Annotated in this window: 53 protein-coding genes, 2 tRNA genes and 1 pseudogene (1 of these 56 running past the window's edge); 35 read left to right on the plus strand and 21 right to left on the minus strand. The window is 69.8% G+C overall.

Annotated features, from left to right (window positions below):
* Window positions 1-131: 131 nt before the first annotated feature.
* The 9 genes from FSY98_RS11200 to rhaI all read right to left on the minus strand — a co-directional run bounded on the left by FSY98_RS11200 (window position 132) and on the right by rhaI (window position 11,364).
* Window positions 132-1,532, minus strand: a complete 1,401-nt coding sequence (locus FSY98_RS11200; RefSeq protein ID WP_144876766.1) for a rhamnulokinase family protein — start codon at window positions 1,530-1,532, stop codon at window positions 132-134.
* A complete protein-coding gene (locus FSY98_RS11205) occupies window positions 1,529-3,565 on the minus strand; it encodes a bifunctional aldolase/short-chain dehydrogenase (protein ID WP_144876767.1) in 2,037 nt (678 codons plus the stop codon). Before FSY98_RS11205 ends, FSY98_RS11200 begins: the two co-directional genes overlap by 4 nt.
* Complete coding sequence (locus FSY98_RS11210) at window positions 3,562-3,951, minus strand: L-rhamnose mutarotase (RefSeq protein WP_144876768.1); 390 nt, start codon at window positions 3,949-3,951, stop codon at window positions 3,562-3,564. The genes FSY98_RS11205 and FSY98_RS11210 overlap by 4 nt, the downstream gene beginning before the upstream one ends.
* Window positions 3,951-5,396: an L-fucose/L-arabinose isomerase family protein gene (locus tag FSY98_RS11215; protein ID WP_144876769.1), complete on the minus strand. Its 1,446-nt coding sequence runs from the start codon at window positions 5,394-5,396 to the stop codon at window positions 3,951-3,953. The genes FSY98_RS11210 and FSY98_RS11215 overlap by 1 nt, the downstream gene beginning before the upstream one ends.
* Window positions 5,397-5,487: 91 nt before the next feature.
* Window positions 5,488-6,543 carry a rhamnose ABC transporter substrate-binding protein gene (rhaS, locus tag FSY98_RS11220; protein WP_144876770.1) on the minus strand — a complete coding sequence of 352 codons (1,056 nt, stop codon included), beginning with the start codon at window positions 6,541-6,543 and terminating at the stop codon, window positions 5,488-5,490.
* A gap of 25 nt (window positions 6,544-6,568) precedes the next feature.
* The gene (locus tag FSY98_RS11225) at window positions 6,569-7,654 is read right to left on the minus strand and encodes an ABC transporter permease (RefSeq protein ID WP_144876771.1); all 1,086 of its coding nucleotides are present in this window, start codon (window positions 7,652-7,654) and stop codon (window positions 6,569-6,571) included.
* Window positions 7,647-8,678, minus strand: a complete 1,032-nt coding sequence (locus tag FSY98_RS11230; protein WP_144876772.1) for an ABC transporter permease — start codon at window positions 8,676-8,678, stop codon at window positions 7,647-7,649. Before FSY98_RS11230 ends, FSY98_RS11225 begins: the two co-directional genes overlap by 8 nt.
* Complete coding sequence (locus FSY98_RS11235) at window positions 8,675-10,201, minus strand: sugar ABC transporter ATP-binding protein (protein WP_144876773.1); 1,527 nt, start codon at window positions 10,199-10,201, stop codon at window positions 8,675-8,677. The genes FSY98_RS11230 and FSY98_RS11235 overlap by 4 nt, the downstream gene beginning before the upstream one ends.
* Entirely contained in the window at window positions 10,198-11,364 is a 1,167-nt protein-coding gene (gene rhaI, locus FSY98_RS11240; RefSeq protein ID WP_144876774.1) for an L-rhamnose isomerase, read from the minus strand. The genes FSY98_RS11235 and rhaI overlap by 4 nt, the downstream gene beginning before the upstream one ends.
* 147 nt (window positions 11,365-11,511) lie before the next feature.
* On the opposite strand from rhaI, the gene FSY98_RS11245 reads away from it, so the two are divergent.
* Together FSY98_RS11245 and FSY98_RS11250 are read left to right on the plus strand one after the other, a co-directional pair.
* On the plus strand, window positions 11,512-12,516 hold the full coding sequence (locus tag FSY98_RS11245; protein ID WP_144876775.1) for a LacI family DNA-binding transcriptional regulator: 1,005 nt from the start codon (window positions 11,512-11,514) through the stop codon (window positions 12,514-12,516).
* Window positions 12,517-12,588: 72 nt separating this feature from the next.
* Window positions 12,589-12,677 (plus strand) — tRNA-Ser (locus FSY98_RS11250).
* A gap of 412 nt (window positions 12,678-13,089) precedes the next feature.
* On the opposite strand, the gene FSY98_RS11255 is transcribed toward FSY98_RS11250, so the two are convergent.
* Window positions 13,090-15,921, minus strand: a complete 2,832-nt coding sequence (locus FSY98_RS11255) for an FAD-binding and (Fe-S)-binding domain-containing protein (RefSeq protein WP_144876776.1) — start codon at window positions 15,919-15,921, stop codon at window positions 13,090-13,092.
* Window positions 15,922-15,987: 66 nt separating this feature from the next.
* On the opposite strand from FSY98_RS11255, the gene FSY98_RS11260 reads away from it, so the two are divergent.
* The 3 genes from FSY98_RS11260 (at window position 15,988) to FSY98_RS11270 (ending at window position 18,126) form a co-directional block, all read left to right on the plus strand.
* Window positions 15,988-16,668 carry a GntR family transcriptional regulator gene (locus tag FSY98_RS11260; protein WP_144876777.1) on the plus strand — a complete coding sequence of 227 codons (681 nt, stop codon included), beginning with the start codon at window positions 15,988-15,990 and terminating at the stop codon, window positions 16,666-16,668.
* A gap of 100 nt (window positions 16,669-16,768) precedes the next feature.
* Entirely contained in the window at window positions 16,769-17,119 is a 351-nt protein-coding gene (locus FSY98_RS11265) for a hypothetical protein (protein ID WP_144876778.1), read from the plus strand.
* Between the two features lie 32 nt (window positions 17,120-17,151).
* A complete protein-coding gene (locus FSY98_RS11270) occupies window positions 17,152-18,126 on the plus strand; it encodes an NAD-dependent epimerase/dehydratase family protein (RefSeq protein ID WP_144876779.1) in 975 nt (324 codons plus the stop codon).
* A 91-nt stretch (window positions 18,127-18,217) separates the two neighbouring features.
* Here the strand turns inward: FSY98_RS11270 and FSY98_RS11275 are convergent, their stop codons facing one another.
* Window positions 18,218-19,237: an aldo/keto reductase gene (locus tag FSY98_RS11275; protein WP_260857379.1), complete on the minus strand. Its 1,020-nt coding sequence runs from the start codon at window positions 19,235-19,237 to the stop codon at window positions 18,218-18,220.
* A 116-nt stretch (window positions 19,238-19,353) separates the two neighbouring features.
* Between FSY98_RS11275 and FSY98_RS11280 the strand changes: the two genes are divergently transcribed.
* Entirely contained in the window at window positions 19,354-20,001 is a 648-nt protein-coding gene (locus tag FSY98_RS11280; protein WP_144876780.1) for a TetR/AcrR family transcriptional regulator, read from the plus strand.
* 4 nt (window positions 20,002-20,005) lie between these two features.
* Entirely contained in the window at window positions 20,006-20,389 is a 384-nt protein-coding gene (locus FSY98_RS11285) for a cupin domain-containing protein (RefSeq protein ID WP_144876781.1), read from the plus strand.
* 14 nt (window positions 20,390-20,403) lie between these two features.
* Here the strand turns inward: FSY98_RS11285 and FSY98_RS11290 are convergent, their stop codons facing one another.
* Window positions 20,404-20,799, minus strand: coding sequence for a VOC family protein (locus FSY98_RS11290; RefSeq protein WP_144876782.1), 396 nt, complete (start codon window positions 20,797-20,799; stop codon window positions 20,404-20,406).
* Between the two features lie 162 nt (window positions 20,800-20,961).
* On the opposite strand from FSY98_RS11290, the gene FSY98_RS11295 reads away from it, so the two are divergent.
* Both FSY98_RS11295 and FSY98_RS11300 read left to right on the plus strand, forming a co-directional pair.
* Window positions 20,962-21,786, plus strand: coding sequence for a sugar phosphate isomerase/epimerase (locus tag FSY98_RS11295; RefSeq protein ID WP_144876783.1), 825 nt, complete (start codon window positions 20,962-20,964; stop codon window positions 21,784-21,786).
* Window positions 21,783-22,907: a Gfo/Idh/MocA family protein gene (locus tag FSY98_RS11300; RefSeq protein ID WP_144876784.1), complete on the plus strand. Its 1,125-nt coding sequence runs from the start codon at window positions 21,783-21,785 to the stop codon at window positions 22,905-22,907. The genes FSY98_RS11295 and FSY98_RS11300 overlap by 4 nt, the downstream gene beginning before the upstream one ends.
* A 67-nt stretch (window positions 22,908-22,974) precedes the next feature.
* Here FSY98_RS11300 and FSY98_RS11305 read toward each other — a convergent pair whose 3' ends face one another.
* Both FSY98_RS11305 and FSY98_RS11310 read right to left on the minus strand, forming a co-directional pair.
* Window positions 22,975-23,592, minus strand: a complete 618-nt coding sequence (locus FSY98_RS11305; protein ID WP_144876785.1) for a TetR/AcrR family transcriptional regulator — start codon at window positions 23,590-23,592, stop codon at window positions 22,975-22,977.
* A 56-nt stretch (window positions 23,593-23,648) separates the two neighbouring features.
* Window positions 23,649-24,584 carry an NAD(P)-dependent oxidoreductase gene (locus FSY98_RS11310; protein WP_144876786.1) on the minus strand — a complete coding sequence of 312 codons (936 nt, stop codon included), beginning with the start codon at window positions 24,582-24,584 and terminating at the stop codon, window positions 23,649-23,651.
* A gap of 323 nt (window positions 24,585-24,907) precedes the next feature.
* Here FSY98_RS11310 and FSY98_RS11315 point away from each other — a divergent pair, with 323 nt between their 5' ends.
* The 13 genes and pseudogenes from FSY98_RS11315 to FSY98_RS11375 all read left to right on the plus strand — a co-directional run bounded on the left by FSY98_RS11315 (window position 24,908) and on the right by FSY98_RS11375 (window position 35,566).
* Window positions 24,908-25,792: a hypothetical protein gene (locus FSY98_RS11315; protein ID WP_144876787.1), complete on the plus strand. Its 885-nt coding sequence runs from the start codon at window positions 24,908-24,910 to the stop codon at window positions 25,790-25,792.
* Between the two features lie 13 nt (window positions 25,793-25,805).
* Complete coding sequence (locus FSY98_RS11320) at window positions 25,806-26,456, plus strand: GyrI-like domain-containing protein (protein ID WP_144876788.1); 651 nt, start codon at window positions 25,806-25,808, stop codon at window positions 26,454-26,456.
* 46 nt (window positions 26,457-26,502) lie between these two features.
* Window positions 26,503-27,300 carry a DUF1206 domain-containing protein gene (locus FSY98_RS11325; RefSeq protein ID WP_144876789.1) on the plus strand — a complete coding sequence of 266 codons (798 nt, stop codon included), beginning with the start codon at window positions 26,503-26,505 and terminating at the stop codon, window positions 27,298-27,300.
* A gap of 36 nt (window positions 27,301-27,336) precedes the next feature.
* Entirely contained in the window at window positions 27,337-27,597 is a 261-nt protein-coding gene (locus tag FSY98_RS11330) for a hypothetical protein (protein WP_144876790.1), read from the plus strand.
* 67 nt (window positions 27,598-27,664) lie between these two features.
* Complete coding sequence (locus tag FSY98_RS11335) at window positions 27,665-28,987, plus strand: aminotransferase class V-fold PLP-dependent enzyme (RefSeq protein ID WP_144876791.1); 1,323 nt, start codon at window positions 27,665-27,667, stop codon at window positions 28,985-28,987.
* Window positions 28,984-29,418, plus strand: coding sequence for a Fe-S cluster assembly sulfur transfer protein SufU (sufU, locus tag FSY98_RS11340; RefSeq protein ID WP_144876792.1), 435 nt, complete (start codon window positions 28,984-28,986; stop codon window positions 29,416-29,418). Before FSY98_RS11335 ends, sufU begins: the two co-directional genes overlap by 4 nt.
* Before the next feature lie 46 nt (window positions 29,419-29,464).
* Entirely contained in the window at window positions 29,465-30,403 is a 939-nt protein-coding gene (locus FSY98_RS16955) for an N-acetyltransferase (RefSeq protein ID WP_144876793.1), read from the plus strand.
* 46 nt (window positions 30,404-30,449) lie between these two features.
* Window positions 30,450-31,103: pseudogene (locus FSY98_RS11350) on the plus strand (NADPH-dependent F420 reductase); the annotation flags it as partial.
* Between the two features lie 96 nt (window positions 31,104-31,199).
* On the plus strand, window positions 31,200-31,859 hold the full coding sequence (locus FSY98_RS11355) for a GntR family transcriptional regulator (RefSeq protein WP_144876795.1): 660 nt from the start codon (window positions 31,200-31,202) through the stop codon (window positions 31,857-31,859).
* A 61-nt stretch (window positions 31,860-31,920) separates the two neighbouring features.
* Window positions 31,921-32,130: a heavy-metal-associated domain-containing protein gene (locus FSY98_RS11360; protein ID WP_144876796.1), complete on the plus strand. Its 210-nt coding sequence runs from the start codon at window positions 31,921-31,923 to the stop codon at window positions 32,128-32,130.
* A 7-nt stretch (window positions 32,131-32,137) separates the two neighbouring features.
* Complete coding sequence (locus tag FSY98_RS11365) at window positions 32,138-34,384, plus strand: cation-translocating P-type ATPase (protein ID WP_144876797.1); 2,247 nt, start codon at window positions 32,138-32,140, stop codon at window positions 34,382-34,384.
* 73 nt (window positions 34,385-34,457) lie between these two features.
* The gene (locus FSY98_RS11370) at window positions 34,458-34,703 is read left to right on the plus strand and encodes a hypothetical protein (RefSeq protein ID WP_144876798.1); all 246 of its coding nucleotides are present in this window, start codon (window positions 34,458-34,460) and stop codon (window positions 34,701-34,703) included.
* Window positions 34,703-35,566 (plus strand): hypothetical protein, encoded by an 864-nt coding sequence (locus FSY98_RS11375; protein WP_144876799.1) that lies wholly within the window; start codon window positions 34,703-34,705, stop codon window positions 35,564-35,566. Before FSY98_RS11370 ends, FSY98_RS11375 begins: the two co-directional genes overlap by 1 nt.
* 1 nt (window position 35,567) lies before the next feature.
* Here FSY98_RS11375 and FSY98_RS11380 read toward each other — a convergent pair whose 3' ends face one another.
* Window positions 35,568-36,269, minus strand: coding sequence for a phosphotransferase family protein (locus FSY98_RS11380; protein WP_144876800.1), 702 nt, complete (start codon window positions 36,267-36,269; stop codon window positions 35,568-35,570).
* Window positions 36,270-36,398: 129 nt separating this feature from the next.
* Between FSY98_RS11380 and FSY98_RS11385 the strand changes: the two genes are divergently transcribed.
* Both FSY98_RS11385 and FSY98_RS11390 read left to right on the plus strand, forming a co-directional pair.
* A complete protein-coding gene (locus FSY98_RS11385) occupies window positions 36,399-36,983 on the plus strand; it encodes an asparagine synthase (RefSeq protein WP_144876801.1) in 585 nt (194 codons plus the stop codon).
* 66 nt (window positions 36,984-37,049) lie between these two features.
* A tRNA-Arg gene (locus FSY98_RS11390) sits at window positions 37,050-37,122 on the plus strand.
* A 79-nt stretch (window positions 37,123-37,201) separates the two neighbouring features.
* Here the strand turns inward: FSY98_RS11390 and FSY98_RS11395 are convergent.
* Window positions 37,202-37,942 carry a response regulator gene (locus FSY98_RS11395; RefSeq protein ID WP_144876802.1) on the minus strand — a complete coding sequence of 247 codons (741 nt, stop codon included), beginning with the start codon at window positions 37,940-37,942 and terminating at the stop codon, window positions 37,202-37,204.
* A complete protein-coding gene (locus tag FSY98_RS11400; RefSeq protein ID WP_186307658.1) occupies window positions 37,939-39,207 on the minus strand; it encodes an ATP-binding protein in 1,269 nt (422 codons plus the stop codon). The genes FSY98_RS11395 and FSY98_RS11400 overlap by 4 nt, the downstream gene beginning before the upstream one ends.
* A 159-nt stretch (window positions 39,208-39,366) precedes the next feature.
* Between FSY98_RS11400 and FSY98_RS11405 the strand changes: the two genes are divergently transcribed.
* The 3 genes from FSY98_RS11405 to FSY98_RS11415 are packed head-to-tail and all read left to right on the plus strand — an operon-like array spanning window position 39,367 to window position 42,555.
* The gene (locus FSY98_RS11405) at window positions 39,367-40,362 is read left to right on the plus strand and encodes a tripartite tricarboxylate transporter substrate binding protein (protein ID WP_260857380.1); all 996 of its coding nucleotides are present in this window, start codon (window positions 39,367-39,369) and stop codon (window positions 40,360-40,362) included.
* A complete protein-coding gene (locus FSY98_RS11410; protein WP_144876804.1) occupies window positions 40,362-41,021 on the plus strand; it encodes a tripartite tricarboxylate transporter TctB family protein in 660 nt (219 codons plus the stop codon). Before FSY98_RS11405 ends, FSY98_RS11410 begins: the two co-directional genes overlap by 1 nt.
* A gap of 1 nt (window position 41,022) precedes the next feature.
* A complete protein-coding gene (locus FSY98_RS11415; protein WP_144876805.1) occupies window positions 41,023-42,555 on the plus strand; it encodes a tripartite tricarboxylate transporter permease in 1,533 nt (510 codons plus the stop codon).
* A 97-nt stretch (window positions 42,556-42,652) separates the two neighbouring features.
* Here the strand turns inward: FSY98_RS11415 and FSY98_RS11420 are convergent, their stop codons facing one another.
* Window positions 42,653-43,594, minus strand: coding sequence for a LysR family transcriptional regulator (locus FSY98_RS11420; RefSeq protein WP_144876806.1), 942 nt, complete (start codon window positions 43,592-43,594; stop codon window positions 42,653-42,655).
* Between the two features lie 124 nt (window positions 43,595-43,718).
* Here FSY98_RS11420 and FSY98_RS11425 point away from each other — a divergent pair, with 124 nt between their 5' ends.
* Entirely contained in the window at window positions 43,719-44,714 is a 996-nt protein-coding gene (locus FSY98_RS11425; RefSeq protein ID WP_144876807.1) for a putative oxygenase MesX, read from the plus strand.
* A gap of 15 nt (window positions 44,715-44,729) precedes the next feature.
* The gene (locus FSY98_RS11430) at window positions 44,730-45,758 is read left to right on the plus strand and encodes a methionine synthase (protein WP_144876808.1); all 1,029 of its coding nucleotides are present in this window, start codon (window positions 44,730-44,732) and stop codon (window positions 45,756-45,758) included.
* Window positions 45,759-45,786: 28 nt separating this feature from the next.
* Here the strand turns inward: FSY98_RS11430 and FSY98_RS11435 are convergent, their stop codons facing one another.
* On the minus strand, window positions 45,787-46,719 hold the full coding sequence (locus tag FSY98_RS11435; RefSeq protein WP_144876809.1) for a LysR family transcriptional regulator: 933 nt from the start codon (window positions 46,717-46,719) through the stop codon (window positions 45,787-45,789).
* Between the two features lie 71 nt (window positions 46,720-46,790).
* Between FSY98_RS11435 and FSY98_RS11440 the strand changes: the two genes are divergently transcribed.
* Window positions 46,791-48,521 carry an L-aspartate oxidase gene (locus FSY98_RS11440; protein ID WP_144876810.1) on the plus strand — a complete coding sequence of 577 codons (1,731 nt, stop codon included), beginning with the start codon at window positions 46,791-46,793 and terminating at the stop codon, window positions 48,519-48,521.
* Between the two features lie 102 nt (window positions 48,522-48,623).
* Here the strand turns inward: FSY98_RS11440 and FSY98_RS11445 are convergent, their stop codons facing one another.
* On the minus strand, window positions 48,624-48,977 hold the full coding sequence (locus tag FSY98_RS11445; protein WP_144876811.1) for a hypothetical protein: 354 nt from the start codon (window positions 48,975-48,977) through the stop codon (window positions 48,624-48,626).
* A 103-nt stretch (window positions 48,978-49,080) separates the two neighbouring features.
* Between FSY98_RS11445 and FSY98_RS11450 the strand changes: the two genes are divergently transcribed.
* Window positions 49,081-50,577, plus strand: coding sequence for an L-serine ammonia-lyase, iron-sulfur-dependent, subunit alpha (locus FSY98_RS11450; RefSeq protein WP_144876812.1), 1,497 nt, complete (start codon window positions 49,081-49,083; stop codon window positions 50,575-50,577).
* 96 nt (window positions 50,578-50,673) lie between these two features.
* On the plus strand, window positions 50,674-52,284 hold the full coding sequence (locus tag FSY98_RS11455; protein WP_144876813.1) for an L-lactate permease: 1,611 nt from the start codon (window positions 50,674-50,676) through the stop codon (window positions 52,282-52,284).
* A gap of 194 nt (window positions 52,285-52,478) precedes the next feature.
* Here FSY98_RS11455 and FSY98_RS11465 read toward each other — a convergent pair whose 3' ends face one another.
* Window positions 52,479-53,432 (minus strand): L-lactate dehydrogenase, encoded by a 954-nt coding sequence (locus tag FSY98_RS11465; RefSeq protein WP_144876815.1) that lies wholly within the window; start codon window positions 53,430-53,432, stop codon window positions 52,479-52,481.
* Between the two features lie 141 nt (window positions 53,433-53,573).
* Between FSY98_RS11465 and FSY98_RS11470 the strand changes: the two genes are divergently transcribed.
* The 3 genes from FSY98_RS11470 to FSY98_RS11480 form a co-directional block, all read left to right on the plus strand.
* Window positions 53,574-54,329: an AAA family ATPase gene (locus tag FSY98_RS11470; RefSeq protein ID WP_144876816.1), complete on the plus strand. Its 756-nt coding sequence runs from the start codon at window positions 53,574-53,576 to the stop codon at window positions 54,327-54,329.
* Between the two features lie 64 nt (window positions 54,330-54,393).
* Window positions 54,394-55,167, plus strand: a complete 774-nt coding sequence (locus FSY98_RS11475; RefSeq protein WP_144876817.1) for an ABC transporter ATP-binding protein — start codon at window positions 54,394-54,396, stop codon at window positions 55,165-55,167.
* Window positions 55,164-55,406 carry the start of an ABC transporter permease gene (locus FSY98_RS11480; protein WP_144876818.1) on the plus strand. 492 nt of this gene lie beyond the right edge of the window, so the window shows 243 of its 735 coding nt (coding positions 1-243); its start codon is at window positions 55,164-55,166; the stop codon falls past the right edge of the window. The genes FSY98_RS11475 and FSY98_RS11480 overlap by 4 nt, the downstream gene beginning before the upstream one ends.

The raw sequence follows: 55,406 nt of genomic DNA on the forward strand, positions 1-55,406 counted from the left end.
TCGAGCCCGTCGCGGCGCCCCGGGGCGGGGCGGGGCATCGCTCAGACCCACCCGCCGCGCCGGCACCCACCGCGAGCGACGTCGATGGCGGTGGGTCTGGACGCGCGAGATGGGTCTCGGCGATGAGCGAGTCAGGCCCGAGGAACGAAGCGCGCCGGCGGGTGGGTCGCCGCAACGAGGGCGCGGAGATCCTCGAGCGTCGTCGGCGCGCCACCGAGCGCACGGGCTTGGACGAGCACGTTCCCCAGCGCTGTCGCTTCGACGGGGCCGGCCAGAACGGGCACGCCGGAGCGGTCCGCCGTCGCCTGGCACAGCAGTCCGTTGAGCGAGCCCCCGCCGACGAGGTGGATGCTGTCGGACCCGCGCCCTGCGAGAGTCCCGGCGGTGCGCACGGCGGTGGCGAAGGCCTGGGCGATCGACTCCACGATCGAGCGAACGAGGGCCGGTCGCTCGCGAGGAGCGCGGTCGCCGAGCAGCGCCGTGATCCGTCCGGGCATGTCGCCCGGCGCGCTGAGCGAAGGGTCGTTCGTGTCGAACAGCGGCACCTCGCCCCGCACGGCCGACGCCTCGTCGAGCAGGGTGGGCAGATCGATCGCGCCGCCGTCGGCGGCTTCCCAGGCGCGCACGGTCTCGCTCAGGAGCCACAGGCCGGTGACGTTGTGAAGGAAGCGGAACCGTTCGTCGACGCCCCGTTCATGCGTGAAGTTCGCCGCGCGCGCGGCATCCGTCAGCACCGGCTCCGTCAGCTCGACGCCGACCAGCCCCCAGGTGCCGCAGGAGATGTAGGCCGAATGGGGCGTGGAGAGGGGGACGGCCGCGACGGCGGACGCCGTGTCATGCGACCCGACCGCGATCACCGGCAGGTCGGCGCCGATGCGCTCCGCGATCTCGGGGCGCAGAGCGCCGATCACAGTGCCGGGGTCGACGAGCCGGGGCAGGATGCCGCGCGGAATGCGGAGAAGGTCGGCGAGCTCCACATCCCATTCGCCCGTGTCGACGCCGAGCAGGCCCGTGGTCGAGGCATTCGTGCGCTCCGCGACGGCGACGCCCGTGAGGAGGAAGGCGATCAGATCGGGGATCAGCAGCGCGGCATCCGCCTCCGGCAGGCGCGCATCCGCGCGGTACTGGTACAGCGTGTTGAAGGTGAGGAACTGCAGGCCGTTGCGCCGGTACAGCTCGGCGAACGGGACCTCCGCGTGCGTCTCTGCAACCCCGCGGGCGGTGCGCTCGTCGCGGTAGTGGAACGGTGCTGCGAGCAGTTCTCCTGCGCGGACCAGGCCGTAGTCGACCGCCCATGAATCGATGCCGATGCTCTCGATGGCGGGTTCCCGGCGAATGGCCTCGGCGAGCCCGGCGACGACGTTCTCGTAGAGGGAATCGAAATCCCAGTGCAGACCGTCCTCGCGCTCGACTGGTCCGTTCGGGAATCGCGACACGAGTTCGAGGTCGAGCCGCCCGTCGCCGATGCGCCCGATCATGACCCGTCCGCTCGTGGCGCCCAGGTCGACGGCAGCGACGGCGCGAACGGTCATCGCAGGAACGCCGCCGCGACACCCGAATCCACGGGGATGTGCAGGCCGGTGGTGCGACTGAGCTCGGGGCCGGTGAGCACGAACACGGCGTCCGCGACGTTCTCGGGCACGACCTCGCGCTTGAGGATGGTGCGGTTGGCGTAGAACTGGCCCAGGTCCTCTTCGGCGACGCCGTAGGTAGCCGCACGGTTCGCGCCCCAGCCCGAGGCGAAGATGCCGGAGCCGCGTACGACACCGTCGGGATTGATGCCGTTGACGCGGATGCCGAATTCGCCGAGTTCGACCGCGAGCAGCCGCACCTGGTGCGCCTGGTCGGCCTTGGTCGCGGAGTAGGCGATGTTGTTCGGGCCGGCGAAGACGGAGTTCTTCGAGGAGATGTAGATGATGTCTCCGCCGAGCTTCTGATCGATCAGCACGCGCGCCGCGGCCTTCGACACGAGGAACGACCCCTTCGCCATGACGTCGTGCTGCAGGTCCCAGTCCTTCTCGGTGGTCTCGAGCAGCGGCTTCGACAGCGAAAGACCCGCGTTGTTGACGACGAGGTCGACGCCGCCGAACGCGAGCACCGCTGAGTCAAGGGCAGCCTGCACGGCATCCGCGTCCGCGACATTCGCAGCGATGCCGATCGCGACATCGGTGTTGCCGAGCTCCGCCGCGGCGGCCTGCGCCTTCTCCAGGTCGAGATCGGCGACGACGACGCACGCGCCCTCTGCCGCGAGTCGCGTGGCGATGGCCTTGCCGATGCCGCTGGCAGCGCCGGTCACGAAGGCGATGCGCCCCTGGTGCGGCTTCGGCTTCGGCATCCGCTGCAGCTTCGCCTCTTCCAGCGCCCAGTACTCGATGCGGAACTTCTCGGCGTCGGAGATGGGGGAGTACGTCGACAGCGCCTCGGCTCCCTGCATGACGTTGATGGCGTTGACGTAGAACTCGCCGGCCACGCGGGCGGTCTGCTTGTTCGCGCCGTACGAGAACATGCCCACGCCCGGTACGAGCACGATGAGGGGGTCCGCACCGCGGATCGCGGGGGACTCGGAGGTCGCGTGCGCGTCATAGTACGCCTGGTAGTCGGCGCGATACTCCTCGTGCAGCTCGTGCAGCCGCGCGATCTGCTCGGAGGCGGAGGCCGTGGCTGGCAGATCGAGGATGAGCGGCTTGACCTTGGTGCGGAGGAAGTGATCGGGGCAACTCGTGCCGAGGGCGGCGAGCTCCGGCGCGCGCTCGGAGGCGAGGAAGTCGAGCACCACGGGGGAGTCGGTGAAGTGGCCGACCATGGGCTTGTCGTGCGAGGCGATACCGCGGATCGTCGGGGCGAGCGCCGCCGCGCGCGTGCGCCGCGCGTCGTCGGGGAGCGCCTCGTAGCCGCTGCGAACGCCGCCGAACGGGTCGGCACTGCCGTGCTGTGCGATGTACGACGCGGCGGCGTCGATGATCCAGAGGGAGTTCGCCTCGGCCTGCTCCGACGTGTCGCCCCACGCGGTGATGCCGTGGCCGCCGAGGATGCAGCCGACGGCCCGCGGGTTCGCCGCCTTGATCTCCGCGATGTCGAGTCCGAGCTGGAACCCGGGGCGCCGCCACGGCACCCACACGACTTTCTCGCCGAAGATCGTCGACGTGAGCTCCTCACCGTCGGCGGCCGTCGCGATCGCGATGCCCGAGTCGGGGTGCAGGTGGTCGACGTGGGCGGCGTCGACGAGTCCGTGCATGGCCGTGTCGATCGACGGCGCAGCGCCGCCCTTGCCGTGCAGGCAGTAGTCGAAGGCGGCGACCATCTCGTCTTCCCGGTCGACACCGGGGTAGACGTCGACGAGGGCGCGCATCCGGTCGAGGCGCAGGACCGCGAGCCCCTGCTCGGTGAGGGTGCCGAGGTCGCCCCCCGAGCCCTTGACCCACAGCAGCTCGACCGGCTGACCCGTCACCGGGTCGGTCGCCGTGCCCTTCGCCGAGGTGTTGCCGCCGGCGTAGTTCGTGTTCTTGGGGTCGGCGCCCAGGCGGTTCGACCGCTCGATGAGTGCGGCGGCGGTGGGGTTCGTCATGAGTTCTCCAGGCCGGATGCGGACGGCGTCGGGTGCGACCGCTCGGGGTCGTCGATGGGCAGGGTCTCGAGCTGCTGCTCGAGCTGGAAGACGGAAGGGAGGAATTCAGGGCCGGCACCTGATCCGTCGTCCGCGAAGAAGGGGGCCATGTCGGCCTGCCAGCGGGTGTTGATCTCCGTCTCGCCCATGGCGGCGACGGATGCCTCGACGTCGTCGGACTCGAAGTATCCGATGAGCAGGCCGTCAGGGGCGAGGAAGAGCGAGTAGTTGGTCCAGCCGCTGCGCGCCAGTGCGCGCAGCATGTCCGGCCACACCGCGGCATGCCGCTCGCGGTACTCGGCCATCCGCTCGGGGCGGACCCTCAGACGGAAGCAGGCGCGCTGCATCACACCTCCCGGAAATCGATGCCGAGCAGCGAAGCCGCCGCGCGGTAGTCCTCGACCCGCGCTCCGATGGAGAGCGACCAGTGGTGGCCGATGCCGGTGGCGGACCAGGCATCGACCCACTCGCCCGGGTCCCGTCCGAAGTCCACGCGGCTCGTCGTGTTTCCGATCTCGAGCAGCGGACCGGGAACGACGGTGCCGGTGGAGGCGACGAACGACAGCGATCCGTCGCGGTCCTGCCCGAGGCCGAGCAGCGTCACCGGACCGGGCTGCACGTCGAACTCGACGGACACGCCCCACCCGCGCTTGCCGTGATAGACCCCGAGGCCGCGAAGGAGCGGATCGCGACTCGACACGGCGAGATGAGCGGGGCCGTCGTGACCCATCTCCACCACACCGTCGTCGAAATTCAGGGCCTGGATCTCGCAGAACGATCCTCCGGCACCGATGACCTGGGTGGCGAGCTGAGCGACCGTGGTGCGGAGTTCGTACTCTCCGGTCGCGGGGATGCCGCGTGCGGTGAGGAGGGAGGCTCCGAGGATCATGCCCGCACCGAGCCGCTCGTGCAGCTCGCCGCCCCAGCCGCGGTGGTAGTACGCGAGCGAGTCGAGGTCGAAGTCGTCGACGAGCCGGTCGAGGCCGACCGAGACCCGTGCACCCCAGGCGAAGTCCTCGTCCTTGACCGACTCGTCGAGGGTGAAGATCTCCTGGGCCAGCTGCATCCGCTCCCGCACCTCTGCATCGGTGACGTCGTCGACCCGCACGCGCAGGTCGTCGAACTCGAGTACTTCGACGTGCGAGCCGAACGTCGTCGGCAACAGGGTGAGATCGGTCGAGACGTCGAGCATCCCCGGGTACAGGTGCCCCATCAGCCCGTGCCGGGCGTGCCGCAGCGCTGCACGGATGTGTGCCGCGTTGATCCACCTCTCGATGCGCGCCCAGGCGGAGTCCTGACGCAACCAGCCGGACACGGATCGGAACTCGATGCCCGCTCGACGGAAGACGTTGCCCACCTCCGGTACCGGGCACTGCCCGCAGTAGGCCAGCCACGCGCCCGTGTCGAACGAGGCGTGATCCATCTTCTCGGTCGGCTGCAGATCGATCACGAGAACGGGCGAGCCGGCGCGCTGGGCGATCGGCAGCACCATGGAGGATGTCAGGTACGTCGTGAGGAACAGCACGATGAGGTCGCAGTCGGCGGTCCGCAGCGTCTCGCCCGCCGCCGCGCCCTCCTGGGCGTCGGAGATGAATCCGACGTCGACGACGTCGGCATCCATCGCCTGGAATCTCTCCGAGACGTAGCGGGAGGATTCCTGCAACTGGGGGAGGAGTCCGGGGAACTGCGGCCAATAGGTGCCGAGACCCCCGGCGACCAGGCCGATGCGAGGCCTGCGGCGCTGCTTCGCCGGCAGGAGATCGGCGAGTGCCGACGACGGGGACTGCGACATGGATTCTTCCTTCGGTCGGGCGCGTCGCGCGCCTCAGTGTGCCAGGGCGGGGCCGCTGCGGCTCTCGATGGAGAGCCGCAGCGGCGGACGACTAGAAGTCGTAGTCGTCGATGTTGTCGGTGTTGAAGACCGTCGGCGGGCCGACGATCACCGTGCCGTCGGCGCCGACCTCGCGCTCGCCGAGGTCGCCCGCCTCGAACGTGTCGCCCTCAGCGCCGGTGATGTCGCCATCGGCGAGAGCCTTGCCGGCGAAGGCGGCGACGTAGCCCAGCTGAGCCGGGTCCCACAGCGCGAACTCGGAGACCGTGCCGTCCTTGACGAACGGACGCATCTCGTTCGGCAGACCCAGACCCGTCAGCGCGACCTTGCCCTTGTACTCCGAGGTCGAGAGGTAGCGGGCGGTCGCCGCGATGCCGACCGTGGTCGGCGAGATGATGCCCTTGAGGTTCGGGTGCGCCTGCAGCAGGCCCTGGGCCTCCTGGAACGACTTCGTGTCGTCGTCGTCGCCGTAGACCTTCGCGACCAGCGTGATGTCGGCGTAGTCGGGGTTCGACTCGAGCTCCTCCTCGATGTACTTGATCCACTCGTTCTGGTTCGTGGCGTTGGCCGTGGCGGAGAGGATCGCGATCTCGCCCGAGCCGCCGATCTGCTCGGCGATGAGCTCGACCTGGATCAGCGCGACGTCCTTCGCGACGACCTGGCTGATGAACAGGTCACGGCAGTCGGGGTTCGTGTCGGAGTCGAAGGCGACGATCTTCGCGCCTCCGGAACGCGCCTCCTCGAGGGCGGGGCAGACGGCGTCGGGGTCGTTAGCGGCGATCACGATGACGTTCGTGCCGGCCTGGGTCTCTGCGTTGATGAACGAGACCTGGCTCGAGGCGCTCGCGTCGAGGGGGCCGACCACCTGGCTGTCGGCGAAGCCTGCGGCCGTGGCGCCCTCCTCGCCGCCGCCGAGCACGACGTCGGTGTACGGGTTGTTGAGCTGCTTCGGGATGAAGGTGATGGTCTGTTCGCCGTCGGCACCGGAGCCTCCGTCGCCGCCGCCCGAGGCGCCGGCGGCGCATCCGGTGGCGATGAGGGCGATGCCGGTGAGAGCTGCGATGCCCGAGAGACGACGTCGTCCGGAGCGGGTGCGGATCCACTGCATGTTTCTTCCTTTCCTGGTGCGCCCGCTACGAGGCGCGCACATGCCCCGTGCCGGCGGCGCGGGGAAGCTGTCGGCGCACGCGCCGGTCATGGCGCAAGGTGCTGAGGTACTGGCCGATGCTCGGCGCGATCACCGAGGCGATCAGCAGCGAGCCGGTGACGATGATGAGCACGACCTCCGAGACGCGGCCGAGGCGCAGCGCGTAGTTGACCACGCCGATCAGCAGCACGCCGGCGACGACGCCGGGAATGGTGCCGCGGCCGCCGAAGATCGACACCCCGCCGAGGAGGACAGCCGCGATCACGGCGAGCTCGAGTCCGCTGGCGTTGTCGGAGCGGGCGCTGGAATAGCGCAGCGTCCAGTAGATGCCGGCGAGCGCCGACACGGAGCCGGTCCCGACGAAGAGCCAGAACTTGGCCTGTGCGACCTTGATGCCGACGAAACGGGCGGCCTCCTTGCTGAAGCCGATGGCGGGGAGCGCCCGGCCGAACGGCGTGAGGTGGAGGAGCACCGCGAAGAACGCCACGACGAGGACCACCCCGATCATGACGGTGGGGATGCCGGTGGCGCCGAGCTTGGAGGTGAAGAACGCGGTAAGCTCGGACGGGAAGTCGGCCACGGCGTTGTCGCCGATCACGACCAGCGCGAGGCCGCGGAACAGCGCGAGGGTGCCGATCGTGACGGCGAGGGACGGCAGCCCGGCGAAGGCGACGAGCGCGCCGTTCACAGCACCGGCCACGGTGCCGACGACGAGCCCGATGAGGAGGACGAGCGAGATGTCGAGACCCGCCTGCCACAGCACGCCGATCACGGCGCTGGTGAGACCGGCGGTGCTCGCGACGGAGAGATCGATCTCGCCGGTCAGGATGACGAGCGTCATCGGCATCGCGATCAGGAGGACGGGGATGACGTCGAGGAGGAGGAACCCCGTCGTCACCGGCGACGCGAAACGCGGGATCGACACCATGGCCACGACGACCGTGACGAGCAGGGCGTAGATCATGATGGCGGGGCGCCCCAGCAGCAGGCGGGTCAGCCCCGTGCGGCCGTGCGGCTCGGTCTCGAGCACGCCGGCGGCGATCACGGCGGTGGTGGGTGCGGACTCAGACATCTCGGGCCTCACTCAGTCGGAGCTTGCGTGCGGTGCGGACGGCGGCGATGCGATCGACGAGGATCGCCGCGAGGATCAGGATGCCGACCACGGCCTGCTGCCAGAACTTGTCGACGCGCAGGGCGGTCAGGGCGCTCGTGATCGTCGTGAGGAGCACGGCGCCGATCGCGGCGCCGGCGACCGAGCCGCTGCCGCCGAAGATCGCGACGCCGCCGACCACGGCTGCTGCCACCACGTCGAGCTCCATGCCGGTGCCGGTCGTGGCGCCCACCGAGTTGAAGCGCGCCGCATACAGGACGCCGGCGAGCCCGGCCAGCAGGCCGTTCACGATGAACGCCGTCATCACACGACGCGAGACGGGGATGCCGAACACCCGTGCGGCGTCGGGGTCGGAGCCGATCGCGTAGAGGTCGCGGCCGGAGCGGGTGCCGGACAGGTAGATGCCGACGGCGATCACGACGACGAGTGCGAGGAGCGTGATGAGGGGGAACCCGAGCAGCGTGTCGACGGCCAGGGCACCGAAGGCGTCGGGGCGATCTCCCGCGAAGTACTGCGTTCCGCCGGCCCAGGCGTTGTTGATGCCGCGGTACACGTACAGGGTGCCGAGGGTGATGACCAGGGCGGGCACTCCGGCGACCGTGACCAGGAGGCCGTTGATCGCCCCGAGCAGCGCGCCGAGCGCCAGACCGGCGAGGAACACCACCGGGATCGGGATGCCGTCGACCTGCGCGAACAGGGTCCCGGTGAGGAATGCGACGAGGCCGAGGATCGATCCGACCGAGAGATCGACGTTGCGGGTGAAGATCACCATCGCCTGGCCGACCGCGAGGATGACCATGATCGTGGCGTTGAGCAGCAGGTCTTTGACCCCCTGTGCGCTGAGGAACAGCGGGTTGGCGGCGTATGTGACGAGCACGAGCACCACGAGAGCGGCGGCGACGGGCGTCTCGCGGCGACGCAGGGCGGTGACGATCGGCGAGCGACGGGTGGGTCGTGCGTCGTCGCGAACGGCTACGGCGGTCATTCGGCCATCTCCAGGGTGTCGGCGGTCGCCGCGTGCATGACGCGTTCGGGGGTCGCGTCGGCGCGGGCGATCTGAGCGGTGATGCGGCCTTCGCGCATGACGACGACGCGATCCGCCATGCCGAGCACCTCGGGCAGCTCGGAAGAGATCATCAGGATCCCGATGCCTCGTCCGGCGAGATCGGAGATGAGGCGGTGCACCTCGGCCTTGGTGCCGACGTCGATGCCCCTCGTCGGTTCGTCGACGATGAGCAGGCGGGGGGCCGTCGCCAGCCACTTGGCGAGGACGACCTTCTGCTGATTGCCTCCGGAGAGGGTCGAGACCGCAAACTCCGGTGAGCCGGTCTTCACCTGGAGTCTCGTCGACCATTCCTCGACGGCTCGTCTCTCCGCCCGGCGATCGATCAGACCGCCGCGACTGAGAGCGTGGCGGAGCGTGAGGGTCAGGTTGCGTCCGACCGAGAGGTCCATGACGAGGCCCTGTCTGCGACGGTCTTCCGGGACGAACCCGATGCCGGCGTCGATCGCGGCCTGCGGGTCTCCGCCCCGCAATCGCGCGCCGTTCACGCTGACGGAGCCCGCGTCGTAGGGGTCGATGCCGAACACCGCACGAGCGACCTCGGTGCGCCCGGCTCCGACGAGTCCGGCAAGGCCGACGATCTCTCCGGCCCGCACCTGGAGATCGATGCCGTGGAAGACGCCGGTGCGCGACAGGCCGGACACGTCGAGCACGACCTCGCCGATCTGCGCCTCTTCCTTCGGGTACAGCTGATCGATGTCGCGCCCGACCATCTCGCGGACGATCTGCGGCACCGTGGCGTCGGCCGTGTCGTGGGTGCGGATGTACCGGCCGTCGCGCATGACCGTGATGCGGTCGGTGAGCGCGAAGATCTCGTCGAAGCGGTGGGAGATGAAGAGGATGCCGGCTCCGTTGTCGCGCAGCGCGCGAGCCACGCCGAAGAGACGATCGACCTCGGTGCCCGACAGGGCCGCCGTCGGTTCGTCCATGATGAGCACGCGGGCGTCGATCGAGATGGCCTTCGCGATCTCGATGAGCTGTTGATCCGCGATGGACAGCCCCTCGGCGGGGCGGTCGGGGTCGATCGACACCCCGAGCCGGTCGAAGAGCCGCTCGGCCGCTCGGCGCATGGCCGAGCGGTTGATGAGACCCAGGCGACCGCGGGGCTGGCGGCCGATGAAGATGTTCTCGGCGACGGTGAGGTCGGGGAACAGCGTCGGCTCCTGGTAGATCACCGAGATGCCAGCCGCCTTGCTGTCGGCCACCGTGCGAAACGAGACGGGGGTGCCGTCGACGAGGAACTCGCCCGCGTCGGGGTGGTGGAGGCCGGCGAGGATCTTCACCAGCGTGGACTTGCCGGCGCCGTTCTCGCCGACGAGCGCGTGGATCTCGCCGGGGAGCAGCTCGACGGTGCCGTCCGCCAGGGCGACGACGGGGCCGAAGGTCTTCGCCGCTCCGCGGAGCGAGAGCAGCGGCTGCAGGGTGGGCGCGGATGCCGTGCTCATGCGCCCCACCCCGCCTGGACGCCGCCGACGCGCTCCGCGGCGATCCGCTGCTGATAGCCGGAGGCGGCGTAGGCGGCCATCGGGTCGGCGGGGAGGCCGCGGCTCTCGCGCCACTCGGCGAGGGCTGGGCGCACGTCCGTGTAGAACGCGTCCATGAAGACGGCGTTGGCGGCGAGGACGTCGCCGGACTTCTGCGCGGAGGTGAGGGCGTCGCGATCGACGAGCAGCGCGCGGGCGGTCATCTCCTGCACGTTGAGCACCGAGCGGATCTGGCCGGGGATCTTGTCCTCGACGTTGTGGCACTGGTCGAGCATGAACGCCACGTCCGGGTTGTCGAGACCACCGCCGCGGATGACCTCGAAGAGGATGCGGAACAGCTGGAACGGGTCCGCGGCCCCGACGATGAGGTCGTCGTCGGCGTAGAAGCGCGAGTTGAAGTCGAAGGATCCGAGCTTCCCCAGGCGCAGCAGCTGCATGACGATGAACTCGATGTTGGTCCCCGGGGCATGGTGACCGGTGTCGAGGCAGACCATCGCCTTGTCGCCGAGCGCGCTCACCTGGGCGTACGAGGTGCCCCAGTCGGGAACGTCGGTGTGGTAGAACGCGGGTTCGAAGAACTTGTACTCGAGCACGAGCCGCTGGTCGTCGCCGAGTCGGGCGTAGATCTCCTGCAGCGACTCGTGGAGGCGATCCTGACGTCCGCGCAGATCGGCCTGGCCGGGGTAGTTCGACCCCTCGGCGAGCCAGATCTTGAGGTCGCGGCTGCCCGTCGCGTCCATGACGTCGATGCACGCGAGGTGGTGATCGACGGCCTTGCGGCGGATCCCTGCGTCCTCGTGGGTCAGGGCGCCGAACTTGTAGTCGTCGTCCTGGAAGGTGTTGGAGTTCACGGTTCCGAGCTCGACGCCGAGGTCTTCGGCGTACGTGCGCAGGTCGGAGAAGGAGTCGACGAGATCCCACGGGATGTGGAGGGCGACGGACGGCGCCAGTGCGGTGTGCTTGTGCACCTGCGCCGCATCCGCGATCTTCTCCCAGGGGTCTCGCGGAGTCCCGGGCGTGCCGAACACCTTGAAGCGAGTGCCGGAGTTGCCGAACGCCCAGCTGGGGAGCTCGATGCTCTGCGCCTCCAGGGCGGCCAGGTGCGCGGAGGAGAGGATGCTCATGATGACTGCCTTGTCGTCGTGGTGCTCAATGAATCGATTCAATGCGACTCTGAGACGAAAGTAGGGCATAGCTTGACCGCTGTCAAGCGTTCGTGACACTCTGAGGTCGACGATGATGAGTCGTTTCATTCGGGTTCGGGGGAAGTCATGGCGGTCAGCATCCGCGAGGTCGCCGAACGGGCGGGTGTGTCGGTCGGAACGGTGTCGAACGTCTTGAACCGCCCGGAGAAGGTCTCGGCCGACACCGTCGAACGCGTGCATGCAGCCATCGATCTCCTGGGGTTCGTCCGCAATGACGCGGCTCGCCAGCTGCGCGCTGGACGCAGCCGCACCATCGGCCTGGTCGTGCTCGACGTCCGCAACCCCTTCTTCGCCGAGATCGCACGAGGTGCGGAGGAGCGAGCCGACGCACACGGGCTGGCGGTGCTCGTGGCGAACAGCGATGAGAAGGCCGAGCGCGAAGCGCGCCACCTCGACCTCTTCGAGGAGCAGCGCGTCGCTGGCGTACTCGTGACGCCCGTCGGAGAATCAGCGCAGCGGCTGGAGCGGATGCAGGAGCGAGGAACGCCCATCGTGCTGGTCGACCGCGAGTCGCAGGACTCCCGGTTCGCCGCGGTCGCCGTCGACGACATCGAGGGGGGACGCGTAGCGATGCAGCACCTGCTCGAGATGGGGCGGCGCCGCGTCGCGTTCGTCGGGGGGCCGGTCACGCTGCGCCAGGTGTCGGACCGGCTGCGAGGCGCGCAGGCGGTCGCTGGCGAGGCGGGGGTGGGCCTCGAGTTCATCGCCACCGCCGCGCTCACCGTCGAGGAGGGGCGTCGGGCGGGGAGGCAGATCCTCGACCGGGTCGCCGGCCAGCGACCGGATGCCGTCTTCGCCGCCAACGATCTCCTCGCGCTCGGGGTGCTCCAGAGCCTCGTCATGACGGGGGATGCGCGCGTGCCGCAGGACATCGCCCTGATCGGCTACGACGACATCGACTTCGCGGCGGCGGCCGTCATTCCGCTCAGTTCGGTGCGGCAGCCGGCAGCGCTCATCGGATCGACCGCGGTGGACCTGTTGCTCGCGGGCGCACGGGGGGAGGCGCCGGACGCGGAGAAGGCGATCTTCCGCCCCGAGCTCATCGCGAGAGCCTCGACCCGGGGGTCGTGAGCCCGGTTCGTGAGACGCCCCGGAATCCGTTACGATGGCTAGGTGCATCCGGTCCTCGCGGATCAGATGCCTGGAGACGTCGCATAGTCCGGCCTAGTGCACCACCCTGCTAAGGTGGAGTCCCCTTACGGGGACCAGGGGTTCAAATCCCCTCGTCTCCGCAGATCAGATCCCCCGCCTCGGCGGGGGATCGCTGCGTTAACGGCGCAGGACGTCGCGGGCGGACCGCGGGCTCGGGCCCGGGAGAAACAGCGATCCCCCTCACGGTTCGGGCCGTGAGGGGGATGCGGTATCTCGCTGTGTATGGGGGGCGAGCGGATGCTGTCCTGTCGTGGGATCCCCATCCCGCGTCGCCGTTCCCCAGAGCGGCCGGAAGCATTCGCTCCGTCGTTGGAGACGTCTCACTTTCCCATGCGTGCGCATGGGACCGCTTGTTTCTTGTCAGCACCGTCCAAAGAAGCCCCCGCGCACGCCCTAACCTTATGTCCATCCTCTACTAGACAAAGGTCTAGGGTGACATTGCACTATCGACCAGGTCATCGCCAGATCGTCGCGGGTGTCATCGCGATCCCGTCAGCGAGTGATCTCCTCCAGGACCTCGAGAACGTGCCGGTACGGTCGACCCGTCGCCCTGCTCATGCCCAGCTCGCAGGTGCGGTTGGCGGAGACGTAGGCGTCGAACCCGCCGCTCGCACGTTCGGCATCCGCGATCTCCCCCGATTCGACGGCGGTGGCGCTCGCGGTCAGCGCGGGGTGCAGCATCCCGCGATCTCCGGCGAACGCGCAGCATCCCCACCCTTCCGGGATGAAGACGTCTTCGGCGATGGCGGCGGCGATGGCCGACAGGTCGCCGTTGGAGCCGAGCGCCGTCGTGGAACACGTCGGGTGCACGGCGATGCGGGGCAGCTTGTCGGTGACGCTCAGGCTCGGCAGCAGCTCCCGAGCGATGTAGGTCGTGGCGTCTTCGATGACCATCCCCGCGTACTCAGGGTGGAGTCGCGCGCGCTTCGCCAGCATCACGCGCAGACCCTCGGTGCAGGATGCCGCGTCGCAGACGACCGGGATCTCGCCGCCGCGGCTCGCGTCCCACAGGGCGGCCAGTACTCGGTCGACCATGCGCTCGTACCCGGCGACATGGCCCTTCGACTTCCACGGCGTGCCGCAGCACAGCCCGCCCGCCTCGGCCGGGATCGCCACCGACACCCCGGCGCGGTCGAGCAGGGTGCGGACGGCGTCGCGCGAGCCGACGCCGTGGTCCTCCGGACCGAACATCGTGCCGACGCAGGCGCCGAACAGCACGACCTGTGCGTCGAGGGGGCTCTGCGCCGCGGGGGCTCGTGATCCCCCGCGAGGCAGCGCCGCGTCGTACAGAGGGACGACGTCGTCGCCGAGGATGCGGCGACCGATCACCGTCACGCCCCGCACGAGAGGTGCCGGCAGCACGTCGGCGGCGGACAGCGCGATGCCGCCCAGTCGCGTCACGGCACCCCAGCCCTTCGCCGCGGCATCCCACGCCCTGTCCTCGATCTTCGACGCCTCTTCGGCGCGGAGCCTGCGCACGAGGTCCCCCGTGTTGATGTCGACGGGGCAGGCGACGGCGCACATCCCGTCGACCGCGCACGTCTGTACGCCGTCGTAGTCGTAGTCGGCGCGCAGATCGGCGAGCAGCGCTGTGTCTCCCTGTTCCTCGGCCCAGGCCATGTCGCGGCGCAGCACGATGCGCTGACGCGGGGTGAGCGTGATGTCCTTGCTGGGGCACGTGGGCTCGCAGTATCCGCATTCGACGCAGCGGTCGACCTCGTTCTCCACCCTCGGCACCCTCTTGAGGTCGTGCACGTACGACTCCGGGTCGTCGGAGAGCACGACGCCGGGGTTGAGGATGCCGTGCGGGTCGAGCAGGTGCTTGATCTCCCACATCATGTCGGTGAGGACGTCGCCGTACTGGCGGCGGACGAACGGCGCCATGATGCGCCCGGTGCCGTGCTCGGCCTTGAGCGACCCGCCCTGCCCGAGCACGAGGTCGACGAGATCCGCGGTGAAGCGTCGGTACCGGGCCAGGCTGTCGGGGTCGTCGAAGCGTTCGTTGAGCAGGAAGTGCACGTTGCCGTCCTTGGCGTGCCCGAAGATCACCGACTCCTCGTATCCGTGCTCGGCGAACAGCTCGATGAGGCGCTGACATGTGGCGAGCAGTCGGTCGACCGGTACCACGATGTCTTCCAAGAGCGCGGTCGTCCCCGACGGACGGGCACCAGCCACTGCTGTGTAGAGGCCCTTGCGCACATGCCAGAGCGAGGCGCGCTCGGCGGTATCGGTGGTGAGCCGCGCGGGTGCGGCGAGGGGGAGCTCGCCGAACGCGGCCAGAGCGGCGTCCGACGCGCGCCCCAGTTCGTCGACGTCTGCGGCGTGGGTCTCGACGAGCAGGGCCGCGTGGTCGCGGACGTCGATGTCGGCGATCGCTGCGGGCACGTCACTCAGACCCTGCGCGACGCGCAGCGACGCGGCATCCAGCAGTTCGATCGTGGCGAGTCCCTGCGCGACGAGGCCGGGGAGGGCAGCCATCGCGTCGGCGAGGGTGGCGAAGACGAGCAGGCCGGTCGCGATGCAGGACAGCACCGGGACGGTGCGGAATCGCGCTTCCGCGACGAAGGCCAGGGTGCCCTCCGACCCGATGACGAGGTGCTCGAGGATCTTCACCGGGTCGTCGAAATCGAGCAGGGAGTTGATGCCGTACCCCATCGTGTTCTTCATCGAGAACTGCTGCCGGACCGTGGCGACGTGCTCGGGTGATGCGCGGAGCCGATCACGGAGGTCGAGCAGACCGTCGACGATGGCCGGTTCGCGCTCGCGGAGCACCTCGAGCGCGTCGGCAGCGCCGGTGTCGAGCACCGTGCCGCTGGGCAGCACCAGCAGCATCGACTCGATCGTGCGGTAGGAGTTCTCGGTGATCCCGCACGCCATGCCGCTGGAGTTGTTGGCCACGACCCCACCGATCGTGCAGGCGATCTCGCTGGCCGGGTCGGGTCCGAGCTTGCGGCGGTGGCGTGCGAGTCGGGTGTTGACCTGGCGGACGGTGGCGCCGGGCTCGACGCGGACCAGCTCGCCGTCCTGCTCCACGGCGATGCCGCGGAACGCACTGCGGGTGTCGACGAGGATGTCGCCCGACACCCCCTGCCCCGAGAGGCTCGTGCCGCCGGAGCGGAAGGTCATCGTCCGCCCGGATTCGCGAACGGCCGCGAACGCGCGGGCGACGCCGTCTGCATCGGTCGGCGACAGCACGGCGTCGGGGATGAGGAGGTAGTGCGAGGCATCGTGGGCGCGAGCGAAGCGGTCGATGGAGCGCGCCGACACCGAGGTGTCCGGGCCGAGGGTCTCGCCGGACAGCGGGTGAGCGAGGGTGGTGGACATGGGGCTCCTTCGCCGAACTTGTCAGACAAGAATACCGAAGAACGCGCTGTCCTCTACTCTGGGTGCATGACCTCCGATCCCGCCGAGCGCCTGGGCGTCATCGGCGTGGTGGATGCCGTGACGCGCCGGCTCCGAGACCGAATCCTCGCCGGCGAGGTCGACGCCGACACCGCACTCACCGAGGCGAAGGTCTCCGCAGCATTCGGCGTCGCGCGGCCGAGTGCGAAGGCCGCGATCGAGCAGCTCGTGGCATCCGGCCTGTTGATGCGCACCGCCCATCGCAGCGCGCGCGTCGTCGCGATCGACGCCGCGATGGTGCGCGACGTGTATCGCACCCGGATGCGGCTGGAGAGTTCCGCGCTGCGCGAGCTCGCCCGTGCACGTGCGGTGCCGGATGACGCCCGCTCGGCGAATGCGGAGCTGCTGGCGATGCCTGCGGCCGCCGACACCGCCACCGTCGACCCCGACCTCCGCTTCCACACCGCTCTCATCGACGCGGTCGGCAGCATCCGCACGTCGCGCATGTACCGCAGTGTGCTCGACGAGGTTCGGCTGTGCATGGCTCAGGTGCAGGGGAGGCGACTGCTGAAAGCCGCGGCGATCGCGCAGCAGCACGCCGGGATCCTCGACGCGATCGGCGCCGGCGACGCCGATCGGGCAGCGACGCTGCTGGCGGAGCACCTCACCGCCGCGGAGGATCGACTGGTGGTGGCGCTCGCCGGCTCTGACGCGGCGCGGCATTCCTAGGCGGGGCGGGGGCGGGTCCGTCGGGCGGGGTCTCTTCCATATGCCTCCCCCTCGGCGCAAGCCCAAGACGACGGGTGTGCCCCGGTGCCAAGCTGATCGCATGAAGCTCGTCTCGTACGCAGGTCAGCAGCTGGTCACCACCGACGATGTCGCAGACGCCCTCGTGGTGCTGGCCGCGGCGATCGCGAACGAGGGGGAGTCCGAGGCGCTGCAGATCCCGATCGTCGTGGACGGCAAGGTCGACACCGCGGAGCTCGTGGTGGGTCTGGGCAACGATGTCCTCGTGGGGCCCAGTGCATCGGAGGGCATCGACCCAGACTTCTCCGAGCAGGCCGCGCGGATGCGTGGCCATCACCGCTTCCCGCGGCGCGACGACGGCGGCCAGACGCAGCCGCCGATGGAATGGGGCATCGACGTGATCGACGACCTCGATCTCGACCTGCGTCCCTGACCCGCGCGCGCCCCGCCGAAGGAGAGAACCGCATGTCAGCGACGAAGGTGCTGTTCATCGGCGGCACGGGAATCATCTCGTCCGCGGCCGCCGCGCTCGCGGCCGAGCGCGGCATGGAGGTGACGCTGCTGAACCGCGGCACCTCGCAGCGCGAACCGGCCCCGGGGGTCGAGGTGCTGCGAGCCGACATCGAAGACGACCAAGCCGTCGACACCGCGCTCGCCGGGCGCGAGTTCGACGTGATCGCAGACATGATCGCCTTCACGCCGCCCCAGGTGCAGCGCGACATCGACCGCTTCGAGGGGCGGACGGGCCAGTACGTCTTCATCAGCTCGGCGTCCGCCTACCAGAAGCCGGTGTCGCATCTGCCCATCACGGAATCGACGCCGCTGCGCAATCCGTTCTGGCAGTACTCCCGCGACAAGATCGCCTGCGAGGATCTGCTGACCGCCGCCCACCGCGATCGCGGGTTCCCGGCCACCGTGCTGCGGCCCTCGCACACCTACGACAGATGGACCATCCCCGCCTTCGGCGGATGGACGGCGATCGATCGCATCCGCCGCGGCCAGGAGATCGTCGTTCACGGCGACGGCACGTCGCTGTGGACGCTCACGCACTCCCGCGACTTCGCCGTCGGGTTCGTGGGCCTCCTCGGCAACCCCCTCGCATACGGCGACACGTTCCAGATCACGAGCGACTTCGTCTACACCTGGAACGAGATCTACGGGATGCTGGGCCGCGCCGCCGGCGCCGAGCCCCGCATCCGTCATGCGACGAGCGCGGCGATCGAGGCACTCATCCCGGAGCGTGCCGGACAGCTCACCGGCGACATGGCCCACTCGGTGGTGTTCGACAACACGAAGATCCGTCGCCTGGTGCCGGACTTCGGCGCGACGATCGGGCTGCACGAGTCGGCGCGCGAGATCATCGACTGGCACGACGCGCACCCCGAGCTGCAGAAGGTCGACCCCGCGATCGACGCGCTGTTCGATCGACTTCTCGCCTAGGTCGAGTGCGGGGCTGTCTTGCCCGCGCCGAGGAACCGAGCGAGGACGCGACCGCCCGTCTGCCCTGTGGCGCCGAAGACTGCGGTGGTGGTCATCGGGTCGCGTTCTCCCAGCTGGGTGCGTGGCCCTCGACGTACCGCGCGCCGAAAGCGCCGGTGGGGAGGATCTCGCGGACTCGACGCAGGAGCGGTGCGGCGAGGACTGCATCCGCAGCCGCTGTGTTCTCGACGATTCTCTCCGGGCTCCGCGTTCCGAAGATCGGCACGATGTCCTCTCCCTCATGCAGCACCCAGGCGAGAGCGAGCTGAGGGAGCGAGATGCCGGCTTCGGCCGCGACCGCCCCGAGCTCGGCGACGGCTGCGGCGTTGCGCTCGTAGTTCCCCGGCTGCCACCGCGGATCGAAGCGCCGCATGTCGTCGGCCTCGTACTGTTCCGGCGGGGTCACCGCCCCGGTGAGGAATCCGCGCCCGAGGGGTGAGTACGCGACGAACCCGATCCCCAGCTCGCGGATGGTCGGCAAGACGGCCTCCGCCGAGCGCTCGAACATCGAATACTCGCTCTGCAAGACGCTCACTGGCTGCTCGGCGTGGGCGCGCCGCACGATGTCAGGTCCCGCCTCGCTCAGCCCGAAGTGCAGGACCTTGCCCGCTCGAATGAGCTCGGACACCGTCCCGGCGACGTCTTCGATGGGGACGGCGGGGTCGACCCGGTGCTGGTACAGGATGTCGATTCGGTCGGTGCGGAGGTATCGGAGACTGTTGTCGACCACCGCTCTGATCCGCTCGGGCCGGCTGTCGAGGACTTGACCCGACCGCTGGTCGGCGGTGACGTCGTATCCGAATTTGGTCGCGATGACGACGTCATCGCGGAACCCCTCGACTGCGCGTCCGACGAGGCTCTCATTGCTCCCCGGGGAGGACCCGTTGTACAGCTCGGCGGTGTCGAAGAGGGTCACCCCCTCGTCGTGCGCGCGTCTGATCGTGGCGGTACTCCGTTCGTCGTCGGCGCGGCCGTACGCCATGGTCATCCCCATCGTGCCGAGCCCGAGGGCCGATACGGCGAGGCCCTGTCCCAGTTGTCTCTGCTCCATCACGTACGTCTCCTCGTTCATCGCGGGACTCGGTTCGGATCGGCGTGGGGATCCGATGTTGCGAGTTGATTGACTCGGAACATTACGCGTCTGCCAAGAGGTAAGTCAAGTAACTCGCCTCTGATAGCTTTGTCCTCATGATCCGAGGGGTGTCCGAGTACCACCGCCAGCTCGCGGCCGAGAAGAGAGCCCTGATCATCGAAGCGGCCACCGAGCTGTTCACCGAGCTCGGGTACGACAAGACGTCTCTGTCCAAGGTCGCGGAGCGAGCGGGAGTCTCGACGGCGACGATGTTCAAGCAGTTCCCGACCAAGGCCGATCTCTTCGAGGCCATCGTCCTGCGGTTCTGGGCTGCGGCCGACGACGGAGAGGTGGCCGCGCCGCAACCCGGCGACCCCGCGCGGACGATCCACACCCTCGCGCGCCGGTATGCGGACATCCTCGGCCGTCCCGGCATGGCAGGGCTGCATCGGATGGTCATCGCCGAGGCTCCGCGGTTCCCCGAACTCGCCCGCGTCCAGTTCGATCTCGGCAAAGAACCCTTCTTCGAGCTGGTTCGGAGTCACGTCGCGTCCGAAGCGGAGGCCGGCCGGCTCGACGTGCCCGACGCCGTCAGAGCGACGACCGAGCTGCTGGGCATGATCTCGAACTTCGTGCTGTGGCCGCAGCTCCTGCTGCGGGAATGGTCGCCGTCGGGCCAGGCGACCGCCGACACGGTCGAGAGCGCAGTGCAGACGTTCCTGGCCCGCTACCGCAGTCCACAAGGGCACGAGAAGTCAGAATGAGAAAATGAACGCACTCTCCGGGATCGATGTCGCTGCCGAGCTCCGACAGGTGCACGCGCACTGGACGCCGCGCGTCGTCGGCCGCGTGAACGACCAGTACATCAAGGTCGCGAAGCTGCTCGGCGAGCTGGTCTGGCATGCGCACGAGGCCGAGGACGAGATGTTCCTCGTCGTTTCGGGTCGCCTCCGCATCCAACTCCCCGACGAGCAGGAGGTCGTGCTCGCGCCCGGCCAGTTCTACGTCGTGCCGCGCGGCGTGCAGCACAATCCGGTCGCCGAGGAGGAGGTCGAGATCGTGCTGATCGAGACGGTGACGACCGCTCACACCGGCGATGTGGTGTCAGAGCGCACCGTCGCGATCGAGGACCAGGTTCGCGACTTCCGCTGATCTGCCCCCGCAGGTCACACGGGTGCGAGCACCGCGAGCACGTTGCCGGCGGGATCCCTGAACCAGGCGATGTCAGGGCCGCGGTCCGGGGCGCCGTGCGAGATGCCCTTTGCGTCGGTGCCGAGCTGAGGGTCGTCGTAGATCTTCGTAACGACGCCACGGGTGTTGAGGTCGTCGACGGCCGCTTCGACATCGTCCACCGGGAAGTTGAGCACGGTGAAGCTCGCCGGCTCGTGGTTCGGCTTCGCGTAGACGAGGATCGAGCCGCCCTCGCCGAGCCGGATGTCGAGGAAGCCCATCTCGTTGGTCGTCACGTCCATGCCGAGGACGTCGCCGTAGAACGTGCGGGCGGCGTCGATGTCGTCGACGCTGAAGCCGCTGAATGCCTGAGTGCTGTCGAATGCCGTCATGCGCTCAGCATGCGCCTCCGCAGGCCCGGTGTCCACCCTCCTTCGACGGCACGACGGAGGCTCGATCGCGGACGGAAGTACAGAACTTCCGCATGGAGGTTTCTGCTAGTCTGACCGCGGGCAGAACGCGCTGCCCGCATCGCACGACGAAGGAAGGTCACCGTGGCCCTGCCAGAAGCATCTGTTCAGCTGTACACGCTCGCGGCGGAGTTCTCCGCCGACATGGAGGGCTCGCTCGACAAGCTCGCCGCGATCGGTCTTCGCAACGTCGAAGCCTTCGACTTCGTCGGCCGACCCGACGAGATCCGCGCGGCGCTCGACGCCTCCGGTCTCGTCTCGCCGACCGGGCACGCGCCGCTTCTCTCCGACGAGCTGTGGACGCCGGACGGCTCGATCCCCACCCCGTCTCCCGAGGTCGTCTTCGAGGCGGCGGCGAAGGTCGGCATCACGACGGTCATCGACCCCTTCGTCGCCACAGAACGCTGGCTCACCCTCGACGGCGTCACCGACATCGCCGAGCGTCTGAACGCGCTCACCGAGACGGCCGCAGGTTTCGGCCTCGAGGTCGGATACCACAACCATGCGCAGGAGTTCCTCGCGGATTTCGACGGGCAGACGGCGTACGAGCGCTTCATCGCCCTCACCGACGAGCGCGTGGCCATCGAGCTCGACCTCTACTGGGCGCTCGTCGGCGGGCAGGACGTCACGGCCCTCGTGTCGCTGCTCGGCGACCGTCTCGTCGCCGCCCACGTCAAGGACGGCGTCGCTCCGGCGAGCAACCCGTTCGCCCCGGGCGCCGAGGCCTTCGGATCCGGTGCGCTCGACCAGCGCCACGCCGGCACGGGTGACGTGCCCCTCGCCGAGGCGCTGCGCGCGGCATCCGACCTGAAGTACGCGATCATCGAGTACGACAACGCTCCCGGCGACGTGTTCGCCGACATCGCCGCCAGCTACGCGTTCCTCATCGAGGGCGGGTTCGCCCGATGAGCGCTGTAGGCATCGGCATCATCGGCGTCGGCGTCATCAGCGACACCTATCTGCAGAACCTGGCATCGTTCCCCGACACCGAGGTGCTGATCGTCGGTGACCTGCTGGTCGATCGCGCCGCGGCCCAGGCCGAGAAGTACGGAGTGCCGGCGTCCGGCTCGGCGGAGGACGTGCTCGCGCACCCCGGCGTCGACCTGGTCGTGAACCTGACGATCCCGGCGGTGCACGTCGAGGTGTCGCGGGCGGCCATCGCCGCGGGCAAGCACGTCTGGACGGAGAAGCCCCTCGGGCTCGACCGCGACGGGGCGGCGCTGCTGCTCCGCGAGGCGGATGCGGCCGGACTGCGCATCGGCTCCGCGCCCGACACGCTCCTCGGTCCCGGTTTCCAGGCCGCGCGTCGAGCGATCGAATCCGGCGTGATCGGACGGCCGCTGTTCGCGCAGACGACGTTCCAGACTCAGGGCCCCGACCTGTGGCACCCGAACCCCGGGTTCCTCTTCGCTCAGGGTGCCGGGCCGCTGCTCGACATGGGGCCGTACTACTTCTCGGCTCTCGTCAGCCTGCTCGGCCCGGTGGATCGCGTCGCGGCCGTCGGATCGAAGGCACGCGAGGAGCGCGAGATCCACACCGGGCCGCGCGCGGGCTCGACGTTCCCCGTCGAGGTGCCGTCGACGATCCAGATCGTGACCGCGTTCGAGGGTGGCGCCCAGGCGCAGAGTCTGCTGAGCTTCGATTCGGCGCTCGAGCGCCACGGCATCGTGGAGATCCACGGCACCGACGGCACGATCGTGCTGCCCGACCCGAACACGTTCGCCGGACGCATCGCGTACGTCAAGCCGCTCGGCGTGATCCGCGACGGGATGTCGTTCGAGCAGGAGTGGATAGAGATCGAGCACGCCGACATCGAGGTGGGCCGCGGTCTCGGAGCCCTCGACATGGTGCGCGCGATCGCCGAGGGGCGCCCGCACGTCGCCTCGGGCGAGCTCGGGTACCACGTGCTCGACGTGCTGCTCTCGGCGCAGAACTCGGCGCAGTCGGGCACCACGGTGGCGGTCGAGAGCACGGTCGCGCCGGTGCCGCTCCTGCCGGAGGGCTTCGACCCCTTCGCGGCCACCCTCTGACGCATCGAGAATCTGCGGGTCCGTCGGCTCACGCCGGCGGACCCGTTTCGCGTGTGAGACGCACCGCTCAGCGCGGGTCGGGGCTCCCGGCCAGGAGCGCGTCGAGCATCTCCAGGGCGGCCTCATGGTCGACGGAGGCGTCGAGCAGCCACTGCGTCTGCAGGCCGTCGGATGCGGCGATGACGAGGGACGCCACGAGCACGGCATCCAGATCCGCCCGGATCTCGCCCGCGGTCTGCAGTTCGCGCACGCGCTCTGCCATCTGCTCGCGGAGACGCGAGAAGCGCTGGGTCGCGAACTCGTAGGCCGCCGGGTGCCCCTCTTCGAGCGCATTGGCGACGAGTGTCGAGTACAGCTGCACGAGTCCCGGGATGTTGCGGTTCTCTTCGGCCGAGACGCGCATCATCATCGCCGGACTCAAGCCGGACGGTTCGGGATGCTCGGTGTCGTTGCGGCGCTCGGACTCGCGGTAGACCGCGACCAGCAGCTCCTCCAGCGACCCGAAATAGTGGGTGAGGGCCGCATGGGTGACACCGACCTCTTGCGCGATCGCACGCAGGCTCGTTCGTCGAGAGCCGCGCTTCGCGAAGACCTCGATCGCCCTGTCGAGGATCTCCTGCCGCCGCGCGATGCCCTTGGCGTAGCGCCCCGGGCTGCGGGGTCCGTCGTCGGCTGGTGCGGCCATGTTCCCGATGATACCCACCGGACAGTCAAAACCTCCGTCCGGAGGTTCGCCCGCAGCTAGGGCCGCACCTGATTCACGAGCTCCCGGTCGGCGGCCAGGCGGGCGACATTGTCGTCGATCAGGGCGCTCGCGCCGATCGGACGGTTCCCCGCGACGTGCGGCGTGATCTGCAGGTTCGGCGCGCCCCACAGCGGGTCGTCCGCCGGCAGCGGCTCGGCCTTCGCGACGTCGATCGCCGCGGCGCGCAGCTGCCCGGACGAGAGCGCGTCGATCAGGGCGGCCTCGTCGACCGTGGCACCGCGTCCGACGTTGACGAAGGCGGCACCCCGCCCGAGGGCCGCGAAGGCCGCGGAATCGAACAGGTCGGCGGTGTCGGCCGTGGCGGGCAGCAGCGACACCAGGATGTCGGTGTCGGCCAGAACGGCGTCGGCGTCGGCATCCGCGTGCACCGGGAATCCCGCTCGTTCGCCGGCGCTCCGCGCGATGCCGCGCACTTCGGCGCCGAGCGTGCGCAGCACCGGAGCGAGGGTCGCCGCGATCGAGCCGAAGCCCCAGATCGTGACCCGCGCGCCGGACAGGGTGAACTGCGTCCGCGTGCTCGAGGCGCTCTGCTCGTCGTTGAACTCGGCATCCCACCGCCGCTCGTGCTGAGCGTCGCGCAATCGGTCGAGGCGACGGACGACGGCGAGGATCAGAGCGAAGGTGTGCTCGGCGACCGGCCCGTCATGCAGCGAGCGACCGGAGCAGATGCGCACCTCGGGCGCGAACCCCGCCCGCAGGACGACGTCTGCGCCGGAGGCGAGCGCCTGAACCAGTCGCAGCCGCGGCAGCACACGGGCGGCCTCTTCGAGCCATGCGCCGGAGTTGTGCCAGACGACGAGGACTTCGGCGTCTCGATGCTCCTCGGGGATCGCATGCTCGATGTCGTAGACCACGGCGTCGACGTCTCCGCTCAGACGCAGGTCGATGGTGTCGGGGATCAGGATCTTCATTTCGCCTCCGGTTCCACCGTAGCCATGTGCGCGGATGCCGTGGGCGCGCGGCGCCCGGGGAGAGGGCATCGCGTCCTCAGGTGCGCGGACGTGCCCGCTCCGCGGATGTCAAGCCCCGAGAAACTGCGTGCGCGGTGACAACGCCGTGTGGGAGCCTGGCGGCGGAGGGGCTGAACCTGGGGGAAAGCATGCGTGTGCTCGCGATCGTCGGTGTGTTCGTCGTGATACTCGTTTTCGGAGTCGGCAGCGGCGTCCTACTGGGAACGCAGTCCGGGGCACCGGGTGAATGGTCCTGGCTGTGGGGAGTCGTGACAGTGCCGTTCATGATCGCACCGCTCGCCCTCGGCAGCTCGCTCGCGTTCTGGGACATGAGACGATCGGTCGGCTCGCGACGGGCGTACCGACGCAGCCTCATCGCCGTCGTCGGCGTGCAGGTTCTCGCCACGGTCGCGCTGAGCGTCTGCGTGGTGCTGACGCGGACGTCATGGTGGATCGTTCCGGTCTTCGTGGTCGCCGGTATCGCCCTCACCGCCGGGGCGGTCTGGCTCGGACCGATCCTCCGGCGCGCGGAGAAGAAGTCCGACCGACCCACAACCGCATCGGTGGCGTACCCACGAGCCAACCTGCGGCGAGACGTGCGGCGTATCGTCATCGCGGGAGTCATCGGTCTGATCGTGGGCGGAGCCGCGACCCTCGTTCTCTTTCTCGTGTTCGGCGAAGGCCGGCAGCCCGGCACCTGGGATGTGCTCGTGCTCGCCACGGCGTTCGGAGCGCTGGCTGCGGGGATCGGGTGCGCGCTCGTGACCCGTCGGCTCGCGCGAGAGGTCCGTGGTCTCGTCGACGGCGACGTCGAGCGCGCACGGCTGATCGGTCGAGTCGTCGTCCGTGGGAAGCGCACGACACTGGCACCCGACGACGAAGCGGTGGCACCTCGCTTCGCCGCGCTGTCATGTGTCGTCCAGGCCTATCAGATCGCGTGGCTCGTCTGCCTCTACGTCGCTCTCGGGGGTCAGCAGATCCTGCGCGTCATGGACGAGCCCGGCGACATGCTCGCTTGGTCGCTGTTGATTTTTTTCGCAGTGATGGTGGTCACGCTCGGACCGGTCATCGTCGTGCAGCTCCGCCGCACGCGCAGGTACGCGCTCGAGCATGGCGAGGCGATCACCGAGGCGCGAGAATCGTCGGCAGGAGTCCCGGCCGACTCGTGAGGAGCAGGAGCCCATGCCGATCGACCCGAAGAGGACGCTCGACGCATATCGCGCGACGCGGGGCGAGTTCCGCGTGGTCGACGTGCCACCGCTGCAGTACCTGATGGTCGACGGCGCGGGAGACCCCAATACGACGCAGGCATATCGGGATGCCGTCGCCGCGCTGTTCCCGGTCGCCTACGCGCTAAAGTTCGCGGCCCGCGCCGAGCTCGACCTGGACGTCGTGGTCATGCCGTTGGAGGGGCTCTGGGATGCGCCGGACAGGGCATCGTTCACGACGAGGCGCGACAAGTCGGCGTGGCTGTGGACGATGTTGATCATGGTGCCCGATCAGGTGACGCCCGAGATGTTCGCCGCCGCGGTCGACAAGGTCGAGGCCAGGGCGGCAGCGAAGGGGGAGCCCCTGCCGGCGCTGCGGTCGATGCGGATCGAGACGCTCGACGAGGGCCCGAGCGTGCAGACCCTGCACGTCGGATCGTACGACGACGAGACGCCGGTGCTGGCCGAGCTGCACGACAGGTTCATTCCCGACAACGGCCTGCGCCCGACCGGTCGCCACCACGAGATCTATCTCGGCGACGCGCGGCTCGTCGCCCCCGAGCGGCTGCGCACGATTCTGCGACAGCCGGTCGCTCGCGTGGGACTGCCTCACCCCGAAGGGTGAGGGCAACCCCCTCCGGGCAGTCGTCGCGCGCCGATATCCTGCTCAGATGACGTCAGCGAAGTCCGCCGCGCACGAGGCCAGGGGGTCGGACTCGTTCCGACGAGTCGCCCGGGCCGGATTCGTGGTGATCGGTCTCGTGCACATCATCATCGGCGTGCTCGCCGTGTCGATCGCGTCGGGTGGCGGCGGGGATGCCGATCAGGACGGCGCAATGCAGCAGATCCGGTCGACGCCGGTGGGTGGGCTCATCCTTGCGCTGGTTGCGGCGGCACTCGTCGCCCTCGCGGTGTGGCAGGTCGTGAGCGGCATGGTCGCCGTCGGCGGCGAGGTGAAGAAGTGGGGCCAACGCATCAAGCTGTTCGGCATCGCCGTGGCGTACCTGGTGATCGCCGGGCTGGCGACCGTCTACGCGTTCGGCGGCACCGCCGAGTCGGAGGAGTCGTCGCAGACCCTCAGCGAGATCCTGCTCGGAGCGCCGGGAGGGGTGCTGCTGCTCATCGCGGTGGGCCTCACGGTGGTCGGTGTGGGTATCGGCTTCATCGTCAGCGGCTTCACCACCGGCTTCCGCAAGATGCTCGACCTGCCGTCCGGCGCGGGGCGGCCGCCGATCGTCGTCCTCGGCGTGATCGGCTACATCGCCAAGGGGATCGCGATCGGCGTCACCGGCATCCTGTTCGTCGTCTCCGCCTGGACGCACGATCCCGGCAAGGCGGGCGGCCTGGACGCCGCGCTGCGAAGCCTCATCGACCTGCCCTTCGGTCGAGTCGTACTCTGGGTCGTCGGCGCGGGGCTGGCCCTGTACGGCGTGTTCTCGATCGTGCGCGCCCGCTACGCCCGCATGTGAAGCCGCCTCGCTCGGCCGCTCCTCTATCCTGACCCCATGGTGAGAAGAAGTCGTCGTCGCCCGTACCGGAGGATCGCACTCGCTCTGCTGATCCCGGGTGCGCTGCTGATCCTCGCATCCATCCCGCAGTTCTTCTTCGGCATCCCCGTATCAGAGGGTGTCGCGCCCGCAGGACTCTCGCTCGGACCGCTCCTCGTCATCGGCGGCACGGTGCTGTACTTTTCCGAGAAGCCGCGGCGCGGCGAACGATCCCACGACGATTCGGCGACGTTCCGGTGGCTCGACGTGGGACAGTGACCGGGTAGACCAGGCCGGGGCGCCGGGGAATCAGCCGCACCTCGCCGGCGGATGAGAAGCTAGAAGGATGAGTACGACCCCCGACGCCGCGCTGAGCACCCCGCTGAGCGACAGTCCGCTGACGGATGCCGAGGTGCGGCGTCTGCGCGAGGACTTCCCGATCCTGAGTGTCGAGGTGAACGGGCACCCGCTCGCCTACCTCGACTCCGGTGCGACGTCGCAGCGCCCGCTCGCGGTGCTCGACGCGGAGCGGGAGTTCTCGACGACGCTGAACGCCGCCGTGCACCGCGGGGCGCACACGCTCGCCGCCGAGGCGACCGAGGTCTTCGAGGACGCCCGTGCCACGGTGGCCCGTTTCATCGGCGCCGACGAGGGCGAGGTGGTCTGGACGTCGAATGTCACGGAGGCGATCAACCTCGTGGCCTACGGCATCTCGAACGCGTCGCTGGGACGAGGGGGAGCGGCGGCCGAGCGATTCCGCCTCGGTCGGGGCGACGAGATCGTCACCACCGAGATGGAGCACCACGCGAATCTCATCCCGTGGCAGGAGCTCGCCGCGCGCACGGGTGCGACGCTGCGTGTCATCCCGCTCGACGACGACGGCGCGCTGCGGCTGGACGCCGCCGCCGAGCTGATCGGCGAGCGCACCCGCCTCGTCGCCGTCACGCACGTGTCGAACGTGCTCGGCGTGATCAACCCCGTCGACCAGCTCGTCGCGATGGCCCGCCGGGTCGGCGCCCTCGTGCTGCTCGACGCGTGCCAGTCGGCGCCCCACCTTCCTCTCGACGTGCGCGCGCTCGACGTGGACTTCGCCGTGCTGTCGGGTCACAAGATGCTGGGCCCCTCGGGGATCGGCGCGCTCTACGGACGCCGCGAGCTGCTCGAGGCGCTGCCCCCGTTCCTCACCGGCGGGTCGATGATCACGACCGTCACCACGACCGAGGCCGCGTACCTCCCGCCGCCGCAGCGCTTCGAGGCCGGCACGCAGCGGGTGTCGCAGGCCGTCGCGCTCGCCGCCGCCATCGACTACCTCTCGGCGGTCGGGATGCCGCGCATCGCCGCGCACGAAGCGGCCTTCGGCCGTCGCCTCGTCGACGGTCTCGCCGCGATCGAGGGCGTGCGCGTGCTCGGAGCAGGCATCGATCTGCCGCGGGTGGGACTCGCGAGCTTCGACGTCGACGGCATCCACTCGCACGACGTGGGCCAGTACCTCGACGACCTCGGCATCGCCGTGCGCGTGGGGCACCATTGCGCGCAGCCGCTGCACCGCCGATTGGGCATCACGTCGTCGACCAGGGCGAGCACGTATCTCTATACGACCGAGGACGAGGTGGATGCCGTGATCGCCGGCGTCGCCGGAGCCATCGACTTCTTCCGGAGGGGCGCATGAGCGACCTGCAGAACCTGTACCAGGAGTTGATCCTCGATCACTCGCGCACTCCGCACGGATTCGGACTCCGTGAGCCGATCGCCGCGCAGTCGCACCAGATCAACCCCACCTGCGGCGACGAGGTCACCCTGCAGGTGCACCGGGCGGCAGACGGCAGCGTCGAGGCGATCGCCTGGGAGGGGCACGGATGCGCGATCTCGCAGGCCTCCGCGTCGCTGCTGGCCGAACTCGCCGAAGGGCTGACGGTCGACGAACTCGAGGTGCGGATCGGCGCGTTCCGCACGGCCATGCGCTCGCGCGGCACGATCGAGCCCGACGAGGAGCTGCTGGGCGATGCCGCCGCGCTCGGCGGGGTGTCGCGTTATGTCGCGCGGGTGAAGTGCGCGATGCTCGCATGGGTCGCCGCCGAGGACGCGCTGCAGAAAAGCTGACCCCGACTCCGTCCGGGCCGTCGGAGCCCGGGTGCAGGATGGGACCATGCCTCTCACGCTGACTCCCCTCGAGCCCGACCGCTTCGACCTCTGGCGCTCGGCGACGAGGGAGCGTCTCATCACGCTCCGGCACGAGTCGGGGATGCTGGTGGGTGACGACGCGATCGTGAACGCCGACGCGTTCCTCGACCAGCTGCTCTCCGACGGCGCCGAGACGCAGACGTCCGTGATCCTGACGATCCGCGAGGGCGACGAGGAGCTGGGTACGGTGTGGCTCGCCTCGATCTCCGGCATCCTCATGATCATCGATCTCGCGTTCACCGGCCGCCCTTCGGAGGAGCAGCAGGACGAGCTGTTCGCCGCCCTCGTCGAGATGGGGCGGACGAACGGGGCCGATCGGCTCAGCATCTCCGTCCACTCGACCGACGCGGCGAGCAGGGCGTTCATCGAGGGGCGGGGATTCGCGTGCGCGTCCATCCAGATGCTGCTCGAGCCGCTGCCCGCCCGCCACCGCGAGCCGCTCGTGCAGGTCGAGCCGATGACTGCCGAGCGGTACCCCTCGTTCGCTGCGGCGTCGGAGGCCGCGTTCGCGGACGAGCTCGCCGCCTCTGGCCGCTACTCGATCGAGGACGCCCGCGTCGAGTCGCACCGTCAGATGACGGAGGAGCTGCCGGACGGCGTCGAGACGGCGGCGCAGGAGCTCTTCACCGCCGGCGTCGACGGCGAGGAGGTCGGCATCCTCTGGGTCGGCCTGCGCACGAGGGGTGGCCGCCCGCACGCGTTCATCCTCGACATCGAGGTGGTCGAGTCCGAGCGGCGGAAGGGATACGGACGCGAGCTGATGTTCGCCGCCGAGCGCGTCGCGCGAGAGCACGGGGCGGATTCGGTCGGTCTGCACGTGTTCGGCTTCAACACCGGAGCCACCGCGTTGTACGAGAGTCTCGGTTATCGCCGTGTCGAGGAGCGCCACCTGCTCACCCTGTGAGTGCCGGCGCGATCCGACGGCCGGGGAATAGGCCCCCGCCCGGGGCGTTGGGCTTCGTATGACGACTCTCGGAATCATCGGAGCAGGACACATCGGCAGCCAGGTCGCACGAGCGGCGGTGGCACGCGGCTACGACGTGGTGATCGCGAATTCCCGCGGACCGGAGACGCTCGCCCCTCTCATCGCGGAGCTGGGCGAGAAGGCACGCGCCGCGACCGCCGCGGAGGCGGCGACGGCGGCGGACGTCGCCGTGGTCACCATTCCGCTCGGCCGGATCGACGAGCTGCCCGTCGACGAGCTGGCAGGGAAGATCGTGTTGGACACGAACAACTACTACTTCGAGCGCGACGGCCACATCGAGGCGCTCGACAAGGGCGAGACGACGACGTCGGAGTTGCTGCAGCGCCGGCTGCCCACCTCGCGGATCGCCAAGGCGTTCAACCACATCATGGCCCGCGACATCACGACCGACGGCGCCCCCGCCGGGTCCGAGAACCGGCGTGCCCTCGCGACAGCGGGAGACGACGCGGATGCCGTCGACTTCGTCACTCGGTTCTACGACGAGCTCGGATTCGACACCGTGAACGTCGGTCCGCTCAGTGAATCATGGCGTGTCGAGCGCGACCGCCCCGCCTATGTGGTGCGGCAGAACGCAGAGGAGCTGCGCCGGAATCTCGCCGACGCGAACCGTCTGCCCTGATCAGGGTCCGCCCTGATCAGGGGCACAACCCGGCCGTTACATCACGGTGGGATACCAAAGTTGGCTCTGACGTTGTGAGGATGAGACAATCCCGATATGGCGGGGCTGGGGGCTGCCGGCGAACTGGAGTCGGCGAGGGTGACGCGTATTCTGCGTGACGACATCGTGCTGGGGAGGCGAGCGTCGGGATCGCGGCTCGTCGAACGAGACATCGCGGCGGAGTTGAACGTCTCGCGACTGCCCGTGCGCGAGGCGATCCGCACGCTCGTCTCCGAGGGCGTCGTGGTCGCTCGCCCGCGCACCTGGGCCGTGGTGCGGGAGTTCTCGCGTCAGGATCTCCAGGACTACGGCGAAGTGCGCGAGGCCATGGAGACGATGATCTTCGTCTTCGCCGCGCAGCGGCGCACGACGGACGGGCTCGGCCGACTCCGGGCGGCCTACGAGCAGGAGCTCGCTGCGGCGGAGTCCGGAGACGTGGAGGGGGCGCGGATCGCCGCGAGCCTGTTCCACGAGGTCGCGGCGCACCTCGCTGCCAACCACATGATCGGCGAGTTCGTCACCGTGTTCGCGACCCGCCTGCGGTGGCTGTTCGGTCAGCACGACGATCTCATCGAGACCGCCGAGGAGCACCGGGTCATCCTCGAGGCTGTGGCGGCTCAGGATGTGGATGCGCTGCGCGAGCTGGTGCCCCAGCACACGGCGAACGCGGTGGCATCGGCCGCTCGCCGACTCGGCGTCGACGCCGAATCGGACTGATCCCACCCGCCTGATACCCCCTAGGGGTATGCTGGTGATGCCGTCGACGAAGGGAAACGACATGACCACCACCATCTTCACCGTGACCGGCATGACCTGCGGGCACTGCGAGGGATCAGTGCGCAGTGAGGTGTCAAAGCTGGACGGTGTCTCCGGCATCGACGTCAGCGCGGCCTCCGGCCGACTCGTCGTCACGTCCGAGTCCCCGCTCGACGACTCCGCCGTCCTTGCCGCCGTCGACGAGGCCGGGTACAGCGCCGCGCGCGTCTGACCGGCCCATGAGCGAGCAGCTGGCCTCGTACGATCTCGAGATCGGCGGGATGACGTGCGCGTCATGCGCCGCACGCATCGAGAAGCGTCTCAACCGGATCGACGGCGTGACGGCATCCGTCAACTACGCGACCGAGAAGGCGCACGTCGAGGTCGCGGGTGATGTCGCCGCGGACGAGCTCATCTCGGAAGTCGTCCGCACCGGCTACACCGCCGCGCTGCCGCGCGAGTCGGAGCCCGAGAGGGTCGATGCCGCGCACGTGCTGCTGCGGTGGCGACTGATCGCCGCTGTGGCGCTCGCCGTGCCCGTCATCGCGATGGCGATGGTCGAGGCGCTGCAGTTCCCCGGGTGGCAGTGGGCCTCGCTCGCGCTAGCGGCCCCTGTCGTCACGTGGGCGGCGTGGCCGTTCCACCGCGCGGCCGTCGTGAACGCCCGCCACCGTGCCGTGACCATGGACACGCTGATCTCGGTGGGCGTGTCGGCCGCGTTCCTCTGGTCGCTGTACACGCTCTTCTTCGGCACGGCCGGCATGTGGGGCATGACGCATCCGTTCCGCTTCACGATCGAACGCGGCGACGGTCTCGGCACGATCTACCTCGAAGTGGCCGCAGGCGTCACCATGTTCCTGCTGCTCGGGCGCTTCCTCGAGCAGCGATCGAAGAGGACCGCCGGAGCGGCGCTGCGGGCGCTCGGGGAGCTCGGTGCGAAAGACGTCGCCGTGCTGCGCGACGGAGTGGAGGAGCGGATGCCGGCGACAGCGCTCGTCGTCGGCGACGTCTTCGTCGTGCGCCCCGGAGAGACGATCGCGACCGACGGGATCGTGCGCGAGGGCAGGTCGGCCGTGGATGCGTCGATGCTGACCGGCGAATCGATGCCCGTCGAAGTGCACGCCGGAGATGCCGTCGCCGGGGCCACCGTGAACTCCGGCGGACGCCTGCTCGTGACCGCGACCAGGGTCGGTGCCGACACGCAGCTCGCGCGCATGGCGCGCCTTGTCGAACAGGCGCAGTCGGGCAAGGCCGAGGCGCAGCGTCTCGCCGACCGACTGGCCGCTGTCTTCGTGCCCATCGTGTTCGGGATCGCCGCCGTGACTCTCGTCGCGTGGCTCGTCGGCGGCGGGGGAGCGGCAGCGGCCTTCACGGCCGCCGTCGCCGTGCTGATCATCGCCTGCCCCTGCGCGCTCGGTCTCGCGACCCCCATGGCTCTCCTGGTCGGCACCGGACGCGGGGCTCAGCTCGGCGTGCTCATCCGCGGGCCCGAGGTGCTCGAGTCGACGCGCCGCATCGACACCGTCGTGCTCGACAAGACCGGCACCGTGACGAGCGGCCGCATGACGGTGATCGATGTCGTCGCGGCAGAAGGAGAAGACAGCACCGAGGTACTCCGGCGCGCCGCCGCCGTCGAGGACGCGTCGGAGCATCCGCTCGCGGCCGCCGTCGTCCGCGCGGCGGTGGAGCGCATCGGTGAGCTGCCGGCGGTGCACGAGTTCCAGAGCCTCCCCGGCCGCGGTGTCACGGGCATCGTCGACGGGGTGCTGGTCGCGGTCGGCAGGCCGGGGGACGCCGCGGGGGCATCCGCGCCGCTCGCCGGGCCGCTCGCCGCGCCGTTGCGCAGGGCGGTCGAGGCTGCCGAGAGTCGCGCGCACACCGCCGTCGTGGTCACGTGGGGCGGACAAGCGCGCGGAGTACTCGTGGTGTCCGATGTCGTCAAGCCCGGCGCCCGCGGCGCGATCGCCGGACTGCGCGCGCTCGGTCTCGACCCGGTGCTGCTCACCGGCGACAACCGGCGTGCCGCGGAGGCCGTGGCGGCCGAGGTCGGCATCCGGACCGTGCGGGCGGGTGTGCTGCCCGAGCAGAAGGTCGCCGAGATCGTCGCGCTGCAGAAGCAGGGCAGGGTGGTCGCGATGGTAGGCGACGGGGTGAACGACGCCCCCGCCCTCGCCGGCTCGGACCTCGGCATAGCGATGGGCACCGGTACGGATGCCGCCATCGAGGCATCCGATCTCACCCTGGTGCGCGGCGATCTGTGGGGCGCGGTCGATGCCATCCGCCTCGCCCGCCGCACCCTCGCGATCATTCGCGGCAACCTGTTCTGGGCGCTCGCGTACAACGTCGCCGCGATCCCCCTCGCGGCCCTCGGACTGCTGAACCCGATGCTCGCCGGCGCCGCGATGGCGTTCTCGAGCGTCTTCGTCGTGCTGAACAGTCTGCGACTCCGGCGCTTCCGCAGCGCCGCGCCGCACGGAATCGGCTAGTCCGCTTCCCTCCGCGCGGATATATTGTGCGTACGGAATCGTTCCGGAGGTGCGGGGTGGTCTGAGGAGCGATATGCGCAGACTCGCGGTGATCGTCGGAGGGCTGCTGCTCGTCGGCGGAGCGGTGATCATCGTGGTCGCAGATCAGCAGCGCGTCGACGCACTCGCCGAGGTGCAGGCGGCGGTCGTGCACGCGGAAGACGACCTCGAGACCGCGCGGAGCGCCAACTACGCTCTCGCTGAACAGCTGACGGCGCTCCGCACGCAGATCGCCGCGCAGGACGCGCAGCTCGCCGACTCCACGGGCTTCCTGCCGTGATGCTGCGCCGCGTGTTCTCGGTCACGGTCGTCGCTGCGGTGATGCTCGCCGCCGGGGTCGTCGGCCGCGCGGGCGCCCTCGACGACGCGCGCGCCGAGGCCATCGCCGAGCTGCGGGCGCTCACGCAGCAGACGCAGGACGCGGAGATGCGGTCCGACCACCTGCAGGGGCAGATCGAGGTCGCCGAGCACGACACCGCCGACCGTGCCGCCGTGCTCGAGGTGCGGCCGGCGTTCCTGCAGGAGGTCGCCTCGCTGAGTGCGGCGATCGACGGCGCGGCGGGCAAGGTCGACACCGCCGCGCATCGGGCGTCTGCGCAGTCCGCCCAGCAGAGCGTGCTCTCCGAGACCTCCGACCCGGCCGTCGTCGTCGCCGCGACCGCCACCCTCCACGCCCTCACCGAGAAGGTGGGGGAGGAGGTGTCGACGTGGCAGGCGGCGCAGTACTCCCGCCCGGCAGGACCCGCGTGGTCGTCGAGCGGACCGGACGGGTACGCACGGGTGCGCGCCGCGCTCGACACCGTCGGCGGTGCGGGGGTCGGGCTCTACGAATCGTCGTCCTGCGCCGGTGGCACGGCGGCGGCATGCGCCAACAGCAACGGGTACATCAAGTACCGCGCCGACATCACCGGGTGGAGCACCAGTCGGCTGAACTGGGCGATGGCGCACGAACTCGCCCACATCTACCAGTTCCGCGTATGGGGCACGCTCAACGCCTCGTCGACCTACGGCGCGCTGTTCGGGGGTGACCCGGAGTTCCTCGCCAACTGCATGGCCGTGGTCCGCGGGTACTCAGGGTCCGTCGGCTGCGACGGCGAGCAGCAGGCGTGGGCCTCTGGCATCTGGGTCGGCGTGGTGCGCTGAGTCAGCCGCCCCATCCGCGCAGCTCCGTCGTCAGCTGCGCGAGGTACTCGGGGGGTCCCGCCTCGGCGAACCACAGCCACAGTTCCGCCGCGTGGATCGCATCCCACCGGTGCACATCCTCCGCAGCGGCGCCGTAGGCGTCGATCAGGGCCGCCGACGATCGCGGATCCTTTCGCGACGCGCCCCAGGCGGCACGTGACAGCTCGCGGAGCGGGTCGCCGACATGCGCCGCCTCCCAATCGACCACCGCCGAGATCGCGCCGCGGTGGGCGAGCAGGTTGCCGTCGGTCCAGTCGCCGTGGCAGAAGACGGCCCCCGCGGCTGGTGGGATCGCGAGCGGCAGCGGTGGTGCGTCGGCCGCCCGGTAGCGCGCGATGAGCGCCGCATCGTCGGGCCGAGGTGCGAGCCCCGCAGGAGCGGGGACCTCGTGCAGGCGGCGCAGGAGGGATGCCGAGGCGCGCAGTCCCGCGAGGCGGACCTCTGGGTCCACCTCGTCGAGGCGGGTTCCCGGCATCGCCGTCATGAGGATCTCACCCGGCCGGTCTTCGACGAGCTGCGGGGTGGGCAGGTCGTCGACCAGCGACAGCGCCCGCAGGGCGCTGACCTCGGTGCGGTGCCGCTCGGCATCCGGCATCCGCTTCTCGACGAGGCGGACGCCGTCGCGCTCGATGACCCGCACGGCGCCCACGGCTCCCTGTCGCATCGTCGTCTCCGGTCCGGCCGATCGTGACGGTCTCGACCCGCCCGGTGGGCCGCCGCGACCCGGCTCGGCTCCATTCTCGCCGACCGCTGCGAGGAGTGAAACCGGTACGCTCGAAGGGAGGAGGAACCGGTGGGACGAACTGCGGATGCCATCGCCGAAGGCGTCGCGATCGCGACCGCTGCGGCGCGCCTCGCCGTGAAGAACCACATCCTCATCGGCACGATCGCCGAGGGCGGCGTGTTCGACACGCACGAGTACATCGCCGACGCGCGCGAGGCGCTGCGGGCGATGGCGGAGGAGTCGGAAGAGGCGGAGGAGAACCTCACGGCCCTCCGGAAGCGGGCCCGCGGTCGGCACTCCGATCCGTCCGGCACCCACGACTACCGCGACCGCGATGTGCGCAACCTCCGCCGTCGTGCCAAGCAGTCGCACGGCGTCGCCACCCGGCTGCGTGAGCTCATGGACGATGAGGACGCTCTGCGCACGATGGTCGAGGAGGCCCGAGAGGCCGCCTGGTCGGACGTGCGTCACAACCTCGACCGCCGCTTGCGCGTCGAAGGCATGCGTCCCGATCACGACCCCGACTACGCACGCATGCGCGACGCGCGCATGCAGGCGCTGCGCCTCGTCGACCTGCAGGCCCTTTCGTCTCAGCAGCGCGCCCGCGCCAAGCGGAAGAAGAAGCAGGAGCAGGTCGCCGAACTCGACGACTGACGCCTCGATTCGCAATCATCTGACGACTGTTATAAGCTGTTCCACGGCCCGCTGAGCGGTCCAGGAGCGCCCGTAGCTCAATGGATAGAGCATCTGACTACGGATCAGAAGGTTAGGGGTTCGAGTCCCTTCGGGCGCACATCACCCGGAAGTCCCCGTCGCAGAAGCGGCGGGGATTTCTGCATCCCGGGCCCGGCATCCGCCATCAGCCAGCGCCGTCACGCATCGGGCGACGGAGCGAGGCGGTAGAGCACCTGCGGTCGTCCGCGCTTGCCGTACCGGTGCGCGAGGTCGATCACGCCGGTCGCGACGAGGTGGTCGAGGTAGCGTCGGGCGGTCGCCCGCGAGAGCGCGCAGGCCGTCGCGATGTCGGATGCTGATCGTGAGACGACCGGGTCGAGCGCCGAGATCACGCGCGCCAACGTGACCTCGGCGAGCCCCTTCGGCAAGCCGCCCGCCTCGGCGGGGGAGGCTGCCGGCGACCGATCACCGGCGCGGTCTCCGAGCCGGATCGTCCCCGTGGCGAGCAGCCGGTCGACCTCGCCCTGGGCGAGCGGTCGGTCGTGTTCCTCGGCGTCGCGCGCACTGCGCCGTGCGGCGTACTCCTCCAACCTGCGGCGCAGCACCTCCTGCGTGAAGGGCTTGATGAGGTATCCGACGACGTGCGCCGCGAGGGCCTGCCGCACCGTCACCTGGTCGCGCGACGAGCTGATCACGAGCACGTCGGGGCCCCCGCCACCGAAGGCGCGGAGGCGGTGCAGCACCTCGACGCCGCTGATGTCGGGCAGGCGCATGTCGAGCAGCAGCAGGTCGACGTCGTCGGTCACCTGGGCGAGGGCCGCGGCACCGGTGCCGGCCGTGCCCGCCAGGTCGAACCCGGAGGTCTCGGCGATGAACCGACCGTGCAGCGCACGGGCGCCGGCGTCGTCGTCGACCACGAGCACACGGATGCCGGTCACCGGACGGCATCCATCTCGAAATCGAAGCGCGCGCCGCCGAGCGCCGAGCGTCCGACCTCGATCACTCCGCCGCGCGCCATCACGGTGCGGCGCACGAGGTCGAGACCGATGCCGCGACCGCCCACGGTGCGATCCGTCTTCGACGAGTATCCGCGCGCGAACACCCGCTCGACGCCGGCGGGGTCGATGCCGGGACCGTCGTCGTCGACCGACCCGACCAGCGTCTGACCTCGCTGCCGCAGGGTGCAGCGCACGGTGCCGGCGCCCGCCTCGCCCGCGTTGCGACAGAGGTTCGCGACGACCAGCAGCACACCCTCGTCGATCTCGACGTCGTCGTCGACCTCGACCTCGAGCTGCGCTCCCTGCGCCGTGAGCTCCCTCCGCACGGCGTCGATCGCCACGCTCACGACCGGCCCGCCCGAAGCGCCGGGGCGCTCGGTCGTGAGCACGGGCACGATGCCGTCGATGTACGCGAGCGCGTCGTCCGCATCGCCGTGCGAGACGAGTCCGTGGATCACGTGCAGCCTGGTGCTGAACTCGTGCGACTGCTCCTGCAGAGCGGTGCTGATGCGGCGCAGATGCTCGTGCTCGGCCGCCTGCTCGTCGAGACGTCGGAAGCGCCGCTCGATCGCCGCGCCGACAGCCGAGCTCGCGAGGGTTCCGACCACGAGGGCGCCGATGATCCACGGCAGGATGTCGCCGAGCGCTTCATCGCGTCGTGCCGAGAGGCTCGACTCGAGCACGCCGACGGCCACCATGCCGACGATCCGGTCGCCGTCGCCGTAGACGGGAACCTTGGCGCGCAGCGACCGGCCGGACGGCCCGGTCTCGGTGCCGAGGAACTCCTCGCCCGCCAGCACCGATTCGTTCGTCGTCGACACGCGCACGCCGCGCTCGGAGGCGAGTGGATGAGTGATGCGCACCCCCTCGTCGTCGGTGATGACGACGTAGTACACCCCGGCTGCCTGCCCGACGATGTCGGCGAGCGGCTGGAGCTCCTCCGTCGCGGCGGCGAGGTCGACGGCATCCGCCGGGTGGTCGTCGTCGCCGCTGTCGACCGCCGATTCCAGCGTGCGCTGCACCTCGGGGAGCACGGCGAGGCTGACGGCGACCTCGTGCACGCGATCGGCCGTGGCGGCACGGATGCTGCGCTCCTGCGCCGCGATCGCGACCCCCGCCGTCACGCCGACCGCCGCGAGCACGATGACGCTGGGCAGCACGAGCATGCCGAGGCGCGCGGCGCCGGCACCGACTCCACGTCTCATCCCGGCCGCCTCTCCGTCGCTGGATCGCCGTGCTCGCTCTCCTCTGAGCGTCATGAGCATCTATGAGCACAAAGCCGAGCGCACGCGACGTGCACTCGGACCCTTGCCATCCTAATAAGCGTCTTGCGGCGACAACGGTGTCCGCACGAGGAGGCAATGATGACGACGAGTTCATCGGGTACGCGGGTCCTGCCCCGCGTCATAGGCGGCACGATCGCCGCTGCGGCGATCGGCATCGCCGCATTCGGTTCCATCACGTCCGCGGCCGCCGGACAGGACATCCACGCGTCTATGACGATCATCGCCCCCGCTGCGGCGGGTGGTGGATGGGACGGCGTGGCTCGCGAGCTGCAGCAGGCGCAGAAGGCCAACGGGCTCGTGAACAACGTCCAGGTCGTGAACATGCCCGGCGCCGGCGGCACGATCGCCCTCGGCAACGTCTCGGTGCTCGAGGGGCAGCCGAACAACCTCCTCGTCGGAGGAACCGGGCTCATGGCGGCGACCATTCAGTTCGGATCCGCTGCCACGCTCGACGACGTGACGCCGCTCGCCGTCGTCGTCGAGGAGTATGACGTGATCGTGGTGCCCGCTGATTCCCCGTACGAGACCCTCGACGATCTCGTCGAGGCGTGGAAAGCCGATCCGAAGAGCGTGCCGTGGACCGGCGGCGGCTCGTTCGACCAGCTCGTGGTCACCGATCTCGCGCTCAGCGCGGGCATCGAGCCGCTGGACACGACCTACATCTCGTCGGACGGCGGCGGCGAGGCCATCCAGGCCCTGCTCAACGGCACCGCGCAGGCCGCGGCCGGCGGCTACCCCGACAACATCGATCAGATCGAGTCGGGACGTCTGCGCGTGCTGGCTCTCGTCGCCGAAGAGCCGGTCGACGGCATCGACATCCCGACGGCCGCAGAGCAGGGATACGACGTCTCACTCACCAACTGGCGGATGCTCGCCGCGCCCGCGGGGCTCGACGACGAGCAGGTCGACGGTCTGCGCGAGCTCATCACCGACTCGATCGCGACGCCGGAATGGAAGGACGCGATCGACCGCTACCGCTGGACCGAGCGCGTGATCACGGGAGACGAGCTCGACGCGTTCCTCGCCGACGAGCACTTCCGCATCGAGCAGCTCTACGAGGAGATGGGACTGTGATGTCGCAGAACAACCCCACAGCGGTGTCGGCGGTCGTCGGGCAGCGTCTCTCGTTCGGAGCAGGCCCAGGACGAGCTGCGGCGCTGCTGAAGAACCTCACCATGCCGGCCGTCCTGGTCGCCTTCGCCACGTATCTGCTCGTGGGCATCGTCACGATGAAGGTGCCCGAGGGGACCGCGTTCCCCGGGCCGCAGTTCTTCCCGCTGCTGATCATGGCGGGGCTGTACGCCTTCGCCGTCGTCCTGGGCGCGGGTGCGGTGCGCGAGCACCGCGCTGAGTCCGGCGCGGGCGCCGCGGCCACGGCATCCGTCTCGGCGGAGCCGGCGGTGGCGTCGGCCGCCCCGGCATCCGCATCGGCAGCCACTCCGGCATCCGCAGCCGCGCCGGAGGAGACGACCGTGCAGCGCACGGTCCGTGTCGACGTGAAGTCGCTCGCCTGGGTGGTGGGCTCGTTCCTCGTGTTCTCCCTCGTGTTGAACATCCTCGGCTGGATCATCGCCGCAGGACTCCTGTTCTGGTGCATCGCCCGCGGGTTCGGTTCGACCCGCTGGCTCTTCAGCCTCGTGGTCGGTCTGACCGTGAGCTCGCTCTCGTACATCGCGTTCGACATGGCGCTCGGCATGTCGCTGCCCTCGGGCATTCTCGGCTGGGGGTTCTGACATGGATGTGCTGCAGCTTCTCACGGAGGGCTTCGCCGGTGCGCTCACCTGGCAGAACCTCGTCTGGGTGCTGATCGGATGCCTGCTTGGCACCGCGGTCGGCGTGATGCCCGGTCTCGGCTCCTCGATGGCGGTCGCCCTGCTGCTGCCGGTGACTTTCTCGCTCGAACCGACGGCCGCGTTCATCATGTTCGCCGGCGTGTACTTCGGCGGCCTCTTCGGCGACTCCACCATGGGCATCCTGATGAACACCCCGGGGCAGGCCTCGGCCATCGCGTCGACCATCGAAGGTCACAAGATGGCCCGTAACGGACGAGCGGCGCAGGCCCTCGCGACCGCGGCGATCGGCGCGTTCATCGGCGGCTTCATCGGATCGATCGTCGTGGTCTTCCTGGCGCCGGCGCTGGCCGACTTCTCGAGCCGCTTCGGCCCGGCTGAGTTCTTCGCGCTCGCCGTCTTCGCCTTCGTCGCGACGTCGTCGGTCGTCACCGACAACGTCATCAAGGGCCTGACCTCGCTGTTCATCGGTCTCGGCATCGCCGTCATCGGGGTCGACGGCGTCTCGGGCGCCCCGCGCTTCACGATGGGGTCGCCGAACCTCTTCGACGGTGTCTCGCTGGTCACCGTGACCGTGGCCATCCTCGCGCTCGGCGAGGTCATCTACGTCGCCTGCCTGGAGCGGCACATGAAGGACAAGGCGCTCATCAAGCCGTCGGGGCGGCCCTGGCTGTCGCGGCGCGAGTTCCGGGAGGCGACGCCGGCGTGGCTCCGGGGCACGGCCATCGGGCTCCCGTTCGGCGTGGTGCCCGCTGGCGGCTCCGAGATCCCGACCTTCCTCGCGTACGGCCTCGAGAAGCGCCTCGATGCGCGCCGGTCGCGCCCGAAGTTCGGCACAGGGGCGATCCGCGGCCTTGCCGCACCGGAGGCGGCGGGCAACTCCACGACCAGCATGGCCATGGGCGCGCTGCTGGCCCTGGGCCTGCCGATCTCGGCGACCGCCGCGATCATGCTCGCCGCCTTCCGCCAGTACGGGTTGCAGCCGGGACCGCTGCTGTTCGAGCGGGCGCCCGAGCTCGTGTGGGCGCTGCTGGCGAGCTTCTTCATCGCGATGGTGGTGCTGCTCATCCTGAACCTGCCGTTCGCGATGCTCTGGGCCAAGCTGCTGCTCATCCCGCGCCCGTACCTGTACGCCGGCATCACGCTCTTCTGCGCTCTCGGGATCTACGCCACGAGCGGCTCGGCGTTCGATCTGCTCATGCTGCTGGGCATCGGGCTGCTCGGTTTCCTCATGCGGGCGCTCGACTACCCGCTCGCGCCGCTGATCATCGGCATGGTGCTCGGGCCGCTGGCCGAGACCAGCCTGCGGGATGCCGCGATGAGCGCCAACGGCGACTTCTCGGTGCTCGTCCAGGGGCCGATCTCGATCTCGCTGTATGTGATCCTCGCCGTCGTGCTGCTGCTCGCGGTCCGCGGGCGCATCGTGGCGCGGGCCCAGGCGAAGGCCGACGCGAAGAAGGAGACCGTCGAGGCGTGACGCCGCCCGCGGATCCCCGGGCTCGGAAGATCGGAAACGCATCGGAAGCGATGCGTTCCGATCTTCCGTCGGCGCATGGCCCCGCACGCGCGCTGTCTCAGCCGATCAGCGCGACCCCGAACTCCGCCACGACCGCTCGCAGCTCGTCGAGGTACCGCTGCGCCTGCTCGGTGAGGGGGATGGCCGATTGGCCGATCCAGCCGATCTCGATGCGCTCGTCGACCTCGAGCGGGATGGCGACGATCTCGGGATCGAGGTCGTCGCTGATGATTCCCGTCGAGATCGTGTACCCGTCGAGGCCGATCATGAGGTTGAAGATGGTCGCGCGATCCGAGACGCGGATCTCCTGCGCGCTCGACAGGGTCGAGAGGATCTCCTCGGCGAAGTAGAACGAGTTGTTCGCCCCCTGATCGAAGGTCAGGCGGGGGAGACCGGCGAGGTCGTCGAGCGTCACGTGGTGGCGGGCGGCGAGCGGATTCTTGCGCGAGATGAAGATGTGCGGATCCGCGAGGAACAGCGGGTGGAAAGCGAGACCCGAGTCCCGGAGCAACTTGTCGATGACGCTGCGGTTGAAGTCGTTGCGGTAGAGGATGCCGAGTTCGCTGCGCAGCGTGCGGACGTCTTCGATGATGTCCCAGGTGCGCGTCTCGCGCAGGGAGAACTCGTACTCGGCAGCGCCGCTGGCCTTCACCATGCGCACGAAGGCGTCGATCACGAACGAGTAGTGCTGTGCCGAGACGCCGAGCAGCCTCCGCGACGGCGGTCGGCCGAGGTAGCGCTGCTCGAGCAGTGCCACCTGCTCCGTGACCTGCCGGGCGTAGCCGAGGAACTCGATGCCGTCTGTCGTGAGCGTCACTCCCCGCGCCGAGCGCAGCAACAGGGTGCGGCCTGCTCTCGCCTCGAGGTCTTTCATCGCGGCCGACATCGTGGGCTGCGAGACGTAGAGCAGATCGGCGGCGGCGCTGATCGAGCCCTCCGCCGCGACCTCGACGAAATAGAGGAGCTGTTGCAGCGTGATGCCGCTCGATCCGCGTGCCATAGGTAGAGACTATATCGGCGCATAGCTCGCGGTAGTTACCCGATGGGCCGGGTCTCGCCGCACCATGGAGTCACAGACTTCCGCGCGGCCGACCCTGGTCGCTCAGCCAGCAGATGGGCCGCTCATGGCGAACGATTTCACGTTCCACATCACCACCACGCGCTTCGACGAGGACTATTCGCCCTCCGACGACTCGCGCATCACGACGAACTTCGCGAACCTCGCCCGCGGTGAACAGCGTCAGCAGAACCTCCGTAACGCCCTCACGATGATCGACCGCCGGTTCAACGACCTCGCGCACTGGGACAACCCGACGCGCGACCGCTACACGCTCGAACTGGAGATCGTCTCGGCGGGGCTGGAGTTCACCGCCGACGGTGAGGACAAGACGTTCCCGCTGCTCGAGGTCCTCGACATCCAGATCCTCGACCGGCAGACCGGACGGCGCCACCACGGCATCGTCGGCAACAACTTCTCGTCGTACGTCCGCGACTTCGACTTCAGCGTGGTGCTGCCGGCGGCGGCGGAAGCCGCGGGCAGATTCACCGTCCCCGACGACTTCGGCGACCTGCACGGCAAGCTGTTCCGCCACTTCCTCGACTCCGAGGCGTACCGCGAGCGGTTCACGACGTCGCCCGTGATCTGCATCAGCGTCTCGACGAGCAAGGAGTACCGCCGCACTGAGAACCACCATCCGATCCTCGGTGTCGAGTACGTGCAGGATGACGAGGGCTCCCTCACCGACGCCTACTTCGGGAAGATGGGGCTGCGGGTGCGGTACTTCATGCCCCCGGGTGCTGTCGCGCCGCTGGCGTTCTACTTCGAGGGCGACCTGCTCTGCGACTACTCGAACCTGCAGCTGGCGGGCACCATCAGCACGATGGAGACCTTCCAGAAGATCTACCGCCCGGAGATCTACAACGCGAACTCCGCAGCGGCGAGCGTCTACCGGCCGACCCTGGACCAGCAGGACTATTCATCGACGCAGATCGCGTACGACCGCGAGGAGCGCAACCAGCTCGCCCGCTCGCAGGGCAGGTACACCGAGGAGCACTTCGTGAAGCCGCACGGCGACGTGCTCGCGCAGTGGGCCGCCGACTACTCGGCTGCGGCCGCCTGACTCCGGAGACGACTCGTGAACTCCCTCCTCCCCACCTCCATCGTGGGCAGCCTTCCCAAGCCCTCATGGCTCGCCCAGCCCGAGACCCTCTGGTCGCCCTGGAAGCTCGAGGGCGACGCGCTCGTCGAGGGCAAGCAGGATGCTCTGCGCAGCGCCGTGCAGGAGCAGTCGCGCCGCGGCATCGACATCATCAGCGACGGTGAGCAGACCCGCCAGCACTTCGTCACGACGTTCATCGAGCACCTCAGCGGGGTGGACTTCGACCAGCGCGAGACGGTGCGCATCCGCGACCGGTACGACGCGAGCGTGCCGACCGTCGTCGGTGCGGTGACCCGCGAGAAGCCGGTCTTCGTCGAGGACGCGCGGTTCCTGCGGCAGCAGACCGACCAGCGCATCAAATGGGCGCTGCCTGGCCCGATGACGATGATCGACACGCTCTCCGACCGGCACTACCGCAGCCGCGAGAAGCTCGCGTGGGAGTTCGCGACGATCCTCAACCAAGAGGCGAGGGAGCTCGAAGCGGCCGGCGTCGACGTCATCCAGTTCGACGAGCCCGCCTTCAACGTCTTCTTCGACGAGCTGAAGGACTGGGGAGTCGCGACCCTGGAGCGCGCGGCCGAGGGGCTGCGCGCCGAGACCGTCGTGCACATCTGCTACGGCTACGGCATCAAGGCGAACACGGACTGGAAGGCCACGCTCGGGCCCGAGTGGCGTCAGTACGAGGAGTCGTTCCCGCTGCTGCAGAAGTCGATCATCGACACCGTGTCACTCGAACGCGCACACTCGCACGTCCCCCTCGACCTCGTCGAGCTGATCCGCGGCAAGAACGTCATGCTCGGCGCGATCGATGTGGCGAGCGACAGGGTCGAGACGCCGGAGGAGGTCGCGGACGTCCTGCGCCAGGCGCTCGACTTCGTGGACGCCGACAAGCTCGTGCCGAGCACGAACTGCGGCATGGCGCCGCTGCCACGGGGCGCCGCCCTCGCGAAGCTCAGCGCCCTGAGCGCGGGCGCCGCGATCGTGCGGGACGAGCTCGCCGGCTGAGTCCGAAGGGTCGGCCGGCGGGATGCCGTCAGTCGAGCAGACTGGTGATCGCGGGGTCGCGGCGGGCTACCTCGGCGGCGGTCGCCACGATGACCCTCCGCATCGCGGCGACGGCGACCGCGGGGGTGACGTCGGCGCGGTGCGCGAGGCTCACGGTGCGCCGCATCATCGGGTGCGTGAGGCGCACCGACCTCAGCGCCGGCTGATCGAGCAGCACCATGGCCGGCACGACGGCGACGCCCACTCCGCGCTCGACGAAGCGGAGCACGGCATCCATCTCCGCCCCCTCGAGCACATGGGTGGGCGTGAGTCCGGCGGAGCGGAACGCGGCATCCGTCGTCGCACGCAGCTCGTACGTCTCGTCGAGTGCGATGAGGGGGAGCGTGGCGAGGTGGTCGAGGCCGATGGCCGGGGTCACCGCGACGGGAGGCTGGGATGCGGCCGAGACGACCACCAGCTCCTCGGTGAGCAGCTGCATCCGGCTGAGGCTGAAGCCCGACGGCGGCGGGCCCTCCGACTCCGTGATGAGGGCGATGTCCACGGCGCCGACGGCGAGCTGCTCGACGAGCAGGCGCGACCCGCTCTCGACGAGGTGCAGGTCGACGCCGGGGTGCGCCGCGTGGAACGTGCTGATGGCTTCGGCGACGAGGCTGATGCAGAGGGTGGGCGGCGCTCCGAGCCGTACCCGTCCTCGTCGGAGTCCGGCCAGCTCGCCCATCTCCTCGCGGATGGCCTCGGCCTCGGCCAGCATCCGCTGCGCGCGGGGGAGCAGCGCCTCGCCCGCCGCTGTGAGGTTGATGTGGCCGCGCGCCCGGTGGAACAGCTCGGCGCCGAGTTCGCGTTCGAGCGTCGAGATCTGCCGGCTCAGCGAGGGCTGCGCGAGGTGCAGGTGCTCGGACGCACGGGTGAAGTGTCCCAAACGGGCCACCTCGACGAACCCCCGCAGCTGCTCCAGATTCATGCCTGCAGTCTATCGATACCAGTAGAACAATGCATTGGAGTTATTAGGATCGCCTAATTAGCGTCGAAGGCATGAGTACACGCGAACGGCAGATCTCCACCACGGTCCTCGTCATCGGGACGGGCGGGTCCGGCCTCCGCGCGGCGATCGAGGTCGCCGAGCACGGCATCGACGTCCTCGCCGTCGGCAAGCGGCCCCGACAGGACGCGCACACCTCGCTTGCGGCGGGCGGCATCAACGCCGCCCTCGGCACCATGGATTCCGACGACAGCTGGCAGCAGCACGCCGCCGACACGATCAAGGAGAGCTACCTGCTCGCCAATCCGCACACGGTCGAGATCGTGACGCAGGGCGCCGAACGCGGCATCCGCGATCTCGAACGCTGGGGCATGGACTTCGCGCGCGAGGACGACGGCCGCATCTCGCAGCGGTTCTTCGGTGCGCACACCTTCCGCCGCACGGCGTTCGCCGGCGACTACACCGGCCTCGAGATCCAGCGCACGCTCGTCGCCAAGGCCGAGCAGCTCGACGTGCCGATGCTCGACAACGTCTACATCACGCGGCTGCTCGTGCGCGACAACGTCGTGTTCGGGGCGTACGGCTTCGACCAGGCCGACGGCACCCGCTACCTCATCCACGCGGATGCCGTGATCCTCGCCGCAGGAGGGCACAATCGCATCTGGCGACGCACGTCCTCGCGGCGCGACGAGAACACCGGCGACTCGTTCCGCCTCGCCGTCGAAGCCGGCGCCCGGCTGCGCGATCCCGAGCTCGTGCAGTTCCACCCCTCCGGCATCATCGAGCCCGAGAACGCGGCGGGCACCCTCATCTCCGAGGCCGCCCGCGGCGAGGGCGGCATCCTGCGCAACGCGCTCGGCGAGCGCTTCATGGAGAAGTACGACCCCGAGCGCATGGAGCTGTCGACCCGCGACCGCGTGGCGCTCGCCGCGTACACCGAGATCGCCGAAGGACGAGGCACCGAGAACGGCGGCGTCTGGCTCGATGTGTCACACCTGCCGCGCGAGACGATCATGACCCGTCTGCCTCGGGTCTATCAGACGATGATGGAGCTCCAGATGCTCGACATCACCGCCGAGCCGATCGAGATCGCGCCCACCGCGCACTACTCGATGGGCGGCGTGTGGGTGCGCTCGGAAGACCACCAGACCGACGTCGAGGGTCTCTATGCGATCGGCGAGGCGTCGAGCGGACTGCACGGGGCCAACCGCCTCGGCGGCAACTCGCTCATCGAGCTGCTCGTCTACGGGCGCATCGTCGGCCAGGCCGCGATGGCGCACGCGGCGGGTCTCGACGCGCAGAAGCGCTCGGCGGATGCCGTGGCACGGGCCCGCGCGGAGATCGACGATCTGCTGGCCGCCGACGGGCACGAGAACGTCAGGGCGCTGCAGCGGGCCATCCGCAACACCATGACCGAGCATGCGGGTGTGGTGCGTTCGGAGGAGGGACTTCGTGCCGGGCTCGCCGACCTCGACCTGATCGAGGGACGGATGGAGGACATCGGCATCCACCCCGACATCGCGGGCTTCCAGGATCTCGCGCACGCCTTCGACCTCAAGGCCTCGGTGATCGCGGCGAGGGCCACCCTGGAAGCGGCGCGCGAGCGGCGTGAGACGCGCGGCTGCCACAACCGCAGCGACTACCCCGACACCGACCCGACGCTGCAGGTGAATCTCGTCTGGAGCCCCGGCACCGGCGTGACCCGCGAGCAGATTCCGCCGATCTCCGACGAGATCGCCGAGCTGATGCGCGAGGTCGACACGACCGGCAAGCTCGTCGAGTAGCCGCGAGTACTCGTTCCGGTCGCAGTCCGTGCCGCCGCCGCGCCCTCGGGGCGGCACGACCTGCGATCAGAACGCGGGCCCTGAGGTGGGGTAGGAGCCGCCTCAGTCGCCCTGGTCCGTCTGCGGACCGTCGACGACCCCGATCCCGACCGCCTGATGGTCGGGCTCGGGGTCGTCTCGCTTCGGGGCCTTGGGCTCCTCGCCCGGAGACTTCTCGGTGCTCGGCTCTTCGAGCTCATCCGTGCTCGGCACCTCGGCGGGGTCGGCGTCCTCCGGGGACTCCGCCTGCTCGGGGGTCTCGGCCTGACCCTCGGTCTGATTCTCCGAGTCGCTCTCACTGTCGGGAGAGACAGCGGTGATCTCGCCGGCGTCGCCCGACGACGGGGTCGGGGTCGGGGCCTGCGCCTCGGCGTCGAGGTCGGCGGCCGGGTCCTGCTCGGGTGTGGTGTCGCTCATGATCATCCCTTTCGCGTGGGTGGACGGTTTCAGGATGCCGCGGGCGTGCCGCTGCGGGAAGGGGCTTGACGACCGCATCGGCCCGACGACGTACGCTGGACGGGTGACAGCGTACGTCTCGGCCTTCGACCTCTTCTCCATCGGCGTGGGGCCGTCCAGCTCCCACACGGTCGGACCGATGAGGGCGGCGCGGGAGTTCGCCAGACGCCTCACCGCCACCGGAGTCGTCGACCGCGTCGCGTGCGTCGGCTGCACCCTCTTCGGCTCGCTCGGCGCGACCGGCATCGGTCACGGCACCCCGGATGCCGTGGTCGCCGGGCTCCGCGGCCTCGACCCCGAGACCTGCGATCCGGCCGCGGTGCGCTCGGCGTGGACGGACTTCCCCGAGGGCGCGGGCCTGCTGCTCGCCGGCACGCACGAGGTGGCGTTCGCGAAGGACGACATCGTGTTCGCTCCCCGGACGCGTCTACCAGGTCACCCGAACGCGATGACGATCACGGCGTGGGATGCAGAGGGCTCCGTCGTCGCAGAGGAGACCTACTACTCGGTCGGCGGGGGCTTCATCCGCCGGGACGGGGAGGAGGCGATGCTCTCGACCGCGCCGCTGCCGTACTCGTACGCCGATGCGGCGTCGCTGCTGACGCTCTGCGACGAGTACGGGCTGTCGATCGCCGAGGTCGCGAGGCTCAACGAGACGGCGATGCGCAGCGAAGAAGACGTCGCCGCCGGACTCGACGCGATCTGGGACGCCATGTCGGGCTGCGTCGACGCGGGGCTGCATTCCGACGGCATCCTGCCGGGCATCCTCAAGGTGAAGCGGCGGGCGAGCGTCATCAGGGAGCAGCTCGAGGAGGTCGAGTCGGGAGGGCACCGCGAGCTCCCCGGCGAGTGGCTGGGCGCGTTCGCGCTCGCGGTGAACGAGGAGAACGCCGCGGGCGGGCGAGTCGTGACGGCGCCGACCAACGGCGCAGCCGGGATCCTCCCGGCGGTCGGCATGTACTGGTGGCGGTTCCTCGCCGACTCCGGACTCGGTGCGGGCAACGCCGTCACCCCCTACGGCGAGCTCGTCGGCAGCGCTCTGCTCGGCTTCGGCGCCGAGGCGTCGCTCGTCGCGGTCGGCGCGATCGAGGACCCGGATGCGGTCGCCGAGGCGAACCGCCGCCGCGGCATCCGTCGTTTCCTCCTCACCGCTACCGCGCTCGGCTCGCTGTTCAAGGCGAACGCGTCGATCTCGGGTGCCGAGGGCGGATGCCAGGCCGAGGTCGGGTCTGCGTGCGCGATGGCCGCCGGCGGGCTCACCGCGGTGATGGGCGGCACCAATCGGCAGATCGAGAACGCCGCCGAGATCGCCATGGAGCACCACCTCGGACTCACCTGCGACCCGATCGCCGGGCTGGTGCAGATCCCGTGCATCGAGCGCAACGCGATCGCCGCCTCGACCGCCGTGACCGCCGCGCGACTCGCACTGCGCGGCGACGGCAGCCACTACGTGTCGCTCGACGCGGTGGTCGAGACCATGCGTCAGACCGGCATGGACATGTCGACGAAGTACAAGGAGACGAGCGAGGGCGGCCTCGCGGTGAACGTCATCGAATGCTGAGCGCGGTTCACGCCTTCGTGGTCGGGAGATGGGGATAACACCTGCGCCGAGCGGCGGATGACCGCTACTCTGACCCCGCGACGAAAGGAAACGACCGTGTGGGCTCAGAACGTCGATCCGCTGTCCAACCTCTGGCTGTCGGCACTGGTCGCCGCGCTGCCCCTCCTCGTCTTCCTGCTCTGCCTCGTCGTCCTCAAGCTCAAGGGGATCGTCGCTGCGGCGATCGCCGTCGTGGTCGAGATCGTCGTCGCGGTGCTGGTGTTCGGCATGCCGATCCCCGCCATCGGCGGCTCCGCGCTGCTCGGGGTGCTCACCGCGGTCTGGCCGATCGCGTACATCATCGTGATGGCCGTGTGGCTGTACCGCCTGGCCGTCGCCAGCGGTCGCTTCGACGTCATCAGGGCGTCGATCTCGGGCATATCCACCGACCAGCGCATCCAGGTGCTGCTGATCAGCTTCGCCTTCGGCGCCTTCCTCGAGGGAGCGGCGGGCTTCGGCGTGCCCATCGCGATCTGCGCCGCCCTGCTGGTGCAACTCGGCTTCCGTCCGGTCAAGGCGGCCATGCTGTCGCTCGTCGCCAATGTCGCTGCCGGGGCGTACGGGGCCATCGGGATCCCGGTGATCGTCGGCGCGCAGGTCGCCGGCGTCGACGTCATGCAGCTCTCTCAGACGATGGTGCTGCTGCTGCAGCCGCTCACCCTGCTCGTGCCCTTCCTGCTCGTGGCGATCCTCGACGGGTGGCGCGGGATCCGCGAGACCTGGCCGGCGGTGCTGCTCGTCAGCGTGGTGTTCAGCGGCGTCCAGGCGTCGGTGCTGTGGTTCCTCGGGCCCGAGCTCGCCGACCTCGGCGCCGGCCTCGCCGCGATGGTCGCCCTGTTCGTCTTCGGGCGGGTCTGGCAGCCGAGACGCATCTTCCGCGAGGGCGGCAACGAGGCGCCCGCCGTCGCGTCGCACTCCGTCCGTGAGGTGGTGGTGGCGTGGAGCCCGTTCTACATCCTCACCGCGTTCATCCTCGTGTGGAGCGTCCCGTGGTTCAAGCAACTGTTCGCGGCTGACGGCGCGCTGGCGGCCGCGGTCGTCAAGGTGCCGATCCCCGGGCTCACCGGGGCCGTCAGCACGCCGGCCGGCGATGCCGTCGCCGTCACCTGGGACTTCACGCCGCTCAACGCCACCGGGACGGCGATCCTTCTCGCGGTGGTGGTGTCGTATCTCACCACTCCGCAGCTCACCGCATCCGACCTCTGGCGTCAGCTGTCGACCACGGTCCGCGAGCTCTGGCAGGCTCTCGTGCTCATCGCGGCGATCCTCGTGCTCGCCGACATCGCGAACTACTCGGGCGGATCCGCGACCATCGGCAGCGCGCTCGCCGCCGCCGGGCCGGTCTTCCCGCTGCTCGCACCGATCATCGGATGGATCGGAGTGTTCCTCACCGGATGGGTCGTCAACAACAACACCCTGTTCGGCCCGCTGCAGGTGGCGACGGCGCAGCGGATCGGCGTGCAGCCCGACCTCCTCGTCGCCGCCAACACGGCGGGAGGCACGACCGCCAAAGTCGTCTCCCCGCAGTCGATCGCGATCGCGGCCGGTGCGGTCGGTCTGTCGGGCAGAGAGGGCGAGATCCTTCGGGCCTCGATCGGCTACAGCCTCGGCATGCTGGCCTTCATGTGCGGCTGGTCGTTCGCCCTCTCGACCGTCTTCCTCGGCTGACCGGACGCAGGGGTAGCGGCCGGGCGGGAGTATCAGCGGCTCGGCGGGTCGGCGGGCCGGCGGGGGGCCACCGGGCGCGGGCGGGCGGCCGGGCGGGCGGGGGGCCGCCTGTCGGCGAGGCGGGTCGGCGGGTCGGCGGGCCGGCGGGCGGCTCGCTCACGCGGGCAGCCCGTGCGGTCGGGACGTGCCGCAGCTCACGCGTCCAGCGACGCGCGCACCTCCCGCAGTGCGTCAGCCGAGCGGCGCAACAGCCCAAGCTCGTTGGGGGAGAACGGGGTCTCCCGGATCGGCACGGCGCCGGACGCGCTGACGATCGAGGGGACGGAGAGCGCGACCCCCTCGAGTCCGTGGAAGCCGTCGAGCACGGTGCTCACCGGCATCACCGCGTGCTCGTCTCGGAGCACGGCCTCGACGATGCGGGCGCTGGAGAGTCCGATCGCGTAGTTGGTCGCCCCCTTGCCCTTGATCACCTTGTACGCCGCATCGCGCACGTCGACGGCGATCGCATCGAGCTCGTCGACCGTCATCTTCGGATGCCCCGGGGCCTCCCACTCGAGGATCGGCACGGTGCCGATCGTGGCGGTCGACCACAGCGGGAACTCGGTGTCGCCGTGCTCGCCGACGATGTGCGCGTGCACGCTGCCGGTGGAGACCCCGGCACGCTGGGCGAGCTTCCATCGCAGTCGCGAGGTGTCCAGCACTGTGCCCGAAGCGAAGAGGCGCTGCGCCGGCAGGTTGGTGACCTCCTGCGCGAGCACGGTGAGCACGTCGCACGGGTTCGTCACGATCACGTAGATCGCATCGGGGGCGACCTCGAGCAGGCGCGGCATCATGGTCTGCAGGATGCCGGCGTTGACGGCCGCGAGCTCGGTGCGGGTCTGCCCTGGTTTCTGCTTCGCACCGGCAGTGATCACGACCACGTGCGAGCCCTCGACGACAGAGATGTCGCTGCCGCCCGTGATGTCGCTCGAACCCGTGAACTGGGTGCCGTGCGCCAGATCGAGCACCTCGGCCTCGACCTTCTCGGCAGCGATGTCGTACAACGCGACGTGCCGGGCGGAGCCGCGGATGAGCGACGCGTAGGCGACGCTCGCGCCGACGCTGCCCGCCCCGACGACGGTGAGCTTCGAGTTCTCGATGACAGTCATGCGGTCAGTCTGGCAGGGCTCGGGGGACGACGGCCAGACGTCGACGCAGTATCCCGGTGTGAGCTGGACGGCGGTGTCGCAGCCCTCGGGTAACGTTCGTGGCGAGTCGACATCGTCCGGCTCGAACACGAGGAGAGACGGATGGATGACCGACGGGCGCCCCGTCTGCGGCCGAGGCGGGAGCAGCCGATCGTCGGCGTCAGAGCGAACGACGACGCGCCCGAACCGGGCGGACTGTGGCCGACCAGCATCCCGGCTGTCGCGCAGGTGCTCCGGGAGGGCATCGACCTCGACCCCGGCGTGACGTTCCTCGTCGGCGAGAACGGCAGCGGCAAGTCGACCGTCGTCGAGGGGATCGCCGTCGCCTACGGGCTCTCGCCCGAGGGCGGTTCGCGCCAGGCGCAGCACAGCACTCGACCGACCGAGTCGCCGCTGTCGGAGTGGCTCCGGCTGCAGCGCGGGGTGGGGGCGAACCGCTGGGGCTTCTTCCTCCGTGCCGAGACGATGCACTCGTTCTACACGTATCTCGAAGACAACCCGTCGACGCGCGCCCCCGACGTGCCGTTCCACGAGATGAGCCATGGGGAGTCGTTCCTCGCTCTGCTCGACAGCCGCTTCGACGAACCGGGCTTCTACTGCCTCGACGAACCAGAGGCGGCGCTGTCCTTCCAGTCGACGCTCGCGCTCATCGCCGTGCTGCAGCGCATCGTCGACGAAGGCGGGCAGGTGCTGTGCGCGACGCATTCACCGGTGCTCGCCGCACTGCCCGGCGCGAAGATCCTCGAGGTCGGGGAGTGGGGCATCCGCCCTGCCGAGTGGGAGGACCTCGAGCTCGTGAATCATTGGCGGTCGTTCCTGCAGGACCCGCCCCGCTACCTGCGGCACCTGCTGGACTGAGCGGTCGGCGACGGCATCCGCTCGTCCTGTTGACCAGCGGCGCCGCCGGGAGGATAGTCATCGCATGGCGGGCGGAGCGGCGGTCGAGATCGAGGGACTGCGCGTACGCCGCGGGCGCACGGAGGTGTTCGGCGGCATCGACCTGACGATCCCGCGAGGGCGGATCACGGGCCTGCTCGGACCCTCGGGATGCGGCAAGACCACCCTGCTGCGGGCCATCGTGGGCGTGCAGCGCGTCGACGGCGGAACTGTCACGGTGCTCGGGCAGCCCGCCGGCGCACGCCCGCTGCGTCACCGCGTCGCATATGGCACTCAAGGTGGCGCGGTGTACGGCGACCTCACGGTGCGACAGAATCTCGGATATCTCGGGGCGGTGCTCGGGGCGCCGAAGGGCGACGTCGACCGTGTTCTCGACGAGGTCGGACTCCGCGACCAGGCCGGCCAACGCGTCGACTCGCTCAGCGGCGGGCAGGCGACGCGGGTCTCGCTGGGCATGGCGCTCGTCGGGTCGCCGGATCTCATCGTGCTCGATGAGCCCACGGTGGGTCTCGACCCGGTGCTGCGCGTCGAGCTGTGGGACCTGTTCCGCGGGCTCTCCGAGCGCGGGGCGACCCTGATCGTCTCGAGCCACGTCATGGATGAGGCGCTGCGCTGCGATCGGCTGCTGCTCATGCGCTCCGGCCGCATCATCGCCGACACCACCCCGACCGCGTTGCTGCAGGACACGGGCGCGGAGGATCCCGATGCGGCGTTCCTCGCGCTGATCCGACGCGACAGTCGGGATGCCGAAGCGCGCCGCCCCACGACGAGACGCGCTCGGCGGGAGGCCGGCGCATGAACGTGGGGCGCCTGGCGGCCACCGCGCGACGGGTTCTCGGGCAGTTGCGGCACGACCCGCGGTCGATCGCGCTCATGCTCATCGCCCCGAGCCTGCTGGTGGGGCTGTTCGCCTGGCTGTTCAGCGATCAGGAGGGTGTGTTCGATGCGTTCGGCGGCGCGATCCTCGCGCTGTTCCCGTTCATCGTGATGTTCCTCATCACGTCGATCACGACGCTGCGCGAGCGCCGGTCGGGCACC

The organism is Microbacterium sp. 1.5R (genome assembly GCF_007667425.1).
In the GTDB taxonomy this organism is placed as follows: Bacteria; Actinomycetota; Actinomycetes; order Actinomycetales; family Microbacteriaceae; genus Microbacterium.

Bases quoted from the DNA above. Each gene is read 5' to 3' on its own strand.
- FSY98_RS11200 (WP_144876766.1), bottom strand. From the start codon at position 1,532: ATGACCGTTCGCGCCGTCGCTGCCGTCGACCTGGGCGCCACGAGCGGA.
- FSY98_RS11205 (WP_144876767.1), bottom strand. From the start codon at position 3,565: ATGACGAACCCCACCGCCGCCGCACTCATCGAGCGGTCGAACCGCCTG.
- FSY98_RS11210 (WP_144876768.1), bottom strand. From the start codon at position 3,951: ATGCAGCGCGCCTGCTTCCGTCTGAGGGTCCGCCCCGAGCGGATGGCC.
- FSY98_RS11215 (WP_144876769.1), bottom strand. From the start codon at position 5,396: ATGTCGCAGTCCCCGTCGTCGGCACTCGCCGATCTCCTGCCGGCGAAG.
- rhaS (WP_144876770.1), bottom strand. From the start codon at position 6,543: ATGCAGTGGATCCGCACCCGCTCCGGACGACGTCGTCTCTCGGGCATC.
- FSY98_RS11225 (WP_144876771.1), bottom strand. From the start codon at position 7,654: ATGTCTGAGTCCGCACCCACCACCGCCGTGATCGCCGCCGGCGTGCTC.
- FSY98_RS11230 (WP_144876772.1), bottom strand. From the start codon at position 8,678: ATGACCGCCGTAGCCGTTCGCGACGACGCACGACCCACCCGTCGCTCG.
- FSY98_RS11235 (WP_144876773.1), bottom strand. From the start codon at position 10,201: ATGAGCACGGCATCCGCGCCCACCCTGCAGCCGCTGCTCTCGCTCCGC.
- rhaI (WP_144876774.1), bottom strand. From the start codon at position 11,364: ATGAGCATCCTCTCCTCCGCGCACCTGGCCGCCCTGGAGGCGCAGAGC.
- FSY98_RS11245 (WP_144876775.1), top strand. From the start codon at position 11,512: ATGGCGGTCAGCATCCGCGAGGTCGCCGAACGGGCGGGTGTGTCGGTC.
- FSY98_RS11255 (WP_144876776.1), bottom strand. From the start codon at position 15,921: ATGTCCACCACCCTCGCTCACCCGCTGTCCGGCGAGACCCTCGGCCCG.
- FSY98_RS11260 (WP_144876777.1), top strand. From the start codon at position 15,988: ATGACCTCCGATCCCGCCGAGCGCCTGGGCGTCATCGGCGTGGTGGAT.
- FSY98_RS11265 (WP_144876778.1), top strand. From the start codon at position 16,769: ATGAAGCTCGTCTCGTACGCAGGTCAGCAGCTGGTCACCACCGACGAT.
- FSY98_RS11270 (WP_144876779.1), top strand. From the start codon at position 17,152: ATGTCAGCGACGAAGGTGCTGTTCATCGGCGGCACGGGAATCATCTCG.
- FSY98_RS11275 (WP_260857379.1), bottom strand. From the start codon at position 19,237: ATGAACGAGGAGACGTACGTGATGGAGCAGAGACAACTGGGACAGGGC.
- FSY98_RS11280 (WP_144876780.1), top strand. From the start codon at position 19,354: ATGATCCGAGGGGTGTCCGAGTACCACCGCCAGCTCGCGGCCGAGAAG.
- FSY98_RS11285 (WP_144876781.1), top strand. From the start codon at position 20,006: ATGAACGCACTCTCCGGGATCGATGTCGCTGCCGAGCTCCGACAGGTG.
- FSY98_RS11290 (WP_144876782.1), bottom strand. From the start codon at position 20,799: ATGACGGCATTCGACAGCACTCAGGCATTCAGCGGCTTCAGCGTCGAC.
- FSY98_RS11300 (WP_144876784.1), top strand. From the start codon at position 21,783: ATGAGCGCTGTAGGCATCGGCATCATCGGCGTCGGCGTCATCAGCGAC.
- FSY98_RS11305 (WP_144876785.1), bottom strand. From the start codon at position 23,592: ATGGCCGCACCAGCCGACGACGGACCCCGCAGCCCGGGGCGCTACGCC.
- FSY98_RS11310 (WP_144876786.1), bottom strand. From the start codon at position 24,584: ATGAAGATCCTGATCCCCGACACCATCGACCTGCGTCTGAGCGGAGAC.
- FSY98_RS11315 (WP_144876787.1), top strand. From the start codon at position 24,908: ATGATCGCACCGCTCGCCCTCGGCAGCTCGCTCGCGTTCTGGGACATG.
- FSY98_RS11320 (WP_144876788.1), top strand. From the start codon at position 25,806: ATGCCGATCGACCCGAAGAGGACGCTCGACGCATATCGCGCGACGCGG.
- FSY98_RS11325 (WP_144876789.1), top strand. From the start codon at position 26,503: ATGACGTCAGCGAAGTCCGCCGCGCACGAGGCCAGGGGGTCGGACTCG.
- FSY98_RS11330 (WP_144876790.1), top strand. From the start codon at position 27,337: ATGGTGAGAAGAAGTCGTCGTCGCCCGTACCGGAGGATCGCACTCGCT.
- FSY98_RS11335 (WP_144876791.1), top strand. From the start codon at position 27,665: ATGAGTACGACCCCCGACGCCGCGCTGAGCACCCCGCTGAGCGACAGT.
- sufU (WP_144876792.1), top strand. From the start codon at position 28,984: ATGAGCGACCTGCAGAACCTGTACCAGGAGTTGATCCTCGATCACTCG.
- FSY98_RS16955 (WP_144876793.1), top strand. From the start codon at position 29,465: ATGCCTCTCACGCTGACTCCCCTCGAGCCCGACCGCTTCGACCTCTGG.
- FSY98_RS11355 (WP_144876795.1), top strand. From the start codon at position 31,200: ATGGCGGGGCTGGGGGCTGCCGGCGAACTGGAGTCGGCGAGGGTGACG.
- FSY98_RS11360 (WP_144876796.1), top strand. From the start codon at position 31,921: ATGACCACCACCATCTTCACCGTGACCGGCATGACCTGCGGGCACTGC.
- FSY98_RS11365 (WP_144876797.1), top strand. From the start codon at position 32,138: ATGAGCGAGCAGCTGGCCTCGTACGATCTCGAGATCGGCGGGATGACG.
- FSY98_RS11370 (WP_144876798.1), top strand. From the start codon at position 34,458: ATGCGCAGACTCGCGGTGATCGTCGGAGGGCTGCTGCTCGTCGGCGGA.
- FSY98_RS11375 (WP_144876799.1), top strand. From the start codon at position 34,703: ATGCTGCGCCGCGTGTTCTCGGTCACGGTCGTCGCTGCGGTGATGCTC.
- FSY98_RS11380 (WP_144876800.1), bottom strand. From the start codon at position 36,269: ATGCGACAGGGAGCCGTGGGCGCCGTGCGGGTCATCGAGCGCGACGGC.
- FSY98_RS11400 (WP_186307658.1), bottom strand. From the start codon at position 39,207: ATGAGACGTGGAGTCGGTGCCGGCGCCGCGCGCCTCGGCATGCTCGTG.
- FSY98_RS11405 (WP_260857380.1), top strand. From the start codon at position 39,367: ATGACGACGAGTTCATCGGGTACGCGGGTCCTGCCCCGCGTCATAGGC.
- FSY98_RS11410 (WP_144876804.1), top strand. From the start codon at position 40,362: ATGTCGCAGAACAACCCCACAGCGGTGTCGGCGGTCGTCGGGCAGCGT.
- FSY98_RS11415 (WP_144876805.1), top strand. From the start codon at position 41,023: ATGGATGTGCTGCAGCTTCTCACGGAGGGCTTCGCCGGTGCGCTCACC.
- FSY98_RS11420 (WP_144876806.1), bottom strand. From the start codon at position 43,594: ATGGCACGCGGATCGAGCGGCATCACGCTGCAACAGCTCCTCTATTTC.
- FSY98_RS11425 (WP_144876807.1), top strand. From the start codon at position 43,719: ATGGCGAACGATTTCACGTTCCACATCACCACCACGCGCTTCGACGAG.
- FSY98_RS11435 (WP_144876809.1), bottom strand. From the start codon at position 46,719: ATGAATCTGGAGCAGCTGCGGGGGTTCGTCGAGGTGGCCCGTTTGGGA.
- FSY98_RS11440 (WP_144876810.1), top strand. From the start codon at position 46,791: ATGAGTACACGCGAACGGCAGATCTCCACCACGGTCCTCGTCATCGGG.
- FSY98_RS11445 (WP_144876811.1), bottom strand. From the start codon at position 48,977: ATGAGCGACACCACACCCGAGCAGGACCCGGCCGCCGACCTCGACGCC.
- FSY98_RS11465 (WP_144876815.1), bottom strand. From the start codon at position 53,432: ATGACTGTCATCGAGAACTCGAAGCTCACCGTCGTCGGGGCGGGCAGC.
- FSY98_RS11470 (WP_144876816.1), top strand. From the start codon at position 53,574: ATGGATGACCGACGGGCGCCCCGTCTGCGGCCGAGGCGGGAGCAGCCG.
- FSY98_RS11475 (WP_144876817.1), top strand. From the start codon at position 54,394: ATGGCGGGCGGAGCGGCGGTCGAGATCGAGGGACTGCGCGTACGCCGC.